The organism is Streptomyces plumbidurans (assembly GCF_019857225.1).
Classification (GTDB): domain Bacteria; phylum Actinomycetota; class Actinomycetes; order Streptomycetales; family Streptomycetaceae; genus Streptomyces; species Streptomyces plumbidurans.
Genome location: NZ_JAFJSY010000012.1, coordinates 1 through 49,679 on the forward strand (window position 1 = coordinate 1; position 49,679 = coordinate 49,679).

Annotated in this window: 49 protein-coding genes; 22 read left to right on the top strand and 27 right to left on the bottom strand. The window is 71.5% G+C overall.

Going from position 1 to position 49,679, the window contains the following annotated elements; translation table 11 throughout:
• From JYK17_RS11015 to JYK17_RS11030, 4 genes are all read right to left on the bottom strand, one after another.
• Positions 1–250: hypothetical protein (locus tag JYK17_RS11015; RefSeq protein WP_222810266.1), on the bottom strand; the 250-nt coding region annotated here is incomplete at its 3' end.
• A 100-nt stretch (positions 251–350) separates the two neighbouring features.
• Positions 351–926, bottom strand: a complete 576-nt coding sequence (locus JYK17_RS11020) for a sugar kinase (RefSeq protein ID WP_108006524.1) — start codon at positions 924–926, stop codon at positions 351–353.
• Positions 923–2,071, bottom strand: a complete 1,149-nt coding sequence (locus JYK17_RS11025; RefSeq protein ID WP_108006526.1) for an ROK family glucokinase — start codon at positions 2,069–2,071, stop codon at positions 923–925. The genes JYK17_RS11020 and JYK17_RS11025 overlap by 4 nt, the downstream gene beginning before the upstream one ends.
• Positions 2,072–2,248: 177 nt before the next feature.
• The gene (locus JYK17_RS11030; protein WP_181362336.1) at positions 2,249–2,986 is read right to left on the bottom strand and encodes a GntR family transcriptional regulator; all 738 of its coding nucleotides are present in this window, start codon (positions 2,984–2,986) and stop codon (positions 2,249–2,251) included.
• 129 nt (positions 2,987–3,115) lie between these two features.
• Between JYK17_RS11030 and JYK17_RS11035 the strand changes: the two genes are divergently transcribed.
• Positions 3,116–4,138 carry a Gfo/Idh/MocA family protein gene (locus JYK17_RS11035; protein ID WP_108006530.1) on the top strand — a complete coding sequence of 341 codons (1,023 nt, stop codon included), beginning with the start codon at positions 3,116–3,118 and terminating at the stop codon, positions 4,136–4,138.
• Here the strand turns inward: JYK17_RS11035 and JYK17_RS11040 are convergent.
• The 3 genes from JYK17_RS11040 to JYK17_RS11050 form a co-directional block, all read right to left on the bottom strand.
• A complete protein-coding gene (locus JYK17_RS11040; protein WP_222810267.1) occupies positions 4,131–4,634 on the bottom strand; it encodes a hypothetical protein in 504 nt (167 codons plus the stop codon). The two genes, JYK17_RS11035 and JYK17_RS11040, sit on opposite strands and share 8 nt — an antisense overlap.
• A 42-nt stretch (positions 4,635–4,676) precedes the next feature.
• Positions 4,677–5,357: a response regulator transcription factor gene (locus tag JYK17_RS11045; protein WP_222810268.1), complete on the bottom strand. Its 681-nt coding sequence runs from the start codon at positions 5,355–5,357 to the stop codon at positions 4,677–4,679.
• 66 nt (positions 5,358–5,423) lie between these two features.
• The gene (locus JYK17_RS11050; RefSeq protein WP_261995623.1) at positions 5,424–6,683 is read right to left on the bottom strand and encodes a sensor histidine kinase; all 1,260 of its coding nucleotides are present in this window, start codon (positions 6,681–6,683) and stop codon (positions 5,424–5,426) included.
• 169 nt (positions 6,684–6,852) lie between these two features.
• Here JYK17_RS11050 and JYK17_RS11055 point away from each other — a divergent pair, with 169 nt between their 5' ends.
• The gene (locus JYK17_RS11055) at positions 6,853–7,053 is read left to right on the top strand and encodes a hypothetical protein (RefSeq protein WP_108006538.1); all 201 of its coding nucleotides are present in this window, start codon (positions 6,853–6,855) and stop codon (positions 7,051–7,053) included.
• A gap of 58 nt (positions 7,054–7,111) precedes the next feature.
• On the opposite strand, the gene JYK17_RS11060 is transcribed toward JYK17_RS11055, so the two are convergent.
• Positions 7,112–7,507, bottom strand: coding sequence for a ribonuclease domain-containing protein (locus JYK17_RS11060; protein ID WP_108006540.1), 396 nt, complete (start codon positions 7,505–7,507; stop codon positions 7,112–7,114).
• A 109-nt stretch (positions 7,508–7,616) separates the two neighbouring features.
• On the bottom strand, positions 7,617–8,435 hold the full coding sequence (locus JYK17_RS11065; protein WP_108006542.1) for an AIM24 family protein: 819 nt from the start codon (positions 8,433–8,435) through the stop codon (positions 7,617–7,619).
• Positions 8,436–8,555: 120 nt separating this feature from the next.
• Here JYK17_RS11065 and JYK17_RS11070 point away from each other — a divergent pair, with 120 nt between their 5' ends.
• Positions 8,556–9,302, top strand: a complete 747-nt coding sequence (locus tag JYK17_RS11070) for an SDR family oxidoreductase (protein WP_128801550.1) — start codon at positions 8,556–8,558, stop codon at positions 9,300–9,302.
• Positions 9,303–9,355: 53 nt separating this feature from the next.
• Here JYK17_RS11070 and alc read toward each other — a convergent pair whose 3' ends face one another.
• Both alc and allB read right to left on the bottom strand, forming a co-directional pair.
• Positions 9,356–10,471, bottom strand: a complete 1,116-nt coding sequence (gene alc, locus JYK17_RS11075; RefSeq protein WP_108006546.1) for an allantoicase — start codon at positions 10,469–10,471, stop codon at positions 9,356–9,358.
• A gap of 87 nt (positions 10,472–10,558) precedes the next feature.
• Positions 10,559–11,899 carry an allantoinase AllB gene (allB, locus tag JYK17_RS11080; protein WP_222810270.1) on the bottom strand — a complete coding sequence of 447 codons (1,341 nt, stop codon included), beginning with the start codon at positions 11,897–11,899 and terminating at the stop codon, positions 10,559–10,561.
• 254 nt (positions 11,900–12,153) lie between these two features.
• Here allB and JYK17_RS11085 point away from each other — a divergent pair, with 254 nt between their 5' ends.
• Positions 12,154–12,951 (top strand): IclR family transcriptional regulator, encoded by a 798-nt coding sequence (locus tag JYK17_RS11085; protein ID WP_108006550.1) that lies wholly within the window; start codon positions 12,154–12,156, stop codon positions 12,949–12,951.
• A gap of 220 nt (positions 12,952–13,171) precedes the next feature.
• On the opposite strand, the gene JYK17_RS11090 is transcribed toward JYK17_RS11085, so the two are convergent.
• Positions 13,172–13,459, bottom strand: coding sequence for a DUF5955 family protein (locus JYK17_RS11090; protein WP_108006552.1), 288 nt, complete (start codon positions 13,457–13,459; stop codon positions 13,172–13,174).
• A gap of 214 nt (positions 13,460–13,673) precedes the next feature.
• Here JYK17_RS11090 and JYK17_RS11095 point away from each other — a divergent pair, with 214 nt between their 5' ends.
• Positions 13,674–14,273: a nucleotidyltransferase family protein gene (locus JYK17_RS11095; RefSeq protein WP_108006554.1), complete on the top strand. Its 600-nt coding sequence runs from the start codon at positions 13,674–13,676 to the stop codon at positions 14,271–14,273.
• Between the two features lie 194 nt (positions 14,274–14,467).
• Positions 14,468–16,093, top strand: a complete 1,626-nt coding sequence (aceB, locus tag JYK17_RS11100; protein ID WP_128801553.1) for a malate synthase A — start codon at positions 14,468–14,470, stop codon at positions 16,091–16,093.
• 37 nt (positions 16,094–16,130) lie between these two features.
• On the opposite strand, the gene JYK17_RS11105 is transcribed toward aceB, so the two are convergent.
• On the bottom strand, positions 16,131–17,045 hold the full coding sequence (locus JYK17_RS11105; protein ID WP_222810271.1) for a HipA family kinase: 915 nt from the start codon (positions 17,043–17,045) through the stop codon (positions 16,131–16,133).
• Positions 17,046–17,060: 15 nt separating this feature from the next.
• Positions 17,061–18,578, bottom strand: a complete 1,518-nt coding sequence (locus JYK17_RS11110; protein WP_222810272.1) for an IucA/IucC family protein — start codon at positions 18,576–18,578, stop codon at positions 17,061–17,063.
• 93 nt (positions 18,579–18,671) lie between these two features.
• On the opposite strand from JYK17_RS11110, the gene JYK17_RS11115 reads away from it, so the two are divergent.
• The 3 genes from JYK17_RS11115 to JYK17_RS11125 are packed head-to-tail and all read left to right on the top strand — an operon-like array spanning position 18,672 to position 22,363.
• Complete coding sequence (locus JYK17_RS11115) at positions 18,672–20,270, top strand: IucA/IucC family protein (RefSeq protein ID WP_222810273.1); 1,599 nt, start codon at positions 18,672–18,674, stop codon at positions 20,268–20,270.
• Between the two features lie 9 nt (positions 20,271–20,279).
• Positions 20,280–21,545: a VWA domain-containing protein gene (locus tag JYK17_RS11120; RefSeq protein WP_108006564.1), complete on the top strand. Its 1,266-nt coding sequence runs from the start codon at positions 20,280–20,282 to the stop codon at positions 21,543–21,545.
• Positions 21,545–22,363, top strand: coding sequence for a hypothetical protein (locus JYK17_RS11125; RefSeq protein WP_128801557.1), 819 nt, complete (start codon positions 21,545–21,547; stop codon positions 22,361–22,363). Before JYK17_RS11120 ends, JYK17_RS11125 begins: the two co-directional genes overlap by 1 nt.
• Positions 22,364–22,419: 56 nt before the next feature.
• Here JYK17_RS11125 and JYK17_RS11130 read toward each other — a convergent pair whose 3' ends face one another.
• Positions 22,420–23,052: a winged helix-turn-helix transcriptional regulator gene (locus JYK17_RS11130; RefSeq protein WP_128801558.1), complete on the bottom strand. Its 633-nt coding sequence runs from the start codon at positions 23,050–23,052 to the stop codon at positions 22,420–22,422.
• An 87-nt stretch (positions 23,053–23,139) separates the two neighbouring features.
• Between JYK17_RS11130 and JYK17_RS11135 the strand changes: the two genes are divergently transcribed.
• The 4 genes from JYK17_RS11135 to JYK17_RS11150 all read left to right on the top strand — a co-directional run bounded on the left by JYK17_RS11135 (position 23,140) and on the right by JYK17_RS11150 (position 26,321).
• Complete coding sequence (locus JYK17_RS11135; protein WP_108006570.1) at positions 23,140–24,348, top strand: pyridoxal phosphate-dependent aminotransferase; 1,209 nt, start codon at positions 23,140–23,142, stop codon at positions 24,346–24,348.
• A 42-nt stretch (positions 24,349–24,390) separates the two neighbouring features.
• Positions 24,391–24,990 carry a histidine phosphatase family protein gene (locus tag JYK17_RS11140; protein ID WP_108006572.1) on the top strand — a complete coding sequence of 200 codons (600 nt, stop codon included), beginning with the start codon at positions 24,391–24,393 and terminating at the stop codon, positions 24,988–24,990.
• Between the two features lie 181 nt (positions 24,991–25,171).
• Positions 25,172–25,822 carry a hypothetical protein gene (locus tag JYK17_RS11145; protein WP_222810274.1) on the top strand — a complete coding sequence of 217 codons (651 nt, stop codon included), beginning with the start codon at positions 25,172–25,174 and terminating at the stop codon, positions 25,820–25,822.
• A 76-nt stretch (positions 25,823–25,898) separates the two neighbouring features.
• A complete protein-coding gene (locus JYK17_RS11150) occupies positions 25,899–26,321 on the top strand; it encodes an acyl-CoA thioesterase (protein ID WP_108006576.1) in 423 nt (140 codons plus the stop codon).
• Positions 26,322–26,374: 53 nt separating this feature from the next.
• Here the strand turns inward: JYK17_RS11150 and JYK17_RS11155 are convergent, their stop codons facing one another.
• Complete coding sequence (locus JYK17_RS11155; protein WP_108006578.1) at positions 26,375–26,782, bottom strand: winged helix-turn-helix transcriptional regulator; 408 nt, start codon at positions 26,780–26,782, stop codon at positions 26,375–26,377.
• Between the two features lie 111 nt (positions 26,783–26,893).
• Between JYK17_RS11155 and JYK17_RS11160 the strand changes: the two genes are divergently transcribed.
• Both JYK17_RS11160 and JYK17_RS11165 read left to right on the top strand, forming a co-directional pair.
• On the top strand, positions 26,894–28,342 hold the full coding sequence (locus tag JYK17_RS11160; RefSeq protein ID WP_108006580.1) for an MFS transporter: 1,449 nt from the start codon (positions 26,894–26,896) through the stop codon (positions 28,340–28,342).
• A gap of 132 nt (positions 28,343–28,474) precedes the next feature.
• The gene (locus JYK17_RS11165) at positions 28,475–31,495 is read left to right on the top strand and encodes a glycosyl hydrolase (protein WP_222810275.1); all 3,021 of its coding nucleotides are present in this window, start codon (positions 28,475–28,477) and stop codon (positions 31,493–31,495) included.
• Positions 31,496–31,575: 80 nt separating this feature from the next.
• Here JYK17_RS11165 and JYK17_RS11170 read toward each other — a convergent pair whose 3' ends face one another.
• Positions 31,576–32,430, bottom strand: coding sequence for an SDR family oxidoreductase (locus JYK17_RS11170; RefSeq protein WP_222810276.1), 855 nt, complete (start codon positions 32,428–32,430; stop codon positions 31,576–31,578).
• Between the two features lie 96 nt (positions 32,431–32,526).
• Between JYK17_RS11170 and JYK17_RS11175 the strand changes: the two genes are divergently transcribed.
• Positions 32,527–33,324: an AraC family transcriptional regulator gene (locus tag JYK17_RS11175; RefSeq protein ID WP_108006584.1), complete on the top strand. Its 798-nt coding sequence runs from the start codon at positions 32,527–32,529 to the stop codon at positions 33,322–33,324.
• 65 nt (positions 33,325–33,389) lie between these two features.
• Here JYK17_RS11175 and JYK17_RS11180 read toward each other — a convergent pair whose 3' ends face one another.
• The 7 genes from JYK17_RS11180 to JYK17_RS11210 all read right to left on the bottom strand — a co-directional run bounded on the left by JYK17_RS11180 (position 33,390) and on the right by JYK17_RS11210 (position 39,092).
• Positions 33,390–34,760 carry a nucleobase:cation symporter-2 family protein gene (locus JYK17_RS11180; protein ID WP_108006586.1) on the bottom strand — a complete coding sequence of 457 codons (1,371 nt, stop codon included), beginning with the start codon at positions 34,758–34,760 and terminating at the stop codon, positions 33,390–33,392.
• 191 nt (positions 34,761–34,951) lie between these two features.
• Positions 34,952–36,331 carry an 8-oxoguanine deaminase gene (locus JYK17_RS11185; protein ID WP_108006588.1) on the bottom strand — a complete coding sequence of 460 codons (1,380 nt, stop codon included), beginning with the start codon at positions 36,329–36,331 and terminating at the stop codon, positions 34,952–34,954.
• A 116-nt stretch (positions 36,332–36,447) separates the two neighbouring features.
• Entirely contained in the window at positions 36,448–37,383 is a 936-nt protein-coding gene (gene pucL, locus JYK17_RS11190) for a factor-independent urate hydroxylase (protein ID WP_128801566.1), read from the bottom strand.
• An 8-nt stretch (positions 37,384–37,391) separates the two neighbouring features.
• Positions 37,392–37,793, bottom strand: coding sequence for a hydroxyisourate hydrolase (gene uraH / locus JYK17_RS11195; protein WP_222810277.1), 402 nt, complete (start codon positions 37,791–37,793; stop codon positions 37,392–37,394).
• 5 nt (positions 37,794–37,798) lie between these two features.
• Positions 37,799–38,311, bottom strand: a complete 513-nt coding sequence (gene uraD, locus JYK17_RS11200; protein ID WP_108006594.1) for a 2-oxo-4-hydroxy-4-carboxy-5-ureidoimidazoline decarboxylase — start codon at positions 38,309–38,311, stop codon at positions 37,799–37,801.
• A gap of 155 nt (positions 38,312–38,466) precedes the next feature.
• Positions 38,467–38,835, bottom strand: a complete 369-nt coding sequence (locus JYK17_RS11205) for a helix-turn-helix domain-containing protein (RefSeq protein ID WP_108006596.1) — start codon at positions 38,833–38,835, stop codon at positions 38,467–38,469.
• Positions 38,832–39,092: a thiamine-binding protein gene (locus tag JYK17_RS11210; protein WP_164932137.1), complete on the bottom strand. Its 261-nt coding sequence runs from the start codon at positions 39,090–39,092 to the stop codon at positions 38,832–38,834. Before JYK17_RS11210 ends, JYK17_RS11205 begins: the two co-directional genes overlap by 4 nt.
• A 150-nt stretch (positions 39,093–39,242) precedes the next feature.
• Here JYK17_RS11210 and JYK17_RS11215 point away from each other — a divergent pair, with 150 nt between their 5' ends.
• From JYK17_RS11215 to JYK17_RS11235, 5 genes are all read left to right on the top strand, one after another.
• On the top strand, positions 39,243–40,100 hold the full coding sequence (locus tag JYK17_RS11215) for a TIM barrel protein (RefSeq protein WP_108006600.1): 858 nt from the start codon (positions 39,243–39,245) through the stop codon (positions 40,098–40,100).
• A 25-nt stretch (positions 40,101–40,125) separates the two neighbouring features.
• Positions 40,126–41,040, top strand: coding sequence for a 2-hydroxy-3-oxopropionate reductase (locus JYK17_RS11220; RefSeq protein WP_108006602.1), 915 nt, complete (start codon positions 40,126–40,128; stop codon positions 41,038–41,040).
• 138 nt (positions 41,041–41,178) lie between these two features.
• A complete protein-coding gene (locus JYK17_RS11225; RefSeq protein ID WP_222810278.1) occupies positions 41,179–42,636 on the top strand; it encodes a catalase in 1,458 nt (485 codons plus the stop codon).
• Positions 42,637–43,018: 382 nt separating this feature from the next.
• Complete coding sequence (locus JYK17_RS11230; RefSeq protein WP_128801570.1) at positions 43,019–43,330, top strand: hypothetical protein; 312 nt, start codon at positions 43,019–43,021, stop codon at positions 43,328–43,330.
• A gap of 198 nt (positions 43,331–43,528) precedes the next feature.
• A complete protein-coding gene (locus JYK17_RS11235) occupies positions 43,529–43,906 on the top strand; it encodes a hypothetical protein (RefSeq protein WP_128801571.1) in 378 nt (125 codons plus the stop codon).
• A gap of 89 nt (positions 43,907–43,995) precedes the next feature.
• Here the strand turns inward: JYK17_RS11235 and gcl are convergent, their stop codons facing one another.
• Positions 43,996–45,780 (bottom strand): glyoxylate carboligase, encoded by a 1,785-nt coding sequence (gene gcl, locus JYK17_RS11240; protein WP_222810279.1) that lies wholly within the window; start codon positions 45,778–45,780, stop codon positions 43,996–43,998.
• 205 nt (positions 45,781–45,985) lie between these two features.
• Between gcl and JYK17_RS11245 the strand changes: the two genes are divergently transcribed.
• Entirely contained in the window at positions 45,986–46,753 is a 768-nt protein-coding gene (locus tag JYK17_RS11245; RefSeq protein WP_108006612.1) for a hypothetical protein, read from the top strand.
• A gap of 50 nt (positions 46,754–46,803) precedes the next feature.
• Here the strand turns inward: JYK17_RS11245 and JYK17_RS11250 are convergent, their stop codons facing one another.
• On the bottom strand, positions 46,804–48,396 hold the full coding sequence (locus JYK17_RS11250; RefSeq protein WP_222810280.1) for an AMP-binding protein: 1,593 nt from the start codon (positions 48,394–48,396) through the stop codon (positions 46,804–46,806).
• Positions 48,393–49,679 (bottom strand): AMP-binding protein (locus tag JYK17_RS11255; RefSeq protein WP_222810281.1); only part of this gene is annotated, 1,287 nt, incomplete at its 5' end. The genes JYK17_RS11250 and JYK17_RS11255, both read right to left, overlap by 4 nt.

A 49,679-nucleotide genomic window follows, 5' to 3' on the forward strand; every position in this document is an offset into this window, starting at 1 on the left:
ACAGCGCGGGGGCGGTCCTGCGCCGTACGCCCGAGCCGTGCCGTCGTACGACGGTGAGCTCGGTGTCCTCGGCGGGCAGCGGGCCGCTGCCGTCAATGTCCCCGGCGGGCAGCGGGCCGCCGTCGGGGTCCCAGAAGGCGATCCGGCCCTGTCTCGGCACGGGTGCGGGCAGGAAGACGGCCGCGAGCCGCACGGGGACGAACGACTTCGCCCCCTGCTCACGCTCGGCCACCGCAGCCGTGTCGCCCATACGACCTGTCACCTTCCGCCCGTACGTCGGATCAGACGTCTTCGACTCTACGGGCGGGGTCTGACAATCGGCTCCGGCGCAGGGGACCGGGCGTGCCTGGTCAGGGAACCGTGCGGGAGACGACGTAGAAGAACGGGTTGTTCTTGTTGCCGAAGCTGACCATGACGTCCTGGGTCGGCTTCGGGGCCTTCTGCTTGTGGACCAGGCCGTACCAGGGGCCCGGGCTGGTGAAGTCCCAGCCGGTGATCTTCTGGTCGCGGGCGTTGATGGTGATTTTGCCCTTTTTGAGGTCGGAGCGCTTGACGCCCATGTCGTTGAGGAAGACGTCGAGGTTGGCCTTGGGCGTCTGGAACTGGACGTAGAGCCGGCTGGTCTTCCAGTTGTTGGTCTCGTAGGACGCGACCTTGCCCGAGGGGTGCGGCATCGGCACCTGGTAGAGGCGGCGCTGCACCTTCGACGGCCAGCCCTTGGTCAGGCCGGTCGCCGCGTACTTGGCCTCCTTGTCCTTGCCGCTGTTACGGCTCTGGTTGGCGGAGATCACCAGGTAGCCGGCCGGGACGCCGATGAGCAGCACGATGATGATCAGGGTGAGCGCCCGGCGGCGGATCTTGTGGCGGCGGTCCTCGGGCGGCCGGGGCGGCTCCTGCGAGGACGGGGACTGGCGCGGCACCGTCATGCGCTGTCCCACTGGGAGCGGCGGGACTCGGTGTAGCGCGCGTAGCGCTCGTGCCGCTCGACCCGGCGCCGGTTGGCGCGGCGGAAGCGGCGGGCGACCAGCCGGGCCAGGTCGGCGGCGCCCACCATGCCGGCCTCGGGGCCGAGCTGGGCGCGGACGATACGGGCCTCGGGGCGGTAGCCGCGCCCGGTGAGCTGGCGCTTGAACGCGTCGCGCGCGGGAGCGATCAGCAGGTCGTCGGCCGCGGAGACGCCGCCGCCGATGACGAAGCAGGACGGGTCGAGGGCGGCGGCGAGGTTGGCGATGCCGACGCCGAGCCACTGGCCGATGTCCTGCAGCAGCTCGACGCACATCGCGTCGCCCTCGCGGGCCAGCTCGGTGATCATCGGGCCGGTGATGTCACCGATCTGCCCCTTGACGTGCTCGATGATGCCGTACGCCACCGGGGAGTCGGCGGCGGCCAGCTCCTTGGCCTCGCGCACCAGCGCGTTGCCGGAGCTGTACTGCTCCCAGCAGCCGCGGTTGCCGCACGGGCAGCGGTGCCCGCCCGGCACCACCTGCATATGGCCGAACTCGCCGGCGACGCCGTACTTGCCCCGCTTGACCTGTCCGTCCTCCAGGATCGCGCCGCCGATACCGGTGCCGAGCGTGATCATGACCAGGTGGTCCTCGCCGCGGCCCGCGCCGAAGCGCCACTCCGCCCAGGCGGCGGCGTTGGCGTCGTTGTCGACCAGGACGGGCACGGCGAGGCGGCCCGCCAGGCGGTCGCGCAGCGGCTCGTTGCGCCAGGACAGGTGGGGCGCGAACAGGACGCGGTTGCGGTCGGCGTCGACCCAGCCGGCCGCGCCGATGCCCACCGCGTGGACGTCGTGCCGGTCGGACAGGTCCAGGACCAGTTCGACGATGGTGTCCTCGACGACCTTGGGACTCTTGGACTTGTCCGGCGTCTCCGCGCGGAGCTTCTCCAGGATGTTGCCGTCGGCGTCGACGACGCCGGCCATCACCTTGGTGCCGCCGATGTCGATGCCGACCGTGGGCACGCGGGGCGCGGTCAGGTGCGAGCGGCGCTCCCGGGTGCCGACCGTCCGCAGTGCGGGGGCGCGCCGGGAGCCTATGGGGGCGGTGAAGTTGCCGTAGGTGCTCATCAAGGCCCGATTCTGCCGCACGCTCACACCGGGTGCCGAACGGGGCAGCGCAGGCCGCTTGCGGCGGCGCTCCCTGCCGGCCCCTGAGCACTGTTTCGACCGGGCTGTGCGGGACCGCCGAGGGACGCCCGATGCCGGATCGCATTGTCCGGACATTGCGACCAGTCGTCGGGGCGATCAGGGCCGTACGAGCAGCTGGAACTCGAACGAGTAGCGCGACGGCCGGTACGTGTGCGTGCCGTACTCGACCGCTCGGCCGGTGTCGTCGAAGGTGACGCGCTGCATGGTCAGCAGCGGGGCGCCCTCCGGCTCGGCGAGGCGCTCGGCCTCGGCGGCGGTGGCCGCGCGGGCCCCGATGGTCTGGCGGGCGCTGTGCAGGGTGATCCCGGCGGAGCGCATCATCCGGTACAGGCCGGTGGCCTCCAGTTGCTCGGTGTCCAGGTCGAGCAGGCCGGGCGGGATGAAGTTGCAGAGGTACGCCATCGGCTCGCCGTGCGCGAGCCGCAGCCGTTCGACGCGGTGCACGTCGCTGCCCTCGGCCACGTTCAGGGCGGCCGCGACCTCGGCGGTCGCGGCGACGACGGTGTTGACGAGCACCTTGGTGGCGGGGCGCTGACCGGCCGCCTCCAGGTCGTCGTAGAGGCTGGACAGCTCCAGGGGGCGTTTGACCTGGCTGTGCACGACCTGGGTGCCGACGCCGCGACGGCGCACCAGAAGGCCCTTGTCGACCAGTGACTGGATGGCCTGGCGGACGGTGGGCCGGGACAGGCCGAGCCGTGCGGCGAGCTCGATCTCGTTGCCCAGCAGGCTGCCGGGGGTGAGCGCTCCGTGCTCGATGGCGGCTTCGAGCTGCTGGGAGAGCTGGAAGTACAGCGGCACCGGCGAGCTCCGGTCCACGCTGAGTTCGAGCGACACGGTGGGGTCCACTTCTGGTTTCGGCACGCGCCGAGCGTAGCTCCAGGCTGTGTTGACGGGAAGTTGTGTAGTTCGATTGTCCGGACATATGCATTGACAGCGTACGCACGGAACCCTCACTTTGTTTCCATGCGCATCGGGGTCATCGGTACGGGGCGGATCGGCGCCATTCACGCGAACACCCTCAGCCGCAATCGCGAGGTGGGGTCGCTGATCCTCACCGACGTCGATCCGGCACGGGCGCAGGAGCTCGCCCGACGGCTCGGCGAGACGGCGGCGCCCGGGGTGGACGAGATCTTCAGGTGGGGCGTGGACGCCGTGGTGATCACCACGGCCACGTCGGCCCACGCCGAACTGATCGGTCGGGCAGCACGCTCGGGGCTGCCGGTCTTCTGCGAGAAGCCCATCGCGCTCGATCTGCCGGGAACGCTGAACGCGATCGCCGAGGTCGAGGCCGCCGGGACGATTCTGCAGATGGGGTTCCAGCGCCGCTTCGACACCGGCTACTCGGGCGCGCGAGACGCGGTCCTGTCGGGCCGGCTCGGACGGCTGCACACCGTACGCGCGCTCACCTCCGAGCAGGCGCCTCCCCGGCCCGGCTGGCTGCCGCTGTCGGGTGGACTGTACCGGGACACGCTGATCCACGACTTCGACATGCTGCGCTGGGTGACGGGCCGCGAGGTCGTCGACGTGTACGCCGCCGGGTCGGACGCGGGGCCCGAGATGTTCCGCGAGGCGGGCGACGTGGACACGGCCGCGGCGCTGCTCACGCTCGACGACAGCACCCTCGCGACGGCCACGGCGACACGGCTGAACGGCGCCGGCTACGACGTCCGCATGGAGCTGGCCGGTGAGCTCGACCAGATCGTCGTCGGCCTGGACGACCGGACCCCGATCGCGTCCACCGAGCCGACCGGGCCGCCCGCCGCGGACAAGCCGTGGACCGGTTTCCTGGAGCGCTTCGGGCCCGCCTACGAGGCTGAGTTGTCGGCGTTCGTCGAGGTCGTGCTCGGGCAGCGGGCCAACCCGTGCGACGGCCGTGAGGCCCTGCAGGCGCTGCGGATCGCCGAGGCGTGCGCGGTCTCCAGACGGGAGCGCAGACCGGTGGCCCTCGCGGAGATCCCGGGCCGGACCGAGACGGCGTTCACGTGAGCAGGCGTACGGCCGGTGTCGTCGCGTCCGTGGCCATGACCGACTCGCAGTGGGCGCAGCGCAGTTCGTGGGGCCGGACCAGGTTGGTCTGGACGCTGCCCGTGCCCCCCTCCTTGGCCTTGCGGCAGTAGTAACCGAGGTGCAGGCGCACCCAGGGGTGGCTGGTGGGCGCCTGGCCCGCCCTGCCGTCCCTCGTGTCCTCGAAGGGGGCCCACCAGAAGTCGACCAGGGCACGCAGACCCAGCCGGTCCTTGCCCGAGGTCGTGTCGTACGCGGCGATCCGGCCCGCCGTGTAGTGCCGCCCGAAGCCGCTGCGGCTGCCCGAGCACAGGGCGCGCTCGGCGCCGCGCTCGTAGACCGTGGTGCGTCCGGTCCGCTCGCAGACGAAGCAGTCCACGCTGAACTCCAGCTTGGAACGCCAGTGCAGGTTGTGGAAGTCGTCGCCGCTTCCGACGAGGCCGGTCAGCTCGGCGGTGATCTCCGCGGTGCGCAGCACGTGTGCCCCTCCCGGTGCATGGTCAACGCATGGCGGGCGCGGCTAGTGCCCGTTTTCCTCTGACTCCTCCAGCAGGCCCGCGTCGTACGCCAACAGGGCGATCTGCACACGGTTGTTGAGGTCGAGCTTGGCCAGGATGCGGGAGACGTGGGTCTTGACGGTGGCGACGCTCATGAAGAGCGTGCCGGCGATCTCGGCGTTGGACAGGCCGCGGCCGACCGCGACGGCGACCTCGCGTTCGCGGTCGTTGAGGACCTCCATGCGCACGCGCGCGTGCGCGTGCCGGGTGTCGACGCCGGTCCCGGCGGCGTGCTGCATCAACTGCCGTGTGACGACGGGCGACAGGACGGGGTCACCAACCGCGACCCGGCGCACGGCGTCGACGATCTCGGTCGGCGGGGTGTCCTTGAGGACGAACCCGGCGGCGCCCGCGCGCAGGGCGCGCAGCACCTGTTCGTCGGCGTGGAAGGTGGTGAGGACCACGACCTGGGGTGCGTCCGCCCGGCTCCGCAGCCGCTCCGTCGCGGTGAGGCCGTCCACGGACGGCATCCGGATGTCCATGAGGACCACGTCCGGGCGGGTGCGGTCGACCAGGGCCTCGACCTCGGCGCCGTCGGCCGCCTCGCCCACGATCTCGATGTCGTCGGCGCCGCCCATCATCAGGGACAGCCCGGCCCGCACCAGGGGATCGTCGTCCACGAGGAGCACTTTGATCGCAGTCATGGGCCTTACGTAATCACGCCGGTCGCGTCCGCCGCGCCCGGGTCGCGTCATCCCCACGGCAGCCGGTCATCCCCACGGCAGCCAGGCGCGGACCCGGAAACCCCCGTCCGCCACCGGCCCGTGCTCCAGCCGGCCACCGGCCAGTGTGGCCCGCTCAGTCAGCCCGATCAGGCCCTGCCCGGACCCGGGCACCAGAGGCACGTCGCCCTCGGGGGCGGGGTTGCGTACGTCCACCACCAGGCCGTCGCCCGGTGCACCCGTGACGGCGACGGTGACCTCCGTACCGGGGGCGTGCTTACGGGCGTTGGTCAAGGCCTCCTGCGCGATGCGGTAGGCGGTGCGGCCGACGGAGGAGGGGACGGCGGCGGGGTCGCTGACCCGGCTCGCGAGGGTGACCTTCATGCCGGCCTCGCGGGACTCGGCGACCAGTGCGTCCAGAGCGGCGAGCGTCGGCTGGGGGCGGCCCGCGTCGTCGGGCTCGCCCGCGCGCAGGACGCCGATGATCTCCCGCAGGTCCTGCAGTGCCTCGTGCGCGCTCTCGCGGATGACGCCGGCCGCCCGCGCGATCTCCTCCTGTGGCGCGTCCGGCCGGAACTCCAGGGCGCCCGCGTGCACGCTGAGCAGCGTCAGCCGGTGCGCGAGGACGTCGTGCATCTCGCGGGCGATGGCCTCGCGGGCCAGCCGCTGGGCCTGCTCGGCGCGCAGCTGGGCCTCCGTCTCGGCGCGCCGGGCACGGTCGCGCAGGCTCAGCATGAGCTGGCGCTTGGAGCGGACGAACATGCCCCAGGCGATGACGGTGAGGGTGGCCATCTCCGTGAACGCGACCGCGCCCGCGTACGGCAGGTCGGGGTCGGGGCGCAGCCAGTACTGCAGCGGCACCTGGACGAGTCCGATGCCGCCGATCCAGGCGACGTAACGGAAGGGCCGGTGCACGGCCAGGGTGAACAGGACGACCACGCCGGCCCCGCCCGCGGTGTTCGACAGCATGCCGACGGGGATCATCGCGATGGCGAGCCCGAGCGGCCAGCGGCGGCGCAGCCACACCGCGCCACAGGCGAGCGCGCCGAGCAGCTGGTCGACGACCGCGAGGGAGTGCGAGGTGTGGACGTCGTTGTTCAGGGTGTCCGCGGCCGCCAGGCCGAGCGCGACGGCCAGCAGGAAGCAGGTGAAGTCGACGGCCCAGTCGCGCGCGGTGCGCCGGGGCCGGCGTCCGCCGCGCCCGGAGTCGGGGTCCAGCTCGTGCAGCAGGGCGGACGGGAACAGCCATCTGCGCCCTATGACCCCTGCGGCGGCCGACGCCGCCTTGTCCTTGCTCACGGTCGACAAATCTACGCACGAACGGCCGCGGTCACCGCTTCGCGCGGGCGATCCCCGACCAAAGTCGCGCGGGTGAAGACTTTCGGCGTGCCCGCCTTGCGGCGAGGGGCACTTACGTCGGACACGGCTCGCCCCGCGGCCGATGTGCGTGGGGGGTCCGCGGGGCGAGGCTCAGGGCATGAAGCAGGTGCTGGAGGTGCTCGGTTTCCTTGCCCTGGTGCAGGGCGTGCTGGGCCTGTTGCACGAGTTCACCCACTGGCATGTGGGCCTCGTGCAGCGGCTCGGCTTCCTCGACGACTACGGGATCTACGCGAGCGTCGCCCTGGTGGTGCTGGCGTGCGCGCTGTTCGCCGCCGCGGAGAGCCGGAAGTCCGGATGAACGCGGACCGGACTTCCGGCTGGTCGCGCCGTTCCTCGTACCGAGCGGGGGAAGTCGCTCAGCAGCCGAAGTCGATCAGGTCGAACGTGACGTAGTGGTCGGAGGTGTAGTAGTCCTCCTGGGTCTGCTCACCGGTGACGATCCGGCGGGCGCCGCGCGTGGAGGAGCCGGGCGTCTTGACCGTGTACTCGTGGTAGTAGCCGGAGGACTGGCTGGGCAGGACGCCTTCCCGGTTCGAGAAGACGGTGCCGTCCTGCTCGTACGGGTACGGGCCGCCCTTCGCGATGAGGTCCAGGGTGTCGTACGCCTGGGAGGGCAGGTCGCCGTAGCAGATGCTGCCGACGGACGTGGGGGCGGCGTCGGCCGTGGTTGCGGTGACGGTGCCGCCCACGACGAGGGCGGACAGGAGGGCGGCTGCGGCGCCGATGCGAGTGATGTGTGGGGGGAATCTCATGGCTCCATGATGACGCGCGTAGACAGTGGCATGTCAATGTCAAGCCAGGAGATTTTCCTTTGACGTCCGATGAGTTCGCCCCGAGTTAACCTGCCTCGGGCGCTGTGCCTCAGCCCGAGTTGGTGGAGAACAGACCGCCCGTCGGGCCCTGCTTGTCGCCGCCCTGGGCCTTCTTCAGGGCGTTGGCGAGGCTCTCGATGGTGAGGGACTGCAGAATCACCCGGCCGTTGCCCTCCAGGGTCGCCAGCGACAGGCCCTCGCCGCCGAAGACGGCGTTCATCAGCCCCTGGCGGTTCAGGCCGCCGACGCGCTGGACGCCGTACTGGATGCCCTCCTCGAAGGCGACGACGCAGCCGGTGTCCACCTCGATACGGCCGCCGAAGTCGGCGGGGTTGAGGTCGATGAAATTGCCCGCGCCGGCGATGATCACCGTGCCGTGCCCGGTGAACTTCTCCAGGATGAAGCCCTCGCCTCCGCTCATGCCGGTGCGGCCGCCCTGGAAGGCGATGCCGAAGTCGACGGTGGACTCGGCCGCGACGAAGGCGTCCTTCTCCGCGAACCACGCGCGCGTGCCGTCGAGTTCGAGCGCGCGCATCTCGCCGGGGAGCACGCCCGCGAAGCCGACGGTGCCCTCTCCGCCCTGTGCGTTGAAGTACTGGAACGCCAGCGACTCGCCCGCCAGCATGCGCTGGCCGGCCTGCATGGCGGTGCCCATGGCCTGGCGCAGCATGCCGCCCATGCCGCCGGCTCCGCCTCCGCCGCCCTGCGCCTGTCCGCCGCCCCGCGGGCCCGACAGACGGGTCTCCATGGTGACGTTCACCGTCTTGAACAGGAACTTTCCTGCCTCGCAGTAGACGGTCTGGCCGGGCTGCAGGTTGACGACCGCCATCTGCATGGCGTTGCCGACGATCTCTTGCTGAAGTGTCACGTCGTGACAACGCCGAGGACGGGGGAAAGAGTTCCGGCCGGGGACCACGTATTTCGGCCACCCGACCTCGGCGTCCGTTCGCCGCCAGCACGCGCGCGTGGCGGCGGCTGGGATGGACCCATGACAATCACTCACGGAACTCTCCACGGCAAGGCGGCCCTGGTCACCGGGGGCAGCCGCGGTATCGGTGCGGCCACGGCGCTGCGGCTCGCCCGGGAGGGCGCGGACGTGGCACTCACATATGTGAACGGCAAGGAGGCGGCCGAGGAGGTCGTAGGGCGGATCGAGGCGCTGGGACGGCGCGCGGTGGCCCTGCGCGCGGATGCCGCGGACGCGGACGAGGCGGCGGGGGCGGTGGAGCGCGCCGCCGAGGCGCTGGGCGGTCTTGACGTGCTGGTGAACAACGCGGGCGTCGGGGTGCTCGGCCCGCTGGAGGGGCTGACGCTCGCCGATGTCGACCGGGTCCTCGCGGTGAACGTCCGCGGCGTGTTCCTCACTTCCCAAGCGGCGGCCGGACGGATGCGCTCCGGGGGCCGGATCATCACCATCGGTACCTGCATGAGCCAGCGGGTCCCGGGGCCCGGCGGAACGCTCTACGCGACCAGCAAATCGGCCCTGATCGGACTGACGAAGGCGCTGGCGAGGGAACTCGGCGGGCGCGGGATCACGGCCAACATCGTTCACCCGGGCCCGACGGACACCGACATGAATCCCGCGGACGGACCGTATGCGGAGGGCCAGGCGGCGATGACGGCCCTGGGCCGCTTCGGGACGGCGCAGGAGGTGGCGGAGACGGTCGCCCATCTCGCGGGCGCGGGCTACGTCACGGGAGCGGAGTTCGCGGTGGACGGCGGGCACGCGGCCTGACGCGGGCGTGGGGCGCACCGGACGGAAGCACTGGTGCGCCCCACGCGCGCGTGTCAGCCGCCCAGTTCCTGGTGGCGGGCCACGAGGGCGCTCGCGCCGGTCTCGGTGAGGGAGCCGTACAGCCGCAGGCGGGAGATGCCGCCGTCGGGGAAGATGTCCACGCGCGCGTGCGTGCCGACGGCCTCGGCCGGCAGGACGAAGCGGTGGTTGGTGTCGGGCTGCAGTCGGGTGCGCGGGAGGATCTCGTGCCACTCGCCGCTCTCGCCGTCCTTCACGGACACCGACGCCCAGCCGGCGCTGTTGCCCTTGAGGTAGGCCGTGTCGATCTCGATCGCGCGGATCCGGGACTGGGCCGCGAGGCGGTAGCGGATCCAGTCGTTGCCCCGGTCGCGCCGGCGACGGGTCTCCCAGCCGTCGTCCATCTTGCGGGAGCGGCCCGGCTGGATGGTGTTGGTGGCCGGTGAGTAGAAGAGGTTGGAGGCGTCCTCGACCCGGGCGCCGTTCTCGAGGGCGGCCACGTCGAAGGTGCCGAGGGTCGCCAGCCACGTCGGGTCCGGTACGACCTCGCCGTACACGCGCAGCCGTGCGATGCCCCCGTCGGGGTGCTGGTTGACGCGCAGGTGCGTGAAGCGCTGCTCGACCGAGACGGCGAAGCCGTTGGCCGCGTGGCCGCCGACCGGTGTGCGCGGGACGAGGGTCGTCCACTTCACGTCGTCGCCGAGCAGCTCCTCGGGCGACGGGGAGCCGGGCACGGACGTGGCCTCGACCGACACCGCCTGCGGGTAGTTGCCGCGGAAGTGGGCGGTGTCGACGACGATCCCGCGGATCACGCCGGGCGCGCCCAGGCGGACCAGCGCCCAGTCGTGGTCGTCGGCGGTCGGCCACGGGTGGTCGGCGCCGGCACCGCGGCGGCGGCGCGTCTCCCAGCCGTCCATGATCTTGCCCTTGTGCCCGAAGTGCTCGGGGTCGAACGCGGCCGGCTCGGGCACCAGCAGGTTCTCCCGCTGGGCGAAGAACTCGTCGTTGGCGGCGATGACCGAGGCACCGAGCTGCCGGTCCGCGAGGTTGGCGTACTGGGTGAAGGGGAAGTCGGCGGTGCGGTAGTCCGCGTAGGGGTCGCCTCCTCCGTAGGGGTTCGCGTCACCGGTGAAGCTCGGAATGGCCGTCACGTCTTTCCTCTCGTCCTCGTCGTTCTCGTCGTACGCGTTGTGCTCGTCGTTCGCGCCGCCGCGGTCGGTGCGGTCGGTGCGGGTGGATCAGGGGTTGCGGGTGAGCAGTCGGCCCCTCGGCTCGCCGAACTCGCCGTCCGCGGCGATGCGTTCGCCGCGCAGCCAGGTCGACCTGACGACGCCGTGGAGGGTCTTGCCGGCGTACGCCGTCACGCGGTTGCGGTGGTGCAGGGCCGCCGGGTCCACGGTGAAGGTCTCGTCGGGCGCGAGGACGGCGAAGTCGGCGTCGCGGCCCGCCGCGATGGCGCCCTTGCGGGCGTCCAGGCCCACCAGTGCGGCCGTCCGCGACGACATCCAGCGGACCACGTCCTCCAGGCCGTGGCCGCGCTTGCGGGCCTCGGTCCACACGGCGGCCAGGCTCAGCTGGAGGCCCGAGATACCGCCCCAGGCGGTCGCGAAGTCGTCCGTCTTGAGGTCGGCCGTGGACGGGGAGTGGTCGGTGACCACGCAGTCGACGGTGCCGTCCGCGAGCGCCCGCCACAGCAGGTCCTGGTTGGCGGCCTCGCGGATGGGCGGGCAGCACTTGAACTCGCTTGCGCCGTCCGGGACTTCCTCGGCGGTCAGGGTCAGGTAGTGGGGGCATGTCTCGACGGTGAGGCGGACGCCCTCGGCCTTCGCTTGGGCGATCAGCGGCAGCGCGTCGCTCGACGACAGATGCAGGATGTGCACGCGTGCGTCGAATCGTTTCGCCTGCGCGATGAGTTGGGCGATCGCGGTGTCCTCGGCGTCCCGCGGGCGGCTGGCCAGGAAGTCGGCGTACTTCGGGCCGCCGTGCTGCGGGGCGGCGGCCAGGTGGTGCGGGTCCTCGGCGTGCACGATCAGCAGTCCGCCGAAGGAGGAGATCTCGGCCAGGGAGCGGGCGAGCCGGTCCTGGTCGAGGTGCGGGAACTCGTCCACGCCGGACGGCGACAGGAACGCCTTGAAGCCGAAGACCCCGGCCTCGTGCAGCGGACGCAGGTCCTTGGTGTTGTCGGGCAGGGCGCCGCCCCAGAAGCCGACGTCGATGTGCGCCTTGTCGGCGGCGACCTCGTGTTTCGTACGGAGGTGGTCGACCGTCGTGGTGGGCGGCAGGGAGTTGAGCGGCATGTCGACGAGCGTGGTGATGCCGCCGGCCGCCGCCGCGCGCGTGGCGGTCCAGAAGCCCTCCCACTCGGTGCGGCCGGGGTCGTTGACGTGCACGTGCGTGTCGACCAGGCCGGGCAGCAGGACGTCGTCGCCGAGATCCTCCAGGCGGGCAGAGGCGGGCACGTCGGCCTCGTACGGCAGGACGGCCGCGATCGTGCCGCCGGCGACCGCGACCGACGCGGCGCGCGTCCCCTCGGGCGTGATGACGCGCGTCGAGCGCAGCACCAGTTCTACGTCGGACACCCGGACCCCTCTCAGCCGTCGCGAGCTGCTTCCACGTACCGGAATTCAACTTTCTGTTGAAGGAGTCTTCACTCCCGCCCTCATGCCGTCAAGGGCACACTTCTCCACAGTGCGCCTTGAGCACACACTCTGGACGTTTCCACAAAGCGGAATTAGACTTCCGTCAAGCAGAACGTAGCTATGCACCACCAGGGAGTCAACCGACTGCCGGGTAGGCTTCTGCAACTTCCCGCCAGTCCCGAAAGGAACGCGCCGTGCCGACGTCCAGCGCCAGCACCACCGACTCCGCCAGGTCCAACGGCGGCGGGGTCCAGTCACTCGAGCGCGCCTTCGATCTGCTGGAGCGGATGGCCGACGCGGGCGGTGAGGTCGGTCTGAGCGAGCTGTCCGCGAGCAGCGGGCTGCCGCTGCCCACCATTCACCGCCTGATGCGCACGCTCGTGGCCTGCGGATACGTCCGCCAGCAGGCCAACCGCCGCTATGCGCTCGGTCCGCGCCTGATCCGCCTCGGCGAGTCCGCGTCCCGGCTGCTCGGCACCTGGGCGCGGCCGTATCTGGCCCGTCTGGTCGAGGAGACCGGCGAGACGGCGAACATGGCGCTGCTGGACGGCGACGAGATCGTCTATGTCGCGCAGGTGCCGTCCAAGCACTCGATGCGCATGTTCACCGAGGTCGGCCGGCGCGTCCTGCCGCACTCCACGGGCGTGGGCAAGGCCCTGCTCGCCAACACCCCGGACGACGAGGTGCGCGCGCTGCTCTCGCGCACCGGTATGCCGGCCGCGACGGAGAAGACGATCGTCACCCCGGACGGCTTCCTGGCCGCCCTCGAGGACGTGCGCCGGGCCGGGTACGCGGTCGACGACAACGAACAGGAGATCGGCGTGCGCTGCCTCGCGGTCTCCGTGCCCAACTCCCCCACCGCCGCGGCCATTTCCATCTCGGGCCCCGCGGGCCGCGTCACCGACGACGCCAAGGACCGGATCGTCCCCATCCTGCAGCAGGTGGCCTCGGAACTGTCGGAGGCCCTGGCCAGCTCGGGCCCGGCGGCCTGACGCGGGCGACTTCACGGGCGGCAGCCTCACGCAGGCCGTGGCCTCACGGCCGCTCACAGGCGACGCCGCAAATAGATCGCCCCCACCCACGACAGCTGCCCCCGGAACCCTCGGAGACCCTCGAAAGCTCGGGCCCGGCGGCCTCAAGCAGGCAGTGGCCTCACGCGGGCCGTGGGCTCACCGGCCGGGTCACAGGCGCGCCCCGTACAAAAGCGTCCGTTCAGCCGCGCGGCGGTTCCCCGAACAGATCCACCGCGTCGCGCACCTCGGACAGCCCCCGGGCCAGGGCGCTGACCGAGCCGATCGCGCCGGCGATCAGGAGCAGGGAGCGGCGTAGGCGGCGGACCTCGGGGGTGCCGTCGGTGGTCATCGCGGCGAGGGCGGCGAGTTCGTCCTCGGCGATGCCGCGGTCGGGGAACTCGGCGGGATGGGCGGCGAGTTCGCGGCGCAACCGGGACACGGCCGTGCGCAGTCCGGCCACCCTCGGGTCCTCGTCGCTGCCGATCACTGACCTCTGCCCCAAGCTCCGCAACCCAGCCCTCCCCCTCGCACGCTCTCGTGCGCAGTCATACGTGATCTTGCCGAACGGCCCCGCGACGTTGGTCGGGCGCCCGGGGACGCGGGTCAGTAAACGCCACCCGATGCCGCACGCGCCACCGTGCGGACCGAAATTCAGCCCTCTGAAACCGGGCACTCGCCCGGATGTCAGGTATGCAGAAGACATGACGGACAACGAGGACCAGGTCGCCGGGCTGCTGCTGGCCGCGGGCGGCGGACGGCGGCTCGGCGGACGCCCCAAGGCACTGCTACGGCACCGCGGACTAACGCTCGTCGAACATGCGGCCGGTGTGTTGCGGACGGCAGGCTGCACCCGCGTCCATGTGGTGCTGGGGGCGCGCGCCGACGCCGTACGGGAACAGGCGGACCTGGAGGGGTGCGTACTCGTGGACAACCCGGAGTGGGAGCGGGGCATGGGCACTTCACTGCGGGCGGGGCTGGACTCGCTCGCCGGTACGGCGGCCGCGGCCGCCGTGGTGCTGCTCGTCGACCAGCCGGGGATCGGGGCACAGGCGGTCGGCCGGGTGCTGGCCGCGTACCGGGACGAGAACTCGCTGGCGTCGGCCGCCTACGACGGAGTGCGCGGTCATCCGGTGCTGTTCGGCCGCGCCCACTGGGCGGGCATCGCCGAGAGCGCCACCGGGGACCGCGGGGCCCGCGCCTACCTCAAAACGCACCAGCAAGACATCACGCTCGTCGAGTGCGCGGACGTGGCACGGCCGTACGACATCGACACGGCGGCCGATCTGGTCCACCTTGAGTGAGCAGGGTGGCACTGAGCGCCACCTTCCCTCGACCCGGAGAATCTCGATATCAACAAACCATTGAACTTCCACAATGAGGAAACTAGTATCCACTGTTCAGAAGCGCTCCGCCGCGTCCAAACGCTCCGAGGGCGTCTGAAGCCGTACCCGGTTCGACTGGCACCCGGTGCCACCGCTGAAGGAAGTGACAGCTCATGTCCGCACCAGCGCCGTCCCCGCTGGCCATCGTCGACGCCGAGCCCCTGCCCCGGCAGGCGGAGGTCCTCACCGAGGCGGCCCTCGCCTTCGTGGCCGAGCTGCACCGGCGGTTCACGCCGCGCCGTGACGAACTCCTCGCCCGCCGCGCGCAGCGCCGCACCGAGATCGCCCGCACCTCCACGCTCGACTTCCTCCCCGAGACGGCCGACGTCCGCGCGGACGACTCGTGGCGCGTGGCCCCCTGCCCCGAGGCCCTGAACGACCGCCGCGTCGAGATCACCGGCCCCACCGACCGCAAGATGACCATCAACGCCCTCAACTCGGGCGCCAAGGTGTGGCTCGCGGACTTCGAGGACGCCTCGGCGCCGACCTGGGAGAACGTCGTCACCGGTCAGGCCAACCTGATCGACGCGTACACCCGCTCCATCGACTTCACCGACCCGGCGAGCGGCAAGTCGTACGCCCTGCGGCCCGACGAGGAGCTGGCGACGGTCGTCACGCGCCCGCGCGGCTGGCATCTGAACGAGCGTCACCTCGTCGACGCGGACGGTGCCCAGGTCCCGGGCGCCCTGGTCGACTTCGGCCTCTACTTCTTCCACAACGCCAAGCGCCTGCTGGAGATGGGCAAGGGCCCGTACTTCTACCTCCCGAAGACGGAGTCGCACCTTGAGGCCCGCCTGTGGAACGAGGTGTTCGTCTTCGCGCAGGACTACGTCGGCATCCCGCAGGGCACGATCCGCGCCACCGTCCTGATCGAGACGATCACGGCCGCGTACGAGATGGAGGAGATCCTCTACGAACTGCGCGACCACGCCTCGGGGTTGAACGCCGGACGCTGGGACTACCTGTTCTCCATCGTCAAGAACTTCCGTGACGGCGGCGCCAAGTTCGTCCTGCCGGACCGCAACGCGGTGACGATGACGGCGCCGTTCATGCGGGCGTACACCGAACTCCTCGTCCGCACCTGCCACAAGCGCGGTGCGCACGCGATCGGCGGCATGGCGGCGTTCATCCCCTCACGCCGGGACGCCGAGGTCAACAAGGTGGCGTTCGAGAAGGTCCGCGCCGACAAGGACCGTGAGGCGAACGACGGGTTCGACGGCTCCTGGGTCGCCCACCCCGACCTCGTGCCGATCGCCATGGAGTCCTTCGACAAGGTCCTCGGCGACCGGCCGAACCAGAAGGACCGGCTGCGCGAGGACGTGCACGTCGAGGCCGCCGACCTCATCGCGATCGACTCGCTGGAGGCGAAGCCGACCTACGCCGGCCTGGTCAACGCCGTTCAGGTGGGCACCCGTTACATCGAGGCGTGGCTGCGCGGCATGGGCGCCGTCGCCATCTTCAACCTGATGGAGGACGCGGCCACCGCCGAGATCTCCCGCTCGCAGATCTGGCAGTGGATCAACGCCGGGGTCGAGTTCGAGAACGGCGAGAAGGCCACCCCGGCGCTGGCCCGCAAGGTCGCCGCCGAGGAACTGGCCAACATCCGCGCCGAGATCGGCGAGGAGGCCTTCGCGGCCGGCCACTGGCAGCAGGCCCACGACCTGCTGCTGACCGTCGCCCTCGACGAGGACTACGCGGACTTCCTGACACTGCCCGCGTACGAGCAGCTGCGCGGCTAGAGCGCGCGCGGCGACCGGCGGCCCTATGCGGCGCGGCTCACCCCAGGTGGGCCGTCCAGTCCGGCTGGGCCGCCGGTTTCCCGTGCAGATCGGGGACCTGCCGGAGCCAGGCGGGGCGGCCGCGCCGGCTGCGCGCCGCGCGGGCGGCGTTCTCCGCGGCGAGTTCGTCCGGAGCGGGGAAGTCGGTGGGCAGCCAGGCCGCGGAGGCCCGCACGCGCGCGTGCAGGTGGTCCACGTACGCCGCACGCACCTCGTCCGGTGTCGTGAAGCCCTCCTCGACCGCCAGCCAGGCCTCGGGCACCTCCGCGGTGATGTCGCGCAGCAGCTCACGCGTCACCTTCGGCGCCAGCTCGGCGTCGGCCGCGCGGACGTCGGGGGCGTAGTGGCCGAGGGCGTGGTGCCGGAAGTCGTAGGACTTGGCCGGGTCGGTGCCGTCCCAGCGGTGGTGGAAGACGAGCGCGGCGCCGTGGTCGATCAGCCACAGGCGCGGGGGCGCGACACCGAGTGTCGGCCAGATCATCAGGTTGGAGCTGTGGACGGTGCGGTCGACGTTCACGGTCAGGGCGTCGAACCAGACGATCCGGCCCGCCTCCAGGGGGTCCACGGGGAAGGCCGCGGCGACCTCGGGGGTGAAGTCCCGCGCGCCCGGCAGATAGTCCATGCCGAGGTTGGTTCCCCGGCTCGCGCTGTGGAGGTCGCGCACCTCCTGGTGGGGTTCGCCGGCGGCGACCGCCGGGTCGAAGTCGACGAGAACCAGCTCGGGGAAGCGCAGCCCCAGGGCGCGGGCCAGTTCGCCGACGATCACCTCGGCGACCAGCGCCTTGCGGCCCTGTGCGGAGCCGGTGAACTTCACGACGTAGGTGCCGAGGTCGTCGGCCTCGACGACCGCGGGTACGGAGCCGCCCGACCGCAGGGGGGTCACGTATCGAACAGCAGTCACGTCGCGCAGCACACCCGCCAGGGTATGTCAGTGCTCGTGCGCGGGCCGGGCCAGCGGGTTGGGCAGCGGCAGGTAGCGGGCGTCCGCGCCGTCGGCGCCGGTCCAGCGCAGCAGCAGGTTGGTCTTGCCGGGGAGGGTCGGCGCGGTGAGCAGGGCGGTGGTCTCGGGGAGGTCGTGGCGGGCGAACTCGCGGCGTGCGGCGGGCCAGGGGTCGAGGCCGGGGTGGTGTTCCGCGAGGGCGCCGGCGATCTCGACGAGGTGGTTGACGACCAGGGTGTAGACCAGCCGCTCCCAGCCGGCGGCCCGTGTCACGTCCGGCAGCAGCTTCACGCCCTCCGCGTCCCGGAAGAGCGCCTGCACGGGCAGCCCGTCGGCGTCGACGGCGACCAGGGTGTTCTGCAGATGGGCTTCGAGTACGACACCGTGACGGGCGAACGCGGCCAGCGCGGGCGGTACGACGGCCCGCAGATACGCCGCCCACCAGGCGCCCGGGTCGGTGGTCCGCTCCAGCGGGCTGCCGTCGAACCCCTCCACCAGGCCCGCGGCGAGCAACGGGGTGGCGCCGGGCAGCACATGGTCCCGCAGCCCGTCGCGGACGAGGACGGCGAGCTCCTCGAAGGCGAAGCCGGCCGTGCGGTATCCGCGGTCGCTCAGCCAGGCGGCGGGCCCGCCCGACGAGCCGCTCGCCGCCCTTGCCGCACTGTCGGTCCGGCGGAGTTTTCGCAGGTCGTGGCGCCACAGCCGGCGGATGTCGTTGGTGATGCGCACATCGAGGCTGAACTTCAGGAACAGGTCGTGCCCGGGGGCGTAGAGCGTGCGGACCGCGGCAGTGGGCCAGGCGTCGAAGGCGGTCGTGCCGAGGCGTACGAGCCGTCCGTCCGCGAAGGCGTCCGTGAGGTCGCGGCCGACGAGGTCCAGCTGCCAGGGGTGGGCGGGCAGCAGCCGGTAGCCGGGCGGGGCCTCGCCCAGGGCGTCCAGCGCCGAGGTGTCGCCCTCCTCGACGACCTGGTCCTCGCGCACGCCGAGCAGCGCCAGCGGGAACCGGCCGTGCGCCTCGGGGGCGTAGGGCAGCCAGGCGGCCACCGGGCCGCCGCCGCGTGCCTTGGGGGCCGGGTGGTACGGGTGGCCGGTGATGAGCGACTGCTCGGAGCGCAGATACGGGTCCTCCGGCGCCGTCGCGCGGGCGCGGGCGGCGAGCAGCGCGGCCACCGCGTCCCGGCTGTCGATCATCTCGGCGGGCAGTTCGTGGTTGGACAGGCCGGTGTGGCGGCGCAGTTCCTCGGCGACCAGTTTGACCAGCTCGGTGTGGCCGATGCGGTGCCAGCCGTCCGCCGCGTACACCTCGGGGTCGGTGGGCCGGCGCGTGGCGCGCACCCGCAGCAGACGGTCCGCTCCCGGCAGCCGGTAGGTGCGGTGGGCGCCGGACTCCGCGATCGGCTCCGCCACCTCGCGCAGGAGGCAGTTGAGCAGCGGCCCGGCCGCGTAGGCGTCGGCGCGGTCGGCGTCGTCACCGGGTGCAGGGGGGATGAGAACCACGCGATCCACTCGTTCCCTGAGGTCAATTCGGGCGGAGACGATCAGTATGGATGCCGTTGCACCCTGTTCGTGACGCCCTGCTCGTACCCGAGGAGCCCGCCTGTGCACCGTCCCCACCCCGCGGAGGCCGAGGTCGCCGACGAGCTGGCCGAGGTCCGCCCCGACCTGTTGTCACGGTACGCGACGGAGCTGCCGGGCGCCCGGGCGGCGGTGCTCACCCGGCTGTGGCGGGCGCTGGCGCACGAGCCGCTGCCGTGGATCACGGGCCGGGAGCGGGGCCGCGAGGGGCTCACGCTGCGGCTGCGCGACGGGCGCCGGTTGCACGGTCCGGCCGCGGACCCGTACGCCACCGACGCGTACGTCACCGTCGTGCACCTCGGTGAGACGGCCTACGACCATCCGGCGCGGCTGATGACGGATCTCGCCGTACCGCACGGAGACGACTTCGCGGCCGAACTCGCGCACAGTGTCGCGTCGTTGGCGCTGTCGCGGGCCGGGGCGGGATCTCCCTCGAAGGAGTGGACCCCGAAGGAGTGGACCTCGAAGGAGTGGCCGCTGTCCGACTGGGAGTGGGAGCAGCGGGTGGTCGACGGGCATCCGTACCACCCGGGCTGCCGTTCCCGGCCCGGCTTCTCCGTCGCCGAGCAGCTCGCGTACGGGCCCGAGCACCGGCCCGTGGTGCGGCTGCGCACGGTGCCGGTGCGGGCGGCGGAGTGCCTGGTGACCGGAGTGTGGCCGGACGAACTGCGCGACGGGGGGCGGCTGTTGCTGCCGGCGCACCCGTGGCAGGCGGCCCATGTGCTGAAGCGGAACGGTGACGAGGAGCGGGTGGGGGGCTCGGACGTTCGTGACGGAGGGATCGCGGCGCACCCCCTGATGTCCCTGCGCACGCTCGCAGTGCCCGGCGGGCCGCACGTCAAGACCGCGCTGAGCACCCGGCTGACGTCCTCGGTGCGGGACATCTCGGTCTACTCGGTGGGCCTTTCGGCCACGCTGTCGTCGTTCGCCGAGTCGCTCGCGGCGCGCGCGGACGGACTGCTGCACGTCACCCGGACGTTGGGCGCGGCCGCGGCCGGGACGCCCGACCTCGCGGCCGTGCTGCGGGAGTCGCCGCAGACGTACGCGGCGACCGGCAGGGGCGAGCGGGTCGTGCCGGTGGCCGCGCTCGCCACCACCGGACTGCCCGAATCCCCCTCCTGGCTCGCCGACTTCACGCGTCTCACCCTCACCATCGGCCTGCGCCTGCTGGAGCTGGGTGTGGCCCTGGAGGCGCACGGTCAGAACCTGCTCGTCGTCCTCTCCCGGACAGGTGCCCCGCTGCGTCTGGTCTACCGCGACCTCGCCGACATCCGCATCTCCCCGGCCCGCCTCGCTCGGCACGGCATCCCGGTCCCGGAGCTGACCGGACGGATCGTCACAAACGACGAACGGGCGCTGCGCCGCAAGCTGTTCGGCTCGCTGGTGGCGGGCGCCCTGGCGGCCACCGCGGGTTCGGCGCGGGCGCTGGGGACGGCGCTGGAGGCGGCCGTACGGGATCAGCCGAGCACCCCCGACCTGGCCGCGCTCGTCGACGAGCCGCTGCCCGCGAAGGCGCTGACGCTGATGCGGATGTCGCCGGGAACGCCCGGAGACCAGTGGGCGCGGCTGCCCAACCCCCTTGCTCCACGGCCCGTTTTGGAGCCCGGCGCATCTGATCAATAAGATCCGCCGATGATCAGAACACAACGGCTGGCGGCAGGAGTGTGCGCCCTGCTCGCCACCCTGGCGGCCGGACTGGCTTTCCCGGCCGCAGCGCGCGCCGGCGAGCCCACGGGCGGGGCCACGCCCAAGGTCGACCTCGTGCTCGACGTCAGCGGCTCGATGCGGGCCCGGGACATCGACGGCGGGTCGCGGATGGCGGCGGCGAAGCAGGCGTTCAACGAGGTGCTGGACGCGACGCCCGAGGACGTCCAGCTGGGCATACGCACGCTGGGCGCCAACTACCCGGGCGACGACCGCAGGACGGGCTGCAAGGACACCGCGCAGCTCTACCCGGTCAGCACGCTCGACCGCACCGACGCGAAGGCGGCGGTCGCGACGCTCTCGCCGACCGGCTGGACGCCGATCGGTCCGGCCCTGCTGAAGGCGGCGGACGACCTCGGCACCGGCGCGGGCTCCAAGCGGATCGTGCTGATCAGCGACGGCGAGGACACCTGCGCGCCGCTCGACCCGTGCGAGGTGGCCCGCGAGATCGCGGCCAAGGGCATCGGCATGACCATCGACACCCTCGGTCTGGTCCCGAACACCAAGCTGCGCAAGCAACTCAGCTGTATCGCCGAGGCGACCGGCGGCACCTACACCTCGGTCGAGCACACCGACGAACTCACGGACAGGGTCAACCAGTTGGTGGACCGTGCGGCCGACCCGGTGGTGACGCCGGTGGCCACCGAGGGCGCCGGGCAGTGCACGGACGCGCCCACGCTGAAGTCCGGTCTCTACACCGACCGCGAGGAGTTCGGGCAGCAGCGCTGGTACAAGGTGGACGTGCCGCCCGGTCAGGAGCTGCGCGCCTCGGTGAGTGTCGCCGCGGACCGGTCCGTGAACCCGGACTACGGGGTGCTACTGCGGGCGGTCACGGTCCACGGCCGCGAGATCGTGCGCGGCGAGGCCGCGGGCGACGGCCGTACGGACGTGGTCTCCACGGGCCTGCGCTACCCCAAGGCGGAGAGCGACGACGAGGACGCGCCCGCCGAGGTCGTGTGCCTGCAGGTCACCAACTCCTTCTCGGCGGCGTCCGGTGTGAAGACCACGCCGGGCCTGCCGGTCGAACTCACCGTCGACGTGGTCGGCGGCCCCTCGCAGGCGGACGACGTGGCCTCCTTCGGCCTGGGCCGCGGCTGGTGGCTGCTCGGCGTCGTGGTCCTGGCCGGGTTCCTCGCGGGTCTGGTCTGGGGCTGGGTGTCACGCTGGCGGGTTGCGGTCTGGAGGACCAACTGATGCGGATCACACAGGTGTTGGGCGCCGCGGCGCTGATGTTCGCGCTCGCGGTCTCACCGGCCGTCGCCGATTCCTCGCCGTCGCCGAGCGCGTCCGGTGACGACGCGCCGCCGACCGCGGCGGGTACGTCGTTCCGTACGGCGGCCGAGGTCGAGCAGGGGCAGCAGGCCACGGCGAGCGCCGCCACGGGCGACTACCTGTACTGGTCGTTTCCCGCGGACGCCGGTCAGCGCCCCACGGTGAAGGCGACGGTCAAGCTGCCGGACGCGCACGCCGCGCAGACCTGGCAGATCGACGTGTACGACGGCCTGCGCCGCCGCCAGGCCTGCCAGTACGGGGCGCAGACGCGCACCGTGGCCCAGGGCGCGACCTCGGTCGGCCTGTCCTGCACACTGCGTACCGTGCGCGCCTGGTCCGAGCAGTGGGCCAACGACCCGCTGCCCGGCACGTACTACGTCCGGCTCACCGCGCTGAACGTGGCGACGGCCGACCTTGGGCAGCCGATCAGTGCCTCGCTGCAGGTCGGCTCCAAGGACATCGGCGGTTCGGCGGCGGTCGACGGCTCGCTCGCGAAGCCGCTGGTGCCGGGGATCGCGGTGACGTCCAAGTCCGGTGCGGACGAGGGGGATTCGTCGAAGTCCGCGGTGCTGGCCGGCCTGGAGCCCGAGGACGGCTGGGCGTCCGGCTGGTGGTCCGACCGGTGGGTGTGGACCGCGGTGGGCGGGGTGCTGGCCGCGCTCGCGGGGGTCGGCGGGTACGCGCTGACGCGGGGGTCGGGGCGACCCGGACGGCCCGGTCGGGTCCCGCCGGGGGCCTGAGCACCTATCGCTGACGTAGCATCAGAAAGCCCGCGCCCAGCGGGCCTTCTGTCGTCTCACGCCTCGCGCAGGGCCTTCGCGAGGGTGCCGTCGCCGGTGACGGCGATCCGCCCGTGCCGTACCGCGTCGGTCACGCTCACGTCCCCCCGGCTGATGGCCGTACAGGTGTCGGCGTCCAGGACGAGGCGGGCGTCCGGCTCGCCGGGGGCCGGGCCGTCGCCGTACACGGGCCCGTCGCCGGCGCCGACGTACAGATGGAAGTCCCCTTCGTCCAGGCGGACTTCGACGAGTCCCTCGCCCTCCCCCTCCAGTGCGCGCAGCAGCGGCAGCGCGAACCAGTGCGCCCGTAGTGCGTCCGTCGGCCGCTTCTCGCCGAGTTCGCTCTCGCCCCACGCGCCGAGTGCCTGCAGAACGGGGAGCAACTGCCGTCCCCGTGCGGTCAGTTCGTAGACGTACGCCGCGCCGGGCGGCGGCAGCCTGCGCCGCGTCGACAGGCCGTCCCGTTCCATGTCCTTCAGCCGGGAGGCGAGTACGTCCGTGCTCACGCCGGGCAGGTCCGCGTGCAGGTCCGTGTAACGGCGGGGACCGGCCAGCAGCTCCCGGACGATCAGCAGCGTCCAGCGGTCACCGACGAGGTCCAGGGCACGGGCGGCGGAACAGTACTGGTCGTAGCTTCGGCGTCGTGACATGCGACGCAGTCTAGACAAGTTGTTGGACTTTCCAAGCGGCCACTTGGTAAAACCAAGCAACACAGGAAACCGGAGGGGCGAGCGCGCATGGAGTTCCGGCAGTCGAACAAGCTCAGCGAGGTGTGCTACGAGATCCGCGGGCCGGTGATCGAGCACGCCAACGCGCTGGAGGAGGCGGGCCACAGCGTGCTCCGCCTGAACACCGGCAATCCGGCCGTCTTCGGGTTCGAGGCGCCGGAGGAGATCCTCCAGGACATGATCCGGATGCTCCCTCAGGCACACGGCTACACGGACTCGCGCGGCATCCTGTCGGCCCGCCGTGCCGTCGCCCAGCGCTATCAGGCCCTGGGCCTGGAGGTCGACGTGGACGACGTCTTCCTCGGCAACGGCGTCTCCGAGCTGGTCTCCATGGCCGTACAGGCGCTGGTCGAGGACGGCGACGAAATCCTCGTGCCCGCCCCCGACTTCCCGCTGTGGACGGCCGTCACGACGCTGGCCGGCGGCAAGGCGGTGCACTACCTGTGCGACGAACAGGCCGACTGGTACCCGGACCTGGCGGACATGGCGTCGAAGATCACGGACCGCACCAAGGCCGTGGTCATCATCAACCCGAACAACCCCACCGGCGCGGTCTACCCGAAGGAGATCCTGGAGGGCATCCTCGATCTCGCCCGCCGCCACGGCCTGATGGTCTTCGCCGACGAGATCTACGACCAGATCCTGTACGACGACGCCGTGCACCACCCGGTCGCGACCCTCGCCCCCGACCTGGTCGTCCTCACCTTCTGCGGACTGTCGAAGACCTACCGGGTGGCCGGCTTCCGCTCGGGCTGGGTGGTGGTGACCGGTCCCAAGCAGCACGCGCGGGACTACCTGGAAGGCCTGACCATGCTGGCCTCCATGCGGCTGTGCGCCAACGCGCCCGCCCAGTACGCTATCCAGGCCGCGCTCGGCGGCCGGCAGTCCATCCACGAGCTGACCGCGCCCGGCGGACGGCTGCACGAACAGCGCAATGTCGCCTGGGAGAAGCTCAACGAGATCCCCGGGGTGTCCTGTGTGAAGCCGAAGGGCGCGCTGTACGCGTTCCCGCGCATCGACCCCGCGGTGCACAAGATCCACGACGACGAGAAGTTCGTCCTGGACCTGCTGCTGCGGGAGAAGATCCAGGTCGTCCAGGGCACCGGCTTCAACTGGCCGGCCCCGGACCACTTCCGCATCCTCACGCTCCCCCACGCGGACGACCTGGAGGCGGCGATCGGGCGGATCGGGCGGTTCCTCGGCGGGTACCGGCAGTAGGGGCGCCGGGCGGCCGGGGCGTGGGGCTCTTAGCCTGAAGGCATGGCTGATCTGTTCCTCGTCCGGCACGGCGAGACCGAGTGGTCGCGGTCCGGGCGGCACACCGGGCGGACCGACGTACCGCTGACCGAGCGCGGCCGCGAGGAGGCGCGGCGGCTGGTGCCGCTGATCCGCTCGCACCGCATCGGGGCGGCGTTCGTCAGCCCGCTGCAGCGGGCCCGCGAGACGGCGGAGCTGATCGGGCTGCACGACCTGCGGGTCGACCCCGACCTGCGTGAGTGGGACTACGGCGGCTACGAGGGCGTCACCACCGTAGAGATCCACCGCACCCGGCCCGACTGGTTCCTGTTCACCGACGGAGTGGTGCCCGGGCCGCCCGAGCATCCCGGGGAGAGCGTTGAGGAGGTCGGCGAGCGGGCGGACCGGGTGCTCGCCAGGGTGGACGCGGCGTTCGCCAACACCGAGGGCTGCGTGGTGCTCGTCGCGCACGGTCATTTCCTACGGGTGCTCACCGCCCGGCGGCTCGGGCTGCCGCCGTCGCGCGGGGCGCTGTTCCAGCTGGCGACGGGGACGGTGTGCCGACTGGGGACCGAGCATGGGCGGCCGGTGATCGCGGGGTGGAATGTCAGACCTCCGTCGTAGGCTTCGAATGGGTTGATCACCTGCAAGTTGCTTACCGCGGGTGCGAGCCACTTCGAGCAGGGGTCAGCACGAACGCGTGCCGGCACGAGCAGGGGTTGGCACGAGCAGGGGTCAGTACGAGCACAGGTCAGCACGAGCCTCGCGCGCCGGGGCGAGCGAGCCCGCCGGGAAGGAGCACGCCGTGACACGACCGCCGACGGCCGCCCAGCGGCGTGTCATCGACGCCGCCGATCCCGTCACCGGACGGCTGAGAGGCACGGATGCGCAGCTTGCGGCGCTGGTCGCGCGGGGGCTCGCCTTCCGGCATCCGCGCCCGCCGCACGACCACTTCCTGACCCCGGCCGGGCATCGGATACGGGAGAGTGCCGAGGGGCAGCCGCCGCCCGAGCCCGCGGCGCCTGCCGCGTCGGAGGCATCGGGGGCGTCGGGCGCGTTCGCCGCGCGCGTCGGAGGTGAGGAGCAGGCACGGGAGAGCGGGCCCGCCCGGGCGCGTGAGGTGCACAGTGCCTGGCAGGGGCTGCTGGAGCTGCGCCGGATGACCAATCCGGACGGCGCCACGGACCGGCCGTGCGCCTGGGAGCGGAGCCATCTGGTGCAGGCCGCCGCGCTCGCTCTGGAGGCGGCGGGCCATCGCCCGGCCGTGGCGGACCTGTCCGACGGGTACCGGGTGCGCGCGACCCCGCAGCCCGAGGCGGTCGCCGTGTACGAGGCGGCGGCCGAGGCACGGCGGGGCTGCGCGACGACCCTGGAGCGGGCCGGCTGGCAGGTGGGCGAGCACGCGGAGCCGCGCGGCGGGAACCGGTATCTGCTGGCCTCTCCGCGCCGGACATGATGAACATGTCAAGATCAGTGCTCATTGCAGCAGGCACGACAGTCGCTGCGAGAGTCCAGTGCGAGAAGGGAACGAAGTGAGCGAGCCGTTTTCCGTCCCGGTGACCGTCCGTGGATACGAGACCGACGTACAGGGCCACTTGAACCAGGCCGTGTACCTCAACTACGCCGAACACGCGCGCTGGTCGTTACTGCGAGCGGCCGGAATCGGTCAGGCGGAACTCGTGGCCAGAGGCGTCGGCCCGGTCGCCCTGGAGACCACCATCCGCTATCGCCGGGAGCTGCTCGCGGGCGACGAGGTCGAGGTCTCCTGCGCCTTCCTCTGGGGCGAGGGCAAGACCTTCCGCCTGGAACAGACGATCCGCAAGGCGGACGGCACGATCGCAGCCGAGATCACCGCGGTCGGCGGCCTCATGGACCTCAAGGAACGCCGCCTGCTCGCCGAACCCCAGCGCTACTTCAAGGAGTTGGCGACGAATCCGGAGTTGTTCGGGTTCTGACGGGTCGGGGAGGACCGCACGCCACCTGAGCAAACGCACGCCGACCCGCCGGACTACGCGCCGGCCGCTTCCCGCTCGACCAGGTGCTCCTCGTCGTACGCCGCCCGTGACTCCGCGATGTAGACCCGGTTGCGCTCGGCCCAGTCCGTCAGTCGCTGCAAGGTCTCGTGCAACTCGCGGGCTGCTGGGGTGAGTTCGTACTCCACCTTGGGTGGGACCGTGGGGTGGACGGTGCGGGTGACGAGGCCGTCGCGTTCCAGGTTGCGCAGGGTGAGGGTGAGCATGCGGCGGCTGATGCCCTCGATACTGCGCTCCAACTCCGTGAAGCGGATGGGCCCGTGGGCCGCCGCTACAAGGATCTGGACGCTCCATTTGCCGGAGACCCTGTCAAGAACTTCGCGGACCGGGCAGGCGTCCGCGTTCACGACCTGGACGGTTACACGGGTGTTCCTCTGAGACATCCGACTGCCTCCTTACGGCGCACCCTCATGGTCACTCACGATGGCCTCCGTTACAAGTCGTGCACCAAGGGCACGACCTGAGCCCGTAGAGAACACGGAGGCCGTGCAGCCATGTCCACCCCACGGACCGAGACAGCCGAGACAGCCGAGACAGCTGTGAGACGACCGGCACGTACGTACTCCCGGTGGGCCTCCCTCATCGTCCTGTGCGCGGGGGCGCTGATGACGATTCTGGACGGGTCCATCGTGACCGTGGCCATGCCGGCCATCCAGAACGACCTCGGCTTCAGCCGCGCGGGCCTCGCGTGGGTGGTGAACGCGTACCTGATCCCGTTCGGCGGGCTGCTCCTGCTGGTCGGGCGGCTGGGCGACCTGCTGGGCCGCAAGCGGATGTTCACCGCCGGGCTCGCGGTCTTCACGGCGGCGTCGGTGCTGTGCGGTACGGCGAACAGCCAGGCCCTCCTGATCGCCGCGCGGGCCGTACAGGGCGCCGGCGGTGCGATGGCCTCGGCGGTGGTGCTCGGCATGTTGGTGGCGCTCTTCCCCGAACCGCGCGAACAGGCCCGCGCCATCGCGGTGTTCAGCGCGGTCGGCTCGGTGGGCGCGACCCTGGGCACCTTCCTCGGCGGGGCGCTCACCCAACTGCTGAGCTGGCACTGGATCTTCCTGATCAATCTGCCGATCGGCGTCGTCGCCTGGCTGGCGGCACTCCGGGTCCTCGCCCCCGAGCGCGGCACCGGCCTCCGCGACGGCGCCGACTACCCGGGCGCGGCGCTGGTCACGGGCGCCCTGATGCTGACGGTCTACGTCATCGTCGGCTCCGGCGACCGCGGCACGCCCGCGACGCTGCTTCTCGCGGCGCTCGCCCTCACCCTCTTCGCGGCCTTCGCCCTCCGCCAGGCACGCACCGCCCGCCCGCTGCTGCGCCCGAGGCTCTTCCGCTCCCGGCTGCTCACCGGCGCGAACTGCGTGCAGATCCTGATGATCGCGACGATGTACGGGTTCCAGTTCATCGGCGCGCTCTATCTCCAACGCGTCCTCGGCTACGACGAGTTGACCACAGGCTTCGCCTTCCTCCCGGCGCCCGTGGCGATCGGCGTCCTCATGATGAGCCTGTCCGCGCGGGCGATCGGCCGCTTCGGGTCCTACTGGGTGCTGCTCGCCGGACTCGTGCTGATCACCGGCGGCATGGCCCTGCTGAGTCGGGCCCCCGCGCACGGTTCCTACGCCGGCGACGTGCTGCCCCCGATGCTGCTGCTGGCCGCCGGGTTCGCCGCCGCCATGCCCCCGCTGACCGGGCTCGCGATGTCGGGTGCACGCGAGGAGGACGCGGGGCTGGCGTCCGGGCTCTTCAACACCACTCAGGTGGTGGGCGGTTCACTGGGTCTGGCGGTCCTGAGCACGCTGGCGGCGAGCCGCACCGACGGGCTGCTCGCCCGGGGCGCGGAGCTGGTGCCGGCCACGGCGGACGGCTACCGGCTGGCGTTCCGGGTGGCGACGGTCGTGGCGGTGGCGGCGCTCGCCCTGGCGGCGACCGCACTGCGGTCCCGGGAGACCTGACGGTCCGACGCCGGGCTTTGAATCGTTGTCGTCCCTATTGACCTCACTTCGTATGCCGAATTACCGTTCCGGCATTCGTGGTGATTGAAACGATTCAACACCCGCTCGACCGTGACAACTTGGGGCTGAACCATGCGCAAAACCCACCCGTACCGTGGCGGCATGACACGGCGGTCGGTGCTCGCCGCCGGTCTGACGACCGGTGTTCTCGCGGCACTCGGGCCGGCGGCGGAGGCCGCCGCCTCCCCCGCCGCGGCCGCCTCGGCGGGAGCCGCCCCCACGGCGAGCTGGTTCGCCGCACCGGCGAGGGCGGTCCGGCCGAAGTTCCGCTGGTGGTGGCCGGACGGCCTGGTGGACCCGGCCGAGATCGCCCGGGAGATCGACCAGATGGCCGACGCGGGCTTCGGCGGCGCCGAGATCGCGGCCGTCCACCACAGCATCTCCGACACCTCGGTACTGGACACCGCGCACCACGGCTGGGGCAGCGCCCCCTGGCGCGACGGCGTGAAGGCCGCGCTGAGACAGGCGGCGAGACGCGGGCTGACCGTCGATCTCACCCTCGGCCCGAGCTGGCCGGTGGCCGTGCCGGGCGTCACCCCGGACGACGAGGCCGCGGTCAAGGAACTCGCCTACGGCAAGGCCACGTTGACCGGCGGGGCCGTCTTCGACGGCCCGGTGCCCGCCCCCGTCTATGCTCCCGCCTCCGGTGTCACCGTGCAGAAGCTGTTCGCGGTGCAGGCCGCCCGCGTCGACACCGCCTACTCCAGCGGCAAGGCGACCGGCCTGGACGCCGACACCGTCACCGACCTCACCGACCTCGTTTCCAGCGGCCGCCTGCACTGGACCCCGCCCGACTCGGGGACCTGGGTGGTCCTGTCGTACTGGCAGCGGGGCTCCGGGCAGCAGCCCGAGGCGGGACCGCACTCCTCCCCCGCCGCCTACGTGATCGACCACTTCAGCTCGGCCGGTACCGCCGCCGTCACCCGCTACTGGGACGGCACCATCCTCGACTCGACGCTGCGCAGGCTGCTCAAGGCCGCGGGCGGTGCGTTCTTCGAGGACTCCGTGGAACTGGAGAGCAAGGGCCTGCAGTGGACCCCCGGGCTGCCGGACGCCTTCCGTGCGCACACCGGACGCGACCTGCTGCCGTATCTGCCCGCCGTGATCCTCGACAACAGCAACCAGATCTTCGCCTTCGAGGCCCGGCTCACCCAGGAGATCCGGCACGACTTCTGGGAGACCGTCTCGAACCTGTTCAACGAGCACCACCTAGGGGCGCTGAAGACGTGGGCCCACGGGCACGGCATGAAGCTGCGCTCGCAGCCGTACGGGCTGCAGACCGACGCCATCGCCTCGGCGGCCCTGCTCGACATCCCCGAGGGCGAGTCCCTCGGCTTCAAGAACCTCGACGACTACCGCTGCCTGGCCGGCGGCCGGGACATGGCGGGCAGCCGCGTGCTGTCCTGCGAGTCGGGGGCGTACGCGGGCGGCGCCTACAACACCACCTGGGACAAGTTCCTGCGCACCATGGGCGGGGCGTACGCGGCGGGCGTCAACCAGACGGTGATCCACGGCTTCTCCTACGCCACCGCGCCCGGTGTCAGCTGGCCCGGGTTCGCCGCGTTCAGCCCGTACAGCGGGGCGCCGGGGTACGGCGAGTCGTGGGGGCCGAGGCAGCCGACCTGGCACCATGTGGCCGACGTCGCGGGCTACATCGGCCGGGTTCAGCAGGTGCTTCAGTCGGGCACCGTGCGCGCGGACGTCGCGGTCTTCCGGCAGACCGGCTACTCCGCGACCGGCATCGGCGCGTCCTGGCTGACGTCGACGGGCGTCCCGCTGGGCTGGACCCACCAGTTCCTCAGCGGCCCGCTGCTCGACCTGCCGAACGCCAAGGTCTCCGGCAAGCGGCTCGCCCCGGACGGCCCCGCCTACAAGGCCCTGTTCCTCGAAGGCGACTTCTTCTACGGCTCCACGCCCACCCTGGCCGTCGACGACGCCCGCAAGCTGCTGAAGTTCGCGCGCGCGGGCCTGCCCACCGTGCTGCTCGGCGCCTTCGACCAGGCCCTGACACCGGGCGTCCCCGACGACGGCGAGACCGACGAACTGCGGGCGCTGACCGCCGAGTTGCTGGCCCTGCCGAACGTCCGCAGGGTCACCGACAAGACCCTCGTCGGCGCTGCGTTCGCGGAGCTGGGGGTGACCTCCGACGTCACCCACTCGGTGTCCTCGACGCTTCTCAACGCCCACCGGGTCACCGACGACGCCGACTTCTACTACCTGTGCAACGGCAAGCACGCGGAGACCGTGAAACCGCCGGTCGCCGCCATCGACCACGACGTGACGCTGCGCAGCACCGTGCGCGAGGGTTCGGGCACGGTGCCGTATCTGCTGGACCCGTGGTCCGGGCGGGTCACCCGGCTCGCCCGCTACACCCGGGACGGGGACGCGTTCACGTTCCGGGTGACGCTGCAGCCGGGCGAGACGATGGTGGTGGCGCTCGGCCGCCCGGGGCTGTTCGGCGACCGCGACGGCAACCGTCCGCACGTCGTCGCGACCGACGCGGACGGCGCGCTGTTCACGGACGGCAGGTTGGCCGTGCGCGCCTCGGCCGCCGGTACCTTCACCACCACGCTGTCCACCGGGCGCAAGGTCACCACGAAGGTCGCCGAGGTACCGGCGGCCGTCACCCCGGACCGCTGGGCGCTCTCGGTCGACGACTGGCGGCCCGGCGCCGACGGTGCCGGCACCGAGGTGGTCCGGCACAGCCTCACCCTGGACACCCTGCTGCCCTGGTCGCAGATTCCGGAGCTCGCCGACGCCGGCGGCATCGGCACCTACCGGACCACGGTCACCCTGCCGAAGGGCTGGTCCTCGGAGACGGGCGCGCTGCTGCGGCTCGGCAGTGTCACCGACACCTGCCGGGTCACGGTCAACGGCGTCCGGCTGGGCCCCGTCGACCGCGTCAACCCTGTGGTGGACCTCGGTGGGCATCTGCGCAAGGGCGCCAACACCCTCGAGATCGAGGTCGCCACACCGCTGTTCAACCGGCTGCGCGTCAGCAACCCGGCGGTGTTCGGCACGTCGGCACGACAGGCGTACGGCCTGGTCGGGCCGGTGCAGCTGGTGCCTTACGTCCAGCGGACCGTGGCCTGAGCACCGGCGGCCGTGCGCACCCGGAACCTGTCCGGTGGCCGCACGGCCGCCTCTCGTCTCGGCCCCGCGCGACCTCCCCCTCAGCCCTGCGCGAACGCCGACGCGTGGTCCTCGGCCCACTGCCGGTAGGTCCGCGCGGGACGGCCCAGCACCTCCCGCACATCCCCGGTGACGACGTCGTTGCCGCCCTCCTGGATGAACCGGGCGGCGGCCATGAGGCCGTCCGCGTAGTGCTCGCTCAGCCCGGCGGCCCGCAACTGCTCAAGGCGCTCCTGCGGCGACAGGTCGTGCAGCGGCACCGGCCGGCCGAGGACGTCGGCCAGTACGGCGGCCTGCTCAGGGGCGCTGAGCGTCTCCGGTCCGGTCAGGGTGTACGTACGCCCCGCATGCCGTGGGTCGAGCAGCGCGGCCACCGCGACCTCGGCCACGTCGCGGGGGTCGACGACACCCTGCCGTCCCGCGCCCATCATGTTGGGCGCGGGCGTGCCCTCCCGCACGGCCGCGACCCAGCTGAGCGTGTTGGAGGCGAAGGAGGAGGGCCGCAGGAGCGTCCACTCCAGACCGCTGGCGCGCGCGGCCTCCTCGCCGTGCAGATGCCAGGTGCCGAACACGCCGAGGCGGGGGTCGCCGGTGCCGATCGCGGAGAGCTTCACGATCCGCCGTACGCCCGCGGTACGCGCCGCCTCGACCAGGCCGCGGTCGTGCTCGGCGTCGTCGGGCCCGAACACGCCCACCAGAAAGGCACTTTCGGCGCCCGCCATCGCCGCCTCGACGGACGCCCGGTCACGGTGGTGACCACGAGCGGCCTCCACACCCGCGGGCAGGTGCGCCTTCGCCGGGTCCCGGCTCAGGGCGCGGACCTTCTCGCCGCGCGCGGCGAGCTGTCGTACGACGTCACTTCCGATGGTGCCCGTGGCACCGGTCACAAGGATCATGTCCACCACGGTGGGCGGTGCGCGGCCCGGATCTCTTGGAGATTCCGGCACGGTTCGGCGGCCCGGACGGCCGTGCGGCGCGCTTACCGTGGAGGGGTGACGAACGCCCTGTTCCGAGATGTCCTGCCCACGCCCGAGGTGCTGCGCCCCTGGGTGTCCGGCATCGGGTCCGTGTCGGTCGGTGACCAGCCGGTGGAGCCGTTCGTGCATCTGCCGGAGGCCGCCACCCGGGTGGTGGTGCGCACCGGGGAGCACGGCGGCCGCTGCGCCCTGGTCGTCGGCCCGCGCGCCCGGGCCTCGTACCACCGGGGCAAGCGCCGGGTGTCCTGCACCGAGCTGCGGCTCGCCCCCGGCACCGTCCGCCCGCTGTTCGGCGTCCCGGCCGTCGACCTGGTCGGGCGTGCCGTGCCGCTGGGCGAGCTGCCGGGGCCTGGTATCCGCCAACTGGCCGACGCGCTGAGGTGGTTGACGCCCGAGGAGGCGATGGAGCACCTCGCGGACGTGCTGCCCGAGCGGCTCGCGGCCGCCGCGGACCGGTCCCGCACCGAGTTGCTGCGTGCGGGCGTCGAGGCGATGTCGGTCCGGGCCGGGCACGTTCCCGGCCAGGTGGGCGGTGTGGCGCGCGAACTGGCCGTCAGCGAGCGCCAGTTGCGCAATCTGTTCACCGAGGGCGTCGGCCTCTCCCCCAAGCACTACGCCCGCATCAACCGCGTACGCACGGTCCTGGACCACGCCGCCACCCGCTCCTGGGCCGAACTCGCCGCCGCCACCGGCTACTACGACCAGTCCCACATGACGTCCGACTTCCGCACCCTGATGGGGGTACCGCCCCGCTCGTACTTCACGGGCCGCCTTCCGCAGGCCACACCGTGCGGGTCGATCCGCCGGGCCTGAGCGCCTCGCGAGCCGGCTCCGGTCCAGGATCCGGGGCCCGATCCGGTGCGTGCGCCGGGTCCGGGTCAGTGGACGGCGGCGGCCATCTGCTCGCCGGCCTGTGCGGGATGGGCGACGTCCTGCTCGTCCCGGCTCCTGCCGAGGTGGTTGAAGACCAGGTTCAGCAGCACCGCCGCCACGCATCCGGTGGAGATGCCGGAGTCCAGGACGATCCGCGCGGTCTGGGGGAAGGCGTGGTAGAACCCCGGCGCCGTGATGGGGATGATGCCGACGGCGAGGGAGACGGCGACGATCAGGATGTTGTCGCCCTTCTCCAGTCCCGCCCGGACGAGGGTCTGGATACCGCTGGCGGCGACCGAGCCGAACAGCACCACGCCCGCGCCGCCGAGCACCGGGCGCGGTACGACGGCGATGAGCGAGGCGGCCATCGGGCACAGGCCCATCAGCACCAGGAAGCCGCCGCCGGTGGCGACGACGTAGCGGCTGCGGATCTTCGTCATGGCGACCAGGCCGATGTTCTGGGCGAAGGCGCTGCACATGAAGCCGTTGAAGAAGGGGCTGAGGGCGGAGCCGAGGGTGTCGGCGCGCAGTCCCGCCGCGATGGTCCGCTCGTCGGCCGGGCGCTCGACGATCTCGCCCAACGCCAGCATGTCCGCGGTGGATTCGGTCATCGAGACCACCATCACCACGCACAGGGAGATGATCGCGGCGAGCTGGAACTGCGGTGCCCCGAAGTGGAACGGGGTCGGGAAGCCGACCACGTCCGCGTCCGTTACCGGGCCGAAGTCCGTGACGCCGAAGGGGATCGCGATCAGCGTGCCGGCGACCATGCCCAGCAGGACCGCGATCTGCTTGACGAAGCCGCGGGTGAAGCGGCGCAGCAGCAGCACGATCACGAGCGTGGTGACCGCGAGACCCAGGTAGGTCGCCGAGCCGTAGTCGTGCGCGGCGGGGTCGGGTCCCTGCGCCCAGCCGAAGGCGACCGGCAGCAGGGACACGCCTATCAGCGTGATGACCGTGCCGGTGACGACCGGTGGGAAGAAGCGGACGGCCTTGCTGAAGAAGGGGGCGGCCAGGAAGCCCAGCAGACCGGCGACGATGACCGCGCCGAAGATGATGGGCAGCGCGTCCGACCTGTCCTTGGTGGAGGCGACGACCGCGGTCATGGGGGCGACACCGGCGAAGGTGACGCCGTTGACGAAGGGCAGTCGTGCGCCGATCTTCCAGATGCCGAGGGTCTGCAGGAAGGTGGCGAGGCCCGCGGTGAACAGACAGGCGCCGGTGAGGAAGGTGAGATCGGTGGCGGTCAGGCCGATGGCCGCGCCCACGATCAGGGGCGGGGCGACGACCCCCGCGTACATCGCGGCCACGTGCTGCAAGCCGGTCGTCGCCATTTTGAGTGCGGGAAGGCGTTCGTCAACGGGATGGGGGGCCACGGCGGTTCCTCCGGTTCGTTACGCGTCGGCTCTGACACGGGTGTCAAGGAGGTGGTGCGCTGGTCATGGGGGACGGAGACCGTTCCGGGGCGCGCGCGTGCACGCACGCCCCGGAGACGGCCACCATGGAACCGGTGGGTCCACGGCTACCGGTCGAGGGCCGTCCCCCTCGACCGGAGATCTTGGGCTGTTCAGCCCTGTCCGGCGATTCGCGCCAGGCGCCGCGCCTCGTGGCGCGTGGAGCGGGCGACGGCGTCCTCGTCGACGTGCAACAGGCGGCCGTCCTCGACGATCTGACGGCCATTCACGAACGACGCGGTGACCGGGGCCGCCGCACCGAGGACGAGTGCGGCCACCGGGTCGGCGATGGAGGCATGGGCGAGGGTGTCCAGCTTCCACAGCACCAGGTCGGCGAGCTTGCCCCGCTCCAACGAGCCGATCTCGGCGGCGCGGCCCAGGACTTGTGCGCCGCCGTAGGTGCCCAGGCGCAGCGCCTGCCGGGTGCTCAGGGCGTGCTCGCGGTGGGCGCCGAGGCGGTTGATCAGCAGGGCGTTGCGCAGTTCGGTGTGCAGTTCACCGGACTCGTTGGAGGCCGTGCCGTCGACTCCCAGGCCGACCGGGACGCCGGCCGCCAGCATGTCGGGGACGCGGGCGATGCCGGCCGCGAGGCGGGCGTTGGAGGACGGGCAGTGGGCGACGCCCGTTTTCGTACGGCCGAATGCGGCGATGTCGGCGTCGTTCATGTGGACGCAGTGCGCCATCCACACGTCCTCGCCGAGCCAGCCGGTGGACTCGAAGTAGTCGGTCGGGCCCATGCCGAACAGCTCCTTGCAGAACTGCTCCTCCTCGACGGTCTCCGAGCCGTGGGTGTGCAGCCGCACACCGAGCCGGCGGGCCAACTCGGCGCCCTCCCGCAGGAGTTCGGTGGACACGGAGAAGGGCGAGCAGGGCGCGACGGCCACCTGGGTCATGGCGCCGAAGGAGGCGTCGTGGTGCTCCTCGACGGTCCGCTCGGTCGCGGCGAGGGCGCCTTCGAGCGTCTCGACGGCGAAGTCCGGGGGCAGGCCGCCGTCCTTCTCGCTGCGGTCCATGGAGCCGCGGGCGAGGGTGAAGCGGACGCCCGTCTCACGGGCGGCGCGGATGATCGCGCCGGACAGGTCGCCGGAGTTCTCGGGGTAGACGTAGTGGTGGTCCATGGCGGTGGTGACGCCGCCGCGGGCCATCGTCGCCAGGGAGCCCTGGGCGGCGGCGTACACCATCGGCTCGTCGATGCGTGCCCAGGTCGGGTACAGCGCGGTGAGCCAGTCGAAGAGGTTGTGGTCGGTGGCCAGGCCCCGGGTGAGCCACTGGTAGTAGTGGTGATGGGTGTTGACCAGGCCGGGCGTCAGCAGATGCCCGGTGGCGTCGATACGGCGTACGACGTCCGCCAGGCCCTCGGGGGCCCTGCCCGCGCCGAGCGACTCGATGCGGTCGCCGTCGATGACGAGGTATCCGGTCGGGTACTCGGTGTCGTCGGCGTCGACGGTGGCGATCGAACAGTTCTCGATGACGGTGCGCCGGGCTGCTGCCATGGTCCGTCCTTGTCGCTCGGTGGAGTTGATGGGAGGGCACGGCAGGACCTGGGAGCCCTGGGTACCGCGGCCGGGAGGCGGGGCTCACCGGCCGCGGGTGCCGGGACCTCGAGGGCTCAGAGGTTGGTCATGTCGACCGGGATGAGCTGTTCGGCACCGTCCCGCAGGATGGTCGCCTCGATCAGGCCGTAGGGGCGGTCGGCGGCGTAGTACACAGCGCCGTCCTTGGCCTCGTTGTCGATCCCGAAGGGCGACAGGTCCGAGCGGAAGTGGTGCTTGTTGGGCATCGAGAAGCGGATCTCGTCCACCTCGTCACGAGAGTTCAGCACCCGTACGCCCATCTCGAAGAGGGTCTGCTGCAGCGAGTACGAGTAGGTCTCGGCGAACGCCTGCAGCGCGTGCTTGCGCACCCCGCTGTAGGAGCGGTCCCAGTCGGGGGCGTGCGAGTCGATGCCGTCCCAGTTGTGCCGCCACCAGGTGGAGACGGTGGTGGCGAGGATGCGGTCGTGGTCCTCGGGGAGGGTGGTGTACTTGTCCTTCAGGAAGCCGAAGAACTCGGAGTTGGTCGAGTTCAGCACGGTCAGGTCCTTGAAGCCGGACAGGACCTGGACGCCGTGGCCGTCGTAGGTGATCTGCGCGACGCGGGTCTCCTGGCCCTTGCGGACGAAGGAGTGGGCGATCTCGTCCGAGCCGACGAAGCGGGCGCCGGACTGCGAGGTCTCGATCCGCTCCCAGGAGTACTCCTCGATGCGGATGCGGGCCCGGTGGATGGGCGCGGTGTCGTCCACGAAGTGGCGGGCGAGCGCGATGCCGAAGGCCTCGGCGCTCTCGATCCCGTGCTCCTTGGCGAAGGCGAACACCGTGTTCTTGGTGGTGTCGGTCGGCAGGACGTTGGCGTTGGAACCGCTGCGGTGGACCTCCTCCATGTCGCCGGAGAGGGCGACGGAGACGTTCAGGTCCTTGATGTGGTGCGTGTCGCCGTCACGCGTGATCTTGACGACGCGGTTCTCGGCCTTGCCGTACTGGTTCTGTCCCAGGACGAAACGGGTCATGGTGTCGGTCAGCTCCCTCGGTAAACGGAGTAGCCGAACGGGTTGAGCAGCAGCGGAACGTGGTAGTGCTCGCCGCGCACCACCGCGAAGGCGATGGTGACCTCGGGGAAGAACACGGGCCGGCCGTTCTCGCTGTCCCGGAGCGCGGGGGCGTCCTGCTGGGCCGCGGCTTGTTTCTTGGCGAAGTACGTCTCGGTGTCGAAGTCGAGCCGTACGTGGGTGGTTCCCTCCGGCAGCGCCGGCAGGTCCTTGCACCGGCCGTCCGCGTCGGTCGCGGAGCCGCCGAGCGCCTGCCAGTCCGCCTCGCGCCCGGTGCGGGCGGCGAGGTGGACGGCGACGCCCGCGGCGGGGCGGCCGACGCTGGTGTCCAGGATGTGCGTGGACACGGAGGCGGTGGTGCTGGTGCTCATGGTGGTCAGGCTTCCTCTTCGACGAGCCGGGTGAGCCGGATGCGGTTGATCTTGCCCAGTTCGGTGCGGACGATCTCCCGCTCCTGCTCGGGCGAGTTGCCGATCCGCTCCTTGACCGCGTCGCGCATCTGCTCGCCGGTCCTGCCGGTGGCGCAGATGAGGAAGACATGGCCGAACTTCTCCTGGTAGGCCAGGTTCAGTTCCAGCAGCTCCGCCTTGAGCTCCGCGGAGGCGCCGGCCATGCCGCGCTGCTCCCGGGCCGAGGTGGGGTCCCCCGGCTTGGGGTGGCCGATCGGCGGGTGCCCGGCCATCGCCTCGTCCAGGTCCGCACCGGTCAGCTCGGCCGTGGCGGCGTCACTGGCGGTGAGGAGTTCCTCGGCGGTGGCGTACGGGCGGTCGGCCGTGAGCCGGCGCGCCCAGGTGGTGGAGGCGCACGCCTCGTGCAGGACGGCGAAGGCCGCGTGGTCCTGAAGTGCGTTGAGGCGGGCCAGGCCCGGGGGCGTGGAAGTCGACGTCACGGGTGCCTCCGTGGCCGCGTAGGGCCTTCGTGCTGAACGGGCGTGCCGATAGCTAACGCCCTCGGCAACGCGTCGTCAACACTTTGTTGAAAATTCACGGCGGCGGGATCGGGCGGCCCGTCTCCGGCGGGCCTGAGGGGTTCTCCGGCCGCCTCTCAGGAGTTTTTGTCCCGGTTCAGGTAGTTGTACACCGTGAACCGGCTCACCCCGAGTGCGCTCGCCACGGTCTCCACGCCGTGCCGTACGGAGAAGGCGCCACGCGCCTCGAGTATCCGTACGACCTCCTGCTTGGCCTTGCGGTCCAGCTCGGCCAGCGGCATACCCTGCTTGCGCTCCATCGCGGCGAGGATGTGGTCGAGGGAGTCGGCGAGCTGCGGCAGGCGCACGGCGACCGCGTCGACGCCCTCCCAGCTGAGCACGACGTCGTCGGGGCCGGCCTCGTCGGGCGGGAGCAGCTCGCCGCCCATGGCGTCGACCAGCGGCTTCACGGCCGTGATGAACGGCTCGTCCCCGGCGCCGGTCACTGCGCGCCCTCCCCGGCCGCGTCGACGACGTTCACCTGCAGCGAGACCCGGGTGGCACCGGCCTGCAGCGACTTGCGCAGCAGGGCGTTCACGGCGGTGAGCACGGCGTCCGCGCCGCCCTCCGCCGTGTTGCCGAACGGACCGACGTCCACCGCGTCCAGTTCGGCCGCCTCGATGACCTGACGGGCGACCACCGCGTGTGCGGGCGCCTCGTCGAGGTCGAAGGGCTCGGTCGTGAACTCCACTCTCAATCGCACGCGCACAACCTAACGCCATGACGGCCGCAGTAGGCCGGTCGTTTTGCACGGTCGCTCTTGACAGCTCTCCCCGGTCACAGGCAGTCTTCCATTAAGCAGAAACAAACTTCCGTAATACGGAATCACTACACGGGAGGGAGCGCCGACCCGATGCCGGGCTTCAGCTGGGACACAGCCGCAGAGCAGCGCTTCAACGTCAACCTGTCGATCCTCTTCACGGAGCTCCCGCTCCTGGAGCGCCCCGCGGCCGCCGCCGCGGCGGGCTTCACCGCGGTCGAGCTGTGGTGGCCCTGGGTCGACTCCCCCACCCCCGAGCGGTCCGAACTCGACGCGCTGAGGAAGGCGATCGAGGACGCGGGCGTACGGCTCACGGGCCTGAACTTCTACGCCGGCCGGCTGCCCGGACCCGACCGGGGCGCCCTGTCGATCCCCGGCGAGGAGTCGGACAGGTTCCGCGCCAACATCGACGTGGCGGCCGGCTTCGCCGAGTCCCTCGGCTGCGGGGCGCTCAACGCGCTGTACGGCAACCGCGTCGAGGGCGTCGACCCCGCCGAGCAGGACGCGCTGGCCCTGGAGAACCTGGTGCTCGCGGCCCGCGCGGCCGACCGCATCGGCGCGATCCTGCTGATCGAGACCCTCAACCAGCCGGAGTCGCCGCTCTATCCGCTCGTCAGCGCCCCGGCCGGGATCGGCGTCGTCGACAAGGTCAACGAGGCGACGGGCCTCGGCAACACGCGCTTCCTCATGGACCTGTACCACCTGTCCATGAACGGCGAGGACCTGCCGTCGGTGATCGAGCGGTACGCCGCGAAGACCGGCCATGTGCAGATCGCCGACAACCCGGGCCGCGGAGCGCCGGGTTCGGGCTCGCTCCCGCTCGAGGACCTCCTCGGCCGGCTGAAGAAGGCGGGCTATGAGGGCTGGGTCGGTCTCGAGTACAAGCCGGGCGACCGCCCGAGCGCCGAGGCCTTCGACTGGCTGCCCCGCGAAGCGCGCGCCGCCCGCTGAACTCCCTTACCGAAAGGCACACTTCATGAGCACCCTCGCTGGCTCCTCCCACCCGACCCGCCCTGCGGTTGCCTGGATCGGCCTCGGCATCATGGGCTCCCCCATGTCCGAGAACCTCATCAAGGCGGGCTACGACGTCACCGGCTTCACGCTGGAGCAGGACAAGTTGGACCGCCTGGCCGCCGCGGGCGGCACCGCGGCCGGTTCGATCGCCGAGGCCGTGCGGGACGCCGACGTGATCATCACGATGGTGCCCGCTTCCCCGCAGGTCGAGGCCATCTCCTACGGCCCCGACGGCATCCTGGAGAACGCGCGGTCCGGCGCCCTGCTGATCGACATGTCGTCGATCACCCCGCAGACCTCCGTCGACCTGGCGAAGGCCGCGCGGGACAAGGGCATCCGCGTGCTGGACGCACCCGTGTCCGGCGGTGAGGCCGGTGCGATCGAGGCCGTGCTGTCCATCATGGTCGGCGGCGAGCAGGCCGACTTCGACAGCGCGAAGCCGATCCTGGAGGCGCTCGGCAAGACCATCGTGCTGTGCGGCCCGCACGGCTCGGGCCAGACCGTGAAGGCCGCCAACCAGCTGATCGTCGCCGTGAACATCCAGGCGTGCGCCGAGGCCGTGGTCTTCCTGGAGAAGTCGGGCGTGGACCTCAAGGCCGCGCTGGACGTCCTCAACGGCGGCCTCGCCGGCTCGACCGTGCTGACGCGCAAGAAGGACAACTTCCTGCAGCGCGACTTCAAGCCGGGCTTCCGTATCGACCTGCACCACAAGGACATGGGCATCGTCACCGACGCCGCCCGCAATGTCGGCGCGGCCCTGCCCGTCGGCGCCGTGGTCGCCCAGCTCGTCGCCAGCCTGCGCGCGCAGGGCGACGGGGGCCTGGACCACTCGGCCCTGCTGCGTGCCGTGGAGCGCCTCTCCGGCGCCCAGCTCTGACGCAGCCCCAGACTTCCGGGCGGCGCCGGCGCCGACATCTGTCCTGTCGCGCCCAGGCACCGGCGCCGCCCGGAATCACACCTCAGCTCCCGCACGGAAGTGCCCTCGCACGGAAGTGCCCCCGCACGGAAGGTCCCCATGTCGCAGCGCGTGCTCACGACCGAGTCCGGCGCCCCGGTCGCCGACAACCAGAACTCCGCCTCCGCCGGCATCGGTGGTCCGCTCCTCCTCCAGGACCAGCACCTCCTGGAGAAGCTGGCGCGGTTCAACCGCGAGCGCATCCCGGAGCGCGTGGTGCACGCCCGCGGCTCGGGCGCCTACGGCCACTTCGAGGTGACCGACGACGTCACCGGCTTCACCCACGCCGACTTCCTGAGCGAGGTCGGCAGGCGCACCGAGGTGTTCGTGCGCTTCTCGACCGTGGCCGACTCGCTCGGCGGTGCGGACGCCGTCCGCGACCCGCGCGGCTTCGCGGTCAAGTTCTATACGCAGCAGGGCAATTACGACCTCGTCGGGAACAACACCCCGGTGTTCTTCATCAAGGACCCGCTCAAGTTCCCCGACTTCATCCACTCGCAGAAGCGCGACCCCTTCACGGGCCGTCAGGAGCCGGACAACGTCTGGGACTTCTGGGCGCACTCCCCCGAGGCCACGCACCAGGTGACCTGGCTGATGGGCGACCGCGGCATCCCGGCGTCGTACCGCCACATGAACGGCTACGGCTCGCACACCTACCAGTGGACGAACGCCGAGGGCGCGGCCTTCTACGTCAAATACCACTTCAAGACCGACCAGGGCATCCGCTGCCTGTCCGCCGAACAGGCGGCCGAGTTGGCGGGCAAGGACCCGAACTCGCACCAGACGGACCTGCTGCAGGCCATCGAGCGGGGCGTGAAGCCGTCCTGGACGCTGTACGTGCAGCTCATGCCGGCGGCCGAGGCGCCGGACTACCGCTTCAACCCGTTCGACCTGACCAAGGTGTGGCCGCACCAGGACCATCCGCTGCGGCGCGTGGGCCGGCTGGTCCTCGACCGCAACCCGGACGACGTCTTCGCCGAGGTCGAGCAGGCCGCGTTCTCCCCGAACAACTTCGTTCCCGGCATCGGTCCTTCGCCGGACAAGATGCTCCAGGGCCGCCTGTTCGCCTACGCGGACGCCCACCGCTACCGCCTCGGCGTCAACCACACGCTGCTGGCCGTCAACGCCCCGAAGGCGACCGCGGCGGACAACTACGGTCGCGACGGGCTGATGGCGGTCAACTCCCAGAGCCGGTACGCCAAGAACTACGAGCCGAACTCCTACGACGGCCCGGTGCAGACCGGCCGCCCGCTGTCGGCTCCGCTGCCCGTCACCGGCCACACGGGCACGCACGAGGCGCCCTTGCACACCAAGGACGACGACTTCGTCCAGGCGGGCGAGCTGTATCGCCTGATGTCCGCCGAGGAGAGGTCCCGGCTGATCGCCAACATCGCCGGCGGCCTCTCGCAGGTCACCCGTGACGACGTGGTCGACAAGAACCTGGCCCACTTCCACGCCGCCGACCCGGAGTACGGCAGGCGGGTGGAGGCGGCGGTCCGCGCCTTGCGCGCGGACTGACACAGACGGCCCGAGCACGGCCGGACGGTCCGGATGAGGGGTGGCCGGCCGGACGTGCCCGGGCGAGGCGAGGACCGCGGCGGCATGCGAGCCAGTGCGGTGGTGAAGGTCCCGGGCCCTCCTTCTTCGACCTGAGGGAAGGAGGGCCGCGGTTCTGTCGCATCCGCCGCGGTCCCAGCCATTTCCTGCACGACCCGAGACCCCGTCCGGCGGCGCGAATGTCCTGTCGCGCCCAGCCTCGCGCCGTCGGACGGCCACAATTGAACACCTCACCGACCGGCCGGCGCCGGATGCGGACGGTCCCGCATCCGGCGCCGGTCCGTCTGTTCCGGCTCGGTCCGTCCGGGGTGCGGAGGGATTGCTTCCGCAGGAGTCTGAAGGCATGGCACATCCAGAAGGCACGGCACATCCGGCGCGGCGACCGCACATCGTGGTGCACTCGCCCGCCCTGGACGGGTCCCGGCGGGTCACGGAAGGCGAGGAGACCCTGGGGGTCGCCACACACGTGGACGACGTGGCGGAGATCCTGCGGCTGGCCGACCTGTACGTCACCGACGTCGAGGGCAGCGACCTCATCGAGTGGCAGGGCGGCGGCCCCGACGACTGGCCCGGCCTGTCGGAACACCACGAGACACCGCAAACGGGCACTGCGGGAGACGTAGGACGTCTACGCAATCCTCAAATCAACCTCTGAACATGGTTCAACGGGCTTCAACCGCCCGCGTCCACGGGGATATTCATGTCACGCGAGGCCCGCCGACACGGGGGCGGCGGGCCTTGCGACGGGGGTGCGCGATGGCCGGTTCCACGACGATCCCGCGCGGGCCGTGCGGGCACCCTGCGCACCACGGGACCGGTCAGGGGGGTCGCACTCCCGCCGCTGACCGGCGCCGTGCACGCGGCGCTCTACCGGCCCGCGGGGCTCGGCCGGTTGCTGGAGCGCCAGGCGGTCCGTGCGGCGCTCGCGGAGCTGCGCGCCGGCCTCGTGACCGCCGGGTGGCTGCGCGCCTTCCCGCCCGGCCGCACCGGGGCCGCCCGCCGGTCCCTGAAGCAGCCGCGCGACCGGCATCCGCTGCCCGCGGACCGGGCCGGTCTGCCGGCCGAGGAGATCCTGCTCGCCGTCGCCCTGTACGGCGACCGGGCCCTGACGGCGCTCGCGCCCCGCTTCGCCCGGGACGCGGGGCTGACCGGCCGGGGCGGCAGCGCGGAGCGTGAGTCGCCCGGCCTCTCCTGCGGCAGCGGCAGCGGGATGAGCTGCGGGGTGGTGTGACGGGGCGGGTGCGCGCGAAGGGGCGGCCCGTCCCCCCGGACGGACCGCCCCTGGCGTGTGATCGGTGAAACTCGTGCGCGCCGCGCGGATCAGACCTTCAGGGCCTTGATCGAGGTCGGGGCGTGCCCCGGCTCGGTCGCGATCTCCTCGAACTCCACGACGTTGCTGATGTCGTTGGTGCCGCTCATGGAGATGTTGGTGACGCGCTCCAGGATCGCCTCGACGACCACCGGCACCTGGAACTCGGCCGCGAGCTTCTTCGCCTGCTCCAGGGCGGCGCCCAGTTCGGCGGGGTCGGTCACCCGGATCGCCTTGCAGCCCAGCCCTTCGGCGACCTTGACGTGATCGACCCCGTAGACGCCCAGCTCGGGCGAGTTGATGTTCTCGAACTCCAGGTTGACCTGGAAGTCGATCTCGAAGGCCCGCTGCGCCTGGCGGATCAGGCCCAGGTAGGAGTTGTTCACCAGGACATGGACGTAGGGGATCCTGTGCTGCGCGCCGACCGCCAGTTCCTCGATCATGAACTGGAAGTCGTAGTCGCCGGAGAGGGCGACGACCGGTGTCTCCGGGTCGGCCGTGGCGACGCCCAGCGCGGCCGGGACGGTCCAGCCGAGGGGGCCCGCCTGACCGCAGTTGATCCAGTGCCGCGGCTTGAACACGTGCAGCATCTGGGCGCCGGCGATCTGCGAGAGGCCGATGGTGGAGACGTACCGGGTCTCGGGTCCGAAGGCCTTGTTCATCTCCTCGTAGACGCGCTGCGGCTTGATCGGGATGTCGTCGAAGTGCGTACGGCGCTGGAGCGTCGCCCTCTTCTCCTGCGCGGCGGCGGCCCAGGCGGAGCGGTCGGGCAGCCGGCCGGCCGCCTTCAACTCCCTTGCCACCTCGACGAAGAGTTCCAGTGCGGCCCTCGCGTCGGAGGCGATGCCGTAGTCGGGGGCGAAGATCCGGCCGATCTGGGTGGGCTCGATGTCGACGTGGACGAAGGTGCGTCCGGCCGTGTAGACGTCCAGCTTGCCGGTGTGGCGGTTGGCCCAGCGGTTGCCGATGCCGAGGACGAAGTCGGACTCCAGGAACGTCGCGTTGCCGTAGCGGTGCGAGGTCTGCAGGCCGACCATGCCGGCGTTCAGCTCGTGGTCGTCGGGCAGGACGCCCCAGCCCATCAGGGTCGGGACGACCGGGGTGCCGGTCAACTCGGCGAACTCGACGAGCAGTTCGGCCGCGTCCGCGTTGATGACACCGCCGCCGGCGACGATCAGCGGGCGCTCGGACTCGTTGAGGAGCGCGATCGCCTTCTCGATCTGGGCGCGGCTCGCGACCGGCTTGTAGACCGGCAGCGGCTCGTACGTCTCCGGGTCGAACTCGATCTCGGTGAGCTGGACGTCGATCGGCAGGTCGATCAGGACCGGGCCGGGACGCCCGGAGCGCATCAGGTGGAAGGCCTGCTGGAAGACGCCGGGCACCTGCGCGGCCTCCAGCACCGTGGTCGCCGCCTTCGCGACCGGCTTCGCGATCGAGGCGATGTCGACGGCCTGGAAGTCCTCCTTGTGGATCACGGCGGTCGGGGCCTGGCCCGTGATGCACAGGATCGGGATGGAGTCGCCGGAGGCGGAGTACAGGCCGGTGATCATGTCGGTGCCGGCCGGGCCGGAGGTGCCGATGCAGACGCCGATGTTGCCCGGGTGCGTACGGGTGTAGCCCTCGGCCATGTGCGAGGCGCCCTCGACGTGGCGGGCGAGGGTGTGGTGGACGCCGCCGGAGGCCTTGAGCGCCGCGTAGAAGGGGTTGATCGCCGCGCCGGGCACACCGAACGCGTTGGTGACGCCCTCGCGCTTGAGGATCTCAACTGCCGCGCGGGCAGCGGTCATACGTGCCATCGAGTACTCCTGCTTCGGCTGTCGGACTAGCACTCCCGTCGCGCCCCGCGGTGAGCTCTTCCGTGTCGGCTTCTCTGTCCGTCCCGCCCTGTTGAACTTCCACATTGCGGAAACTGTTTTCTGCTATCTGAAAGCAATGTAAGTGGGTGAGGGAAGGCCGTCAAGACACGGACAAGCGGGGGCGGCCTGGAGGACGATGTGGGCCATGACCGAGAGCGTCCCGGTGCGCTGTCCGGCCTGCCGGCGCGAACACCTCTATGCGGCACCGTCGTTTCCGTGCGTCTGCGGAGCACCCGTCGCGCCCCCGCTCGACCGGAGGGGGACCGCGACGGCCGTCACCCATCACTCCTGGGCCGAGGACTGGATCACGCTGCGCTGCGGCTCCTGCGGCCGCCTGGACGAATGGCCGCACCCGGAGCTGGGCTGCCCGTGCGGGACGGTGCTGCGCATCGCCGTGGCGGAGCCGGCAGAAATCACAGAGGCCACGGACGCCACAGAGGCCATGGACGCCACAGAGGTCACAGAGGCCCGCAAGGGCACCGTCCCCCGCGCGGTCGCCGCCCGGGAGACCACCACCGCCCGGCCGAAGCCGCGCCGGCCCTTCCAGCCGGTCACCATCCGTACCGCCCGCGACGCGGTGACGGCCGCCGCGGTGTATCTGCGCTGGCTCGGCTACCGGGACATCCGCCGGGCCGACCAGCGGCCCCCGACCGGCATCGGGATCGCCGCCCGCGGTCTGGTGGCGCAGGTCGACCCGACCGTGCGCCCGGCCTCGCTGCGCGATGTGGAGTGCCTGTGGCTGACGGCCATGACGGAGTCGGCGGACTGCGCCTACTTCTCCCTGGCGGGCTACACCCCCGACGCGCGCACCCGCGCGGGCACCCTCGGCGTCCCCCTGTTCGTCCTCGACCTCACGGGCACCCCGCAGCCGGTCAACAGCCCGGCGGACGAACTGGACGGCACCGGGGCGTAGAGCGCGCTCCACACCCCGGTGCCGTCAACGACCGGCGCTCTGGGCCCCGTTCACTCCCCGGCGTAGGTCTCCCGCAGTTCGATCTTGCGCACCTTCCCCGACACCGTCATCGGGAAGGCGTCGAGGATCCGCAGCCGGCTCGGCACCTTGTAGTGGGCCAACTGCCCCTCGCAGAAGGCGCGTACGTCCTCAAGGGTCGGCGGGTCGGCGGGGTCGCGCGGGATGACGCAGGCGAGGACCTCCTCGCCGTAGCGCTCGTGGGGTACGCCGACGACCTGGACATCCTGGACCTTCGGGTGGCCGTAGAGGAACTCCTCGATCTCGCGCGGGTAGATGTTCTCGCCGCCGCGGATGATCATGTCCTTGATGCGTCCGACGATCTCGACGTAGCCGTCCTCGCGCATCATCGCCAGGTCGCCGGTGTGCATCCAGCGGCCGGTGTCGACGGCCTCGGCGGTCTTCTCCGGCTCGTTCCAGTAGCCGAGCATCACGCTGTAGCCGCGGGTGCACAACTCGCCTGCCGTGCCGCGCGGTTGGGTGACTCCGGTGGCCGGGTCGACGACCTTCACCTCGATGTGCGGCAGGACGCGGCCGACCGTTCCGGTGCGGTGCTCCAGGTCGTCGTCCGTGCGGGTCTGCAGCGAGACCGGGGACGTCTCGGTCATGCCGTAGCAGATGGCGACCTCCTCCATGTGCATCTCGGCGACCACCCGCTTCATCACCTCCACCGGGCAGGGCGAGCCCGCCATGATGCCGGTGCGCAGGGAGGTGAGGTCGTAGTCGGCGAAGTCGGCGAGGTTCAGCTCCGCGATGAACATCGTCGGGACGCCGTACAGGGAGGTGCAGCGCTCCTGCTGGACCGCCTCCAGCGTGGCCCTCGGATCGAAGGAGGGGGCCGGGATGACGATGCAGGCACCGTGCGAGGTGGCGGCGAGGTTGCACATCACCATGCCGAAGCAGTGGTAGAAGGGCACCGGGACGCAGATCCGGTCCTGCTCGCCGTAGGAGACCAACTCACCGACGAAGTAACCGTTGTTGAGGATGTTGTGGTGGGAGAGGGTGGCCCCCTTGGGGAAGCCCGTCGTGCCCGAGGTGTACTGGATGTTGATGGCGTCGTCGCAGGACAGGTCCTCGTACGGCATCCTGGTCGTCGCCCGCGCGAGCAGCGCGTCCCAGCTCGGGTCGCCGATGTACACGGTCTCGCGCAACTCGGGGCAGCCGCCCCGCACTTGGTCGACCATCGCGCGGTAGTCGCTCGTCTTGTGGCTCAGCGAGGCGACGAGCAGCGAGATGCCGGACTGCTTGAGGACGTACTCGACCTCGTGGACGCGGTAGGCCGGGTTGATGTTCACCATGATCGCCCCGATGCGGGCGGTGGCGTACTGCACCAGGACCCACTCCGGGCAGTTGATCGCCCAGATGCCCACCCGGTCGCCCTTGGCGATCCCGCTCGCCAGCAGCGCCTGCGCCAGCCGGTCGACGTCGGCGTCGAACTCGGCGTACGTCCAGCGCCGTCCCGACGGCACGTCGACGAGCACCTCGCGGTCGGGCCAGGCCGCGACGGCCCGGTCCAGGTTGGCCGCGATGGTGTCCCCGAGCAGCACGGTCGGGCTGGTGCCGTGCGCATACGACAGATCGGTCACCGGAAGTCCTCCTCGCGGTACTCCTGGTCCGAGCCCGCCGCGGTCGCCGCGCGCAGCTCGACCCGGCGGATCTTGCCGGAGACGGTCTTGGGCAACGCCCCGAACTCCAGCCGGCGGACACGTTTGTACGGGGCGAGGACCTCGCGGGAGTGCTCGAAGAGCACCTTCGCGGTGTCGGGCCCCGGCTGCCAGCCCTCGGCGAGGACGATGTACGCCTTCGGGACGGCCAGGCGCACCTCGTCCGGGGCGGGCACGACGGCCGCCTCGGCCACCGCCTCGTGCTCCAGCAGCGCGCTCTCCAGCTCGAAGGGGCTGATCTTGTAGTCGGAGGCCTTGAAGACGTCGTCGCTGCGGCCGACGTAGGTGATGTAGCCCTCGGCGTCGCGCGAACCGATGTCGCCGGTGCGGTAGTAGCCGCCGGCCATGGCCTCCGCCGTGCGGTCCGGGTCGCCGTGGTAGCCGGTCATCAGGCCGACGGGCCGTGTGGAGAGGTCGAGGGCGATCTCGCCCTCGGTGGCGCCGGGCGCGCCGGAGATCGGGTCCAGGAGCTCGACCTTGTACCCCGGACTGGGCCGGCCCATCGAGCCGGTCTTGAGCTGCTGTCCGGGGCTGTTGGCGACCTGCACGGCCGTCTCGGTCTGCCCGAAGCCGTCCCGGATGGTGACGCCCCAGGCGCGCCGGACCTGCTCGATGACCTCGGGGTTGAGCGGCTCCCCCGCGGCGACGGCCTCGCGCGGCTTGCCGCGCAGCTGGCTCAGGTCGGCCTGGATGAGCATGCGCCACACGGTCGGCGGGGCGCAGAAGGTGGTGACGCCCACGCGGTCCATCTCGGCCATCAGCCGGGCCGCGTCGAAGCGGGTGTAGTTGTACAGGAAGACGGTCGCCTCGGCGTTCCAGGGCGCGAAGAGATTGGACCAGGCGTGCTTGGCCCAGCCGGGCGAGGAGATGTTGAGGTGCACGTCGCCGGGCTGGAGGCCGATCCAGTACATGGTGGACAGGTGGCCGATCGGGTACGAGGTGTGGGTGTGCTCGACCAGCTTGGGCCGGGCGGTGGTGCCCGAGGTGAAGTACAGCATCAGCGGGTCGTCGGCCATCGTCGGCCCGTCGGGCAGGAACCCGGCGGGGGCGGCGTACGCGTCCTCGTACGGCTCCCAGCCCTCCTGGGGCAGGCCGCCGACGCAGACGCGGGTGTAGGCGCCGGGGACGTCGTCGAACTTGGCGGTGTCCTCGGCCCGTACGACGACGTGCTTGACGCGGCCCCGGTCGACGCGGTCGCGCAGATC

Coding starts and splice junctions, on each gene's coding strand:
- JYK17_RS11160 (WP_108006580.1), top strand. CDS start 26,894: ATGTCCACCCCACGGACCGAGACAGCCGAGACAGCCGAGACAGCTGTG.
- uraH (WP_222810277.1), bottom strand. CDS start 37,793: ATGAGCACCAGCACCACCGCCTCCGTGTCCACGCACATCCTGGACACC.
- pucL (WP_128801566.1), bottom strand. CDS start 37,383: ATGACCCGTTTCGTCCTGGGACAGAACCAGTACGGCAAGGCCGAGAAC.
- JYK17_RS11070 (WP_128801550.1), top strand. CDS start 8,556: ATGACAATCACTCACGGAACTCTCCACGGCAAGGCGGCCCTGGTCACC.
- JYK17_RS11020 (WP_108006524.1), bottom strand. CDS start 926: ATGACGGTGCCGCGCCAGTCCCCGTCCTCGCAGGAGCCGCCCCGGCCG.
- JYK17_RS11215 (WP_108006600.1), top strand. CDS start 39,243: ATGCCGGGCTTCAGCTGGGACACAGCCGCAGAGCAGCGCTTCAACGTC.
- JYK17_RS11060 (WP_108006540.1), bottom strand. CDS start 7,507: ATGAGATTCCCCCCACACATCACTCGCATCGGCGCCGCAGCCGCCCTC.
- JYK17_RS11185 (WP_108006588.1), bottom strand. CDS start 36,331: ATGGCAGCAGCCCGGCGCACCGTCATCGAGAACTGTTCGATCGCCACC.
- JYK17_RS11140 (WP_108006572.1), top strand. CDS start 24,391: ATGGCTGATCTGTTCCTCGTCCGGCACGGCGAGACCGAGTGGTCGCGG.
- JYK17_RS11230 (WP_128801570.1), top strand. CDS start 43,019: ATGGCACATCCAGAAGGCACGGCACATCCGGCGCGGCGACCGCACATC.
- JYK17_RS11055 (WP_108006538.1), top strand. CDS start 6,853: ATGAAGCAGGTGCTGGAGGTGCTCGGTTTCCTTGCCCTGGTGCAGGGC.
- JYK17_RS11165 (WP_222810275.1), top strand. CDS start 28,475: ATGCGCAAAACCCACCCGTACCGTGGCGGCATGACACGGCGGTCGGTG.
- gcl (WP_222810279.1), bottom strand. CDS start 45,780: ATGGCACGTATGACCGCTGCCCGCGCGGCAGTTGAGATCCTCAAGCGC.
- JYK17_RS11045 (WP_222810268.1), bottom strand. CDS start 5,357: ATGACTGCGATCAAAGTGCTCCTCGTGGACGACGATCCCCTGGTGCGG.
- JYK17_RS11170 (WP_222810276.1), bottom strand. CDS start 32,430: ATGATCCTTGTGACCGGTGCCACGGGCACCATCGGAAGTGACGTCGTA.
- JYK17_RS11225 (WP_222810278.1), top strand. CDS start 41,179: ATGTCGCAGCGCGTGCTCACGACCGAGTCCGGCGCCCCGGTCGCCGAC.
- aceB (WP_128801553.1), top strand. CDS start 14,468: ATGTCCGCACCAGCGCCGTCCCCGCTGGCCATCGTCGACGCCGAGCCC.
- JYK17_RS11025 (WP_108006526.1), bottom strand. CDS start 2,071: ATGAGCACCTACGGCAACTTCACCGCCCCCATAGGCTCCCGGCGCGCC.
- JYK17_RS11135 (WP_108006570.1), top strand. CDS start 23,140: ATGGAGTTCCGGCAGTCGAACAAGCTCAGCGAGGTGTGCTACGAGATC.
- JYK17_RS11245 (WP_108006612.1), top strand. CDS start 45,986: ATGACCGAGAGCGTCCCGGTGCGCTGTCCGGCCTGCCGGCGCGAACAC.
- JYK17_RS11035 (WP_108006530.1), top strand. CDS start 3,116: ATGCGCATCGGGGTCATCGGTACGGGGCGGATCGGCGCCATTCACGCG.
- JYK17_RS11095 (WP_108006554.1), top strand. CDS start 13,674: ATGACGGACAACGAGGACCAGGTCGCCGGGCTGCTGCTGGCCGCGGGC.
- JYK17_RS11125 (WP_128801557.1), top strand. CDS start 21,545: ATGCGGATCACACAGGTGTTGGGCGCCGCGGCGCTGATGTTCGCGCTC.
- JYK17_RS11220 (WP_108006602.1), top strand. CDS start 40,126: ATGAGCACCCTCGCTGGCTCCTCCCACCCGACCCGCCCTGCGGTTGCC.
- JYK17_RS11155 (WP_108006578.1), bottom strand. CDS start 26,782: ATGTCTCAGAGGAACACCCGTGTAACCGTCCAGGTCGTGAACGCGGAC.
- JYK17_RS11120 (WP_108006564.1), top strand. CDS start 20,280: ATGATCAGAACACAACGGCTGGCGGCAGGAGTGTGCGCCCTGCTCGCC.
- JYK17_RS11130 (WP_128801558.1), bottom strand. CDS start 23,052: ATGTCACGACGCCGAAGCTACGACCAGTACTGTTCCGCCGCCCGTGCC.